The sequence below is a fragment of the Marinobacter pelagius genome (assembly GCF_003315345.1).
Taxonomy (GTDB): Bacteria; Pseudomonadota; Gammaproteobacteria; order Pseudomonadales; family Oleiphilaceae; genus Marinobacter; species Marinobacter pelagius_A.
In genome coordinates, this window is record NZ_QNRO01000024.1 from 1 (window position 1) to 56,171 (window position 56,171).

53 protein-coding genes and 1 pseudogene are annotated in these 56,171 nt (G+C 54.0%); 1 reads left to right on the forward strand and 53 read right to left on the reverse strand.

Translation table 11 applies throughout. The features are described from left to right. Positions 1-145 precede the first annotated feature (145 nt). The 36 genes and pseudogenes from wecA (DET50_RS16520) to wecA (DET50_RS16700) all read right to left on the reverse strand — a co-directional run bounded on the left by wecA (DET50_RS16520) (position 146) and on the right by wecA (DET50_RS16700) (position 39,219). Complete coding sequence (gene wecA / locus DET50_RS16520; RefSeq protein ID WP_113863848.1) at positions 146-1,213, reverse strand: UDP-N-acetylglucosamine--undecaprenyl-phosphate N-acetylglucosaminephosphotransferase; 1,068 nt, start codon at positions 1,211-1,213, stop codon at positions 146-148. 108 nt (positions 1,214-1,321) lie between these two features. Beyond that, positions 1,322-2,503, reverse strand: a complete 1,182-nt coding sequence (locus tag DET50_RS16525) for a glycosyltransferase family 4 protein (RefSeq protein ID WP_258546157.1) — start codon at positions 2,501-2,503, stop codon at positions 1,322-1,324. 20 nt (positions 2,504-2,523) lie between these two features. After that, complete coding sequence (locus DET50_RS16530; RefSeq protein ID WP_113863850.1) at positions 2,524-3,555, reverse strand: NAD-dependent epimerase/dehydratase family protein; 1,032 nt, start codon at positions 3,553-3,555, stop codon at positions 2,524-2,526. A gap of 68 nt (positions 3,556-3,623) precedes the next feature. Next, positions 3,624-4,373 carry a YdcF family protein gene (locus DET50_RS16535; protein ID WP_258546158.1) on the reverse strand — a complete coding sequence of 250 codons (750 nt, stop codon included), beginning with the start codon at positions 4,371-4,373 and terminating at the stop codon, positions 3,624-3,626. 10 nt (positions 4,374-4,383) lie between these two features. After that, on the reverse strand, positions 4,384-5,424 hold the full coding sequence (locus tag DET50_RS16540; RefSeq protein WP_113863851.1) for an EpsG family protein: 1,041 nt from the start codon (positions 5,422-5,424) through the stop codon (positions 4,384-4,386). Between the two features lie 239 nt (positions 5,425-5,663). Continuing rightward, positions 5,664-6,292: pseudogene (locus DET50_RS16550) on the reverse strand (asparagine synthase-related protein). 71 nt (positions 6,293-6,363) lie between these two features. Continuing rightward, a complete protein-coding gene (locus DET50_RS16555; protein WP_113863854.1) occupies positions 6,364-7,485 on the reverse strand; it encodes a glycosyltransferase in 1,122 nt (373 codons plus the stop codon). Then, on the reverse strand, positions 7,482-8,567 hold the full coding sequence (locus DET50_RS16560; protein WP_113863855.1) for a glycosyltransferase family 4 protein: 1,086 nt from the start codon (positions 8,565-8,567) through the stop codon (positions 7,482-7,484). Before DET50_RS16560 ends, DET50_RS16555 begins: the two co-directional genes overlap by 4 nt. Before the next feature lie 169 nt (positions 8,568-8,736). Then, entirely contained in the window at positions 8,737-9,690 is a 954-nt protein-coding gene (locus tag DET50_RS16565) for a glycosyltransferase family 52 (RefSeq protein ID WP_181800006.1), read from the reverse strand. Continuing rightward, positions 9,677-10,774, reverse strand: a complete 1,098-nt coding sequence (locus tag DET50_RS16570) for a glycosyltransferase family 61 protein (RefSeq protein WP_113863857.1) — start codon at positions 10,772-10,774, stop codon at positions 9,677-9,679. Before DET50_RS16570 ends, DET50_RS16565 begins: the two co-directional genes overlap by 14 nt. Positions 10,775-10,845: 71 nt before the next feature. Further along, positions 10,846-11,946 carry a DegT/DnrJ/EryC1/StrS family aminotransferase gene (locus tag DET50_RS16575; protein WP_113863858.1) on the reverse strand — a complete coding sequence of 367 codons (1,101 nt, stop codon included), beginning with the start codon at positions 11,944-11,946 and terminating at the stop codon, positions 10,846-10,848. Beyond that, positions 11,943-12,407, reverse strand: coding sequence for an acyltransferase (locus DET50_RS16580; protein ID WP_113863859.1), 465 nt, complete (start codon positions 12,405-12,407; stop codon positions 11,943-11,945). Before DET50_RS16580 ends, DET50_RS16575 begins: the two co-directional genes overlap by 4 nt. After that, entirely contained in the window at positions 12,404-12,811 is a 408-nt protein-coding gene (locus tag DET50_RS16585; protein WP_113863860.1) for a sugar 3,4-ketoisomerase, read from the reverse strand. Before DET50_RS16585 ends, DET50_RS16580 begins: the two co-directional genes overlap by 4 nt. Further along, positions 12,808-13,692, reverse strand: a complete 885-nt coding sequence (rfbA, locus tag DET50_RS16590) for a glucose-1-phosphate thymidylyltransferase RfbA (RefSeq protein WP_113863861.1) — start codon at positions 13,690-13,692, stop codon at positions 12,808-12,810. Before rfbA (DET50_RS16590) ends, DET50_RS16585 begins: the two co-directional genes overlap by 4 nt. 35 nt (positions 13,693-13,727) lie before the next feature. After that, positions 13,728-14,927, reverse strand: coding sequence for a dTDP-glucose 4,6-dehydratase (gene rfbB, locus DET50_RS16595; RefSeq protein WP_113863862.1), 1,200 nt, complete (start codon positions 14,925-14,927; stop codon positions 13,728-13,730). Between the two features lie 72 nt (positions 14,928-14,999). After that, the gene (locus tag DET50_RS16600) at positions 15,000-15,731 is read right to left on the reverse strand and encodes an acylneuraminate cytidylyltransferase family protein (RefSeq protein WP_113863863.1); all 732 of its coding nucleotides are present in this window, start codon (positions 15,729-15,731) and stop codon (positions 15,000-15,002) included. Beyond that, on the reverse strand, positions 15,724-16,779 hold the full coding sequence (locus DET50_RS16605) for a nucleotidyltransferase family protein (RefSeq protein ID WP_113863864.1): 1,056 nt from the start codon (positions 16,777-16,779) through the stop codon (positions 15,724-15,726). Before DET50_RS16605 ends, DET50_RS16600 begins: the two co-directional genes overlap by 8 nt. Positions 16,780-16,794: 15 nt before the next feature. Next, positions 16,795-17,970: a UDP-N-acetylglucosamine 2-epimerase gene (gene neuC / locus DET50_RS16610; protein ID WP_113863865.1), complete on the reverse strand. Its 1,176-nt coding sequence runs from the start codon at positions 17,968-17,970 to the stop codon at positions 16,795-16,797. Then, positions 17,967-18,971 (reverse strand): N-acetylneuraminate synthase, encoded by a 1,005-nt coding sequence (gene neuB / locus DET50_RS16615; protein ID WP_113863866.1) that lies wholly within the window; start codon positions 18,969-18,971, stop codon positions 17,967-17,969. The genes neuC and neuB overlap by 4 nt, the downstream gene beginning before the upstream one ends. Beyond that, on the reverse strand, positions 18,968-19,612 hold the full coding sequence (locus DET50_RS16620) for a PglD-related sugar-binding protein (protein ID WP_258546159.1): 645 nt from the start codon (positions 19,610-19,612) through the stop codon (positions 18,968-18,970). Before DET50_RS16620 ends, neuB begins: the two co-directional genes overlap by 4 nt. After that, positions 19,609-20,751: a LegC family aminotransferase gene (locus DET50_RS16625; protein ID WP_113863868.1), complete on the reverse strand. Its 1,143-nt coding sequence runs from the start codon at positions 20,749-20,751 to the stop codon at positions 19,609-19,611. Before DET50_RS16625 ends, DET50_RS16620 begins: the two co-directional genes overlap by 4 nt. A 7-nt stretch (positions 20,752-20,758) precedes the next feature. After that, a complete protein-coding gene (locus DET50_RS16630; protein ID WP_113863869.1) occupies positions 20,759-21,949 on the reverse strand; it encodes a UDP-N-acetylglucosamine 4,6-dehydratase in 1,191 nt (396 codons plus the stop codon). A gap of 48 nt (positions 21,950-21,997) precedes the next feature. Beyond that, positions 21,998-23,122, reverse strand: a complete 1,125-nt coding sequence (locus tag DET50_RS16635) for a hypothetical protein (RefSeq protein ID WP_113863870.1) — start codon at positions 23,120-23,122, stop codon at positions 21,998-22,000. Continuing rightward, positions 23,115-24,245 (reverse strand): dTDP-4-amino-4,6-dideoxygalactose transaminase, encoded by a 1,131-nt coding sequence (rffA, locus tag DET50_RS16640; RefSeq protein ID WP_113863871.1) that lies wholly within the window; start codon positions 24,243-24,245, stop codon positions 23,115-23,117. Before rffA ends, DET50_RS16635 begins: the two co-directional genes overlap by 8 nt. Further along, complete coding sequence (locus DET50_RS16645; RefSeq protein ID WP_113863872.1) at positions 24,242-24,805, reverse strand: acyltransferase; 564 nt, start codon at positions 24,803-24,805, stop codon at positions 24,242-24,244. Before DET50_RS16645 ends, rffA begins: the two co-directional genes overlap by 4 nt. A gap of 1 nt (position 24,806) precedes the next feature. Beyond that, the gene (gene rfbA, locus DET50_RS16650; RefSeq protein ID WP_113863873.1) at positions 24,807-25,688 is read right to left on the reverse strand and encodes a glucose-1-phosphate thymidylyltransferase RfbA; all 882 of its coding nucleotides are present in this window, start codon (positions 25,686-25,688) and stop codon (positions 24,807-24,809) included. Positions 25,689-25,850: 162 nt separating this feature from the next. Further along, positions 25,851-26,924 (reverse strand): dTDP-glucose 4,6-dehydratase, encoded by a 1,074-nt coding sequence (gene rfbB / locus DET50_RS16655; RefSeq protein WP_113863902.1) that lies wholly within the window; start codon positions 26,922-26,924, stop codon positions 25,851-25,853. Between the two features lie 10 nt (positions 26,925-26,934). Further along, positions 26,935-28,737, reverse strand: a complete 1,803-nt coding sequence (locus DET50_RS16660) for an ABC transporter ATP-binding protein (RefSeq protein ID WP_113863874.1) — start codon at positions 28,735-28,737, stop codon at positions 26,935-26,937. Between the two features lie 93 nt (positions 28,738-28,830). Continuing rightward, positions 28,831-31,050, reverse strand: coding sequence for a polysaccharide biosynthesis tyrosine autokinase (locus DET50_RS16665; RefSeq protein WP_113863875.1), 2,220 nt, complete (start codon positions 31,048-31,050; stop codon positions 28,831-28,833). A gap of 15 nt (positions 31,051-31,065) precedes the next feature. Continuing rightward, entirely contained in the window at positions 31,066-31,500 is a 435-nt protein-coding gene (locus tag DET50_RS16670; RefSeq protein ID WP_113863876.1) for a low molecular weight protein-tyrosine-phosphatase, read from the reverse strand. Positions 31,501-31,511: 11 nt separating this feature from the next. After that, positions 31,512-32,627: a polysaccharide export protein gene (locus DET50_RS16675; protein ID WP_113863877.1), complete on the reverse strand. Its 1,116-nt coding sequence runs from the start codon at positions 32,625-32,627 to the stop codon at positions 31,512-31,514. 28 nt (positions 32,628-32,655) lie between these two features. Further along, on the reverse strand, positions 32,656-34,152 hold the full coding sequence (locus tag DET50_RS16680) for a capsule assembly Wzi family protein (RefSeq protein WP_113863878.1): 1,497 nt from the start codon (positions 34,150-34,152) through the stop codon (positions 32,656-32,658). A gap of 297 nt (positions 34,153-34,449) precedes the next feature. Continuing rightward, positions 34,450-36,609 carry an Ig-like domain-containing domain gene (locus tag DET50_RS16685; protein ID WP_181800008.1) on the reverse strand — a complete coding sequence of 720 codons (2,160 nt, stop codon included), beginning with the start codon at positions 36,607-36,609 and terminating at the stop codon, positions 34,450-34,452. Positions 36,610-36,628: 19 nt separating this feature from the next. Continuing rightward, positions 36,629-37,726, reverse strand: a complete 1,098-nt coding sequence (locus tag DET50_RS16690; RefSeq protein ID WP_113863880.1) for an OmpA family protein — start codon at positions 37,724-37,726, stop codon at positions 36,629-36,631. Positions 37,727-37,822: 96 nt separating this feature from the next. After that, positions 37,823-38,122, reverse strand: a complete 300-nt coding sequence (locus DET50_RS16695; protein WP_113863881.1) for a hypothetical protein — start codon at positions 38,120-38,122, stop codon at positions 37,823-37,825. 38 nt (positions 38,123-38,160) lie between these two features. Continuing rightward, positions 38,161-39,219 (reverse strand): UDP-N-acetylglucosamine--undecaprenyl-phosphate N-acetylglucosaminephosphotransferase, encoded by a 1,059-nt coding sequence (gene wecA, locus DET50_RS16700; RefSeq protein ID WP_113863882.1) that lies wholly within the window; start codon positions 39,217-39,219, stop codon positions 38,161-38,163. Positions 39,220-39,493: 274 nt separating this feature from the next. On the opposite strand from wecA (DET50_RS16700), the gene DET50_RS16705 reads away from it, so the two are divergent. Next, complete coding sequence (locus DET50_RS16705) at positions 39,494-40,318, forward strand: EAL domain-containing protein (protein WP_113863883.1); 825 nt, start codon at positions 39,494-39,496, stop codon at positions 40,316-40,318. 3 nt (positions 40,319-40,321) lie between these two features. On the opposite strand, the gene DET50_RS16710 is transcribed toward DET50_RS16705, so the two are convergent. The 17 genes from DET50_RS16710 to DET50_RS16790 form a co-directional block, all read right to left on the reverse strand. Continuing rightward, the gene (locus DET50_RS16710) at positions 40,322-40,639 is read right to left on the reverse strand and encodes a hypothetical protein (RefSeq protein ID WP_113863884.1); all 318 of its coding nucleotides are present in this window, start codon (positions 40,637-40,639) and stop codon (positions 40,322-40,324) included. 40 nt (positions 40,640-40,679) lie between these two features. Beyond that, entirely contained in the window at positions 40,680-41,069 is a 390-nt protein-coding gene (locus tag DET50_RS16715) for a hypothetical protein (protein WP_113863885.1), read from the reverse strand. A gap of 23 nt (positions 41,070-41,092) precedes the next feature. Then, a complete protein-coding gene (locus DET50_RS16720; protein ID WP_113863886.1) occupies positions 41,093-41,461 on the reverse strand; it encodes an STAS domain-containing protein in 369 nt (122 codons plus the stop codon). Further along, positions 41,452-41,883 (reverse strand): ATP-binding protein, encoded by a 432-nt coding sequence (locus DET50_RS16725; protein WP_113863887.1) that lies wholly within the window; start codon positions 41,881-41,883, stop codon positions 41,452-41,454. Before DET50_RS16725 ends, DET50_RS16720 begins: the two co-directional genes overlap by 10 nt. Beyond that, entirely contained in the window at positions 41,883-44,201 is a 2,319-nt protein-coding gene (locus DET50_RS16730) for a GAF domain-containing SpoIIE family protein phosphatase (protein WP_113863888.1), read from the reverse strand. The genes DET50_RS16725 and DET50_RS16730 overlap by 1 nt, the downstream gene beginning before the upstream one ends. Positions 44,202-44,238: 37 nt before the next feature. Then, on the reverse strand, positions 44,239-46,059 hold the full coding sequence (locus tag DET50_RS16735; RefSeq protein ID WP_113863889.1) for a Tad domain-containing protein: 1,821 nt from the start codon (positions 46,057-46,059) through the stop codon (positions 44,239-44,241). 37 nt (positions 46,060-46,096) lie between these two features. Further along, positions 46,097-46,390: a hypothetical protein gene (locus tag DET50_RS16740; protein WP_113863890.1), complete on the reverse strand. Its 294-nt coding sequence runs from the start codon at positions 46,388-46,390 to the stop codon at positions 46,097-46,099. After that, on the reverse strand, positions 46,387-47,115 hold the full coding sequence (locus DET50_RS16745; protein ID WP_113863891.1) for a tetratricopeptide repeat protein: 729 nt from the start codon (positions 47,113-47,115) through the stop codon (positions 46,387-46,389). Before DET50_RS16745 ends, DET50_RS16740 begins: the two co-directional genes overlap by 4 nt. Positions 47,116-47,154: 39 nt before the next feature. Further along, positions 47,155-48,027, reverse strand: a complete 873-nt coding sequence (locus DET50_RS16750; protein WP_113863892.1) for a type II secretion system F family protein — start codon at positions 48,025-48,027, stop codon at positions 47,155-47,157. Beyond that, positions 48,020-48,946 carry a type II secretion system F family protein gene (locus tag DET50_RS16755; RefSeq protein WP_113863893.1) on the reverse strand — a complete coding sequence of 309 codons (927 nt, stop codon included), beginning with the start codon at positions 48,944-48,946 and terminating at the stop codon, positions 48,020-48,022. Before DET50_RS16755 ends, DET50_RS16750 begins: the two co-directional genes overlap by 8 nt. Continuing rightward, on the reverse strand, positions 48,946-50,127 hold the full coding sequence (locus tag DET50_RS16760; RefSeq protein ID WP_113863894.1) for a TadA family conjugal transfer-associated ATPase: 1,182 nt from the start codon (positions 50,125-50,127) through the stop codon (positions 48,946-48,948). The genes DET50_RS16755 and DET50_RS16760 overlap by 1 nt, the downstream gene beginning before the upstream one ends. Continuing rightward, a complete protein-coding gene (locus DET50_RS16765) occupies positions 50,124-51,329 on the reverse strand; it encodes a CpaE/TadZ family protein (protein ID WP_113863895.1) in 1,206 nt (401 codons plus the stop codon). The genes DET50_RS16760 and DET50_RS16765 overlap by 4 nt, the downstream gene beginning before the upstream one ends. Before the next feature lie 10 nt (positions 51,330-51,339). Next, a complete protein-coding gene (locus DET50_RS16770; protein WP_113863896.1) occupies positions 51,340-52,527 on the reverse strand; it encodes a type II and III secretion system protein family protein in 1,188 nt (395 codons plus the stop codon). Continuing rightward, positions 52,517-53,407: a Flp pilus assembly protein CpaB gene (gene cpaB / locus DET50_RS16775; protein WP_113863897.1), complete on the reverse strand. Its 891-nt coding sequence runs from the start codon at positions 53,405-53,407 to the stop codon at positions 52,517-52,519. Before cpaB ends, DET50_RS16770 begins: the two co-directional genes overlap by 11 nt. 39 nt (positions 53,408-53,446) lie before the next feature. Next, positions 53,447-53,926: a TadE/TadG family type IV pilus assembly protein gene (locus tag DET50_RS16780; protein WP_258546161.1), complete on the reverse strand. Its 480-nt coding sequence runs from the start codon at positions 53,924-53,926 to the stop codon at positions 53,447-53,449. Positions 53,927-54,026: 100 nt separating this feature from the next. Beyond that, a complete protein-coding gene (locus tag DET50_RS16785) occupies positions 54,027-54,236 on the reverse strand; it encodes a Flp family type IVb pilin (RefSeq protein WP_113863899.1) in 210 nt (69 codons plus the stop codon). A 169-nt stretch (positions 54,237-54,405) separates the two neighbouring features. Then, positions 54,406-55,788, reverse strand: a complete 1,383-nt coding sequence (locus DET50_RS16790) for a hypothetical protein (RefSeq protein WP_113863900.1) — start codon at positions 55,786-55,788, stop codon at positions 54,406-54,408. Positions 55,789-56,171 lie beyond the last annotated feature (383 nt).

Consider the following 56,171-nt stretch of genomic DNA (forward strand, 5'->3'; position numbering starts at 1 on the left):
GGGACGGCTCTTTGAGCATGGGGCAGCCTCTGAAAAGTCGATACCCCAATTACAACAAACCCCCGCCGCGATGGCGAGGGTTTGTCAGCAATCTGAGGCCAGAGCAAAGCTCTGGCCTTCAGAAAAGCCTCAGGAATAATCAGAATCAAGCGCGATTGTGGGAATGACTCCGACGAAAAACCACCAGCAGTCTCCAGGAGTGGCTAAGCGCCCAATCATACAGCGCGAATACACCTACGAAAGCTGTAAACATCAACCACTCCGGCAGCCCAAGATACTCACCTGCCAAACCAAAACCAGCGAACACCACGCCAATAACGGTTATCAGGATCAACGCCTCACGATCCGAGAAGCCTGCACGCATGAAAATATGATGCAAGTGCTCCCGATCCGGTTTCATCACCGACTGCCCCTTCCGGGCCCGGCGCACCATGATCGCCACCATGTCCATCAACGGCAGCGCAATGATCCACAACGCCGTCACCGGCCGGAACGCCATCTCACCCGGCTGGGTGCCGTTAACCAGCAACCACACCACTGCAAAACCAATGAACATGGAACCCGCATCCCCCATGAAGATCTTCCGGCGGAACGGCGGAATACGCAGGTTTGCCATCAAGTACGGCACCAGCGCAAACGCAATACCCAGCGACAAAGCCAGCTCAAGCGTAAACCCGGCAGAAGCGCCAAACAGAATCGCCAGGGACAACAACGTAATCAGCGATAAACTACCCGCCAGCCCATCAATTCCATCGATCATATTGAAGGCATTGGTAGCTCCGATGACCGCAGCAATGGTAACCAACGGCCCGAACAGACCCAGCGTAACCTCACCAAAACCGAAAAGATTACCGAATGACTCAAGAGAAATACCGGAACCAAAGGTCAGCAACGCACCCAGCGCCACCTGAGCCCCGAGCCGGAACTTCGCAGACAAATCCCGGGCATCATCCACAGCGCCCATCAGCACTAACAACGCTGCACAGAACAAGAACAGCCCGTACCCCTGGGTGACCGGCATCCAGAAAAGCCAAGCGACACCCAAGCCAAGAAACGCGCTCAAACCACCTGTCAGCGGAATCGCGCCCTTGTGCAACTTGCGATGATCCGGTTTATCCAGGAGATTGGCATACACGGCCACAGGCTTGAGGACAAACAGCGAAACAAAAGCAATGAGGCCGGCCAACAAACCGGTAGAACTTGCCGCTTCCATGTGATTAACTCTGCCGAGAAACAGACTGACCGAACTTCCAGCCAAATATATAGATAGTTCGCAAAGTATACAGAACCCATGACGTATTTGTGACAACCATGAACGATTTCACAATTGTTTATTTTTTACACCGTGGGGCCGGCTGGCACAGGGGTCTGAAGAATTCATTCTTCTGACCCCAACTTCACGATCCAAACACCCAAGGTAAGCCTCAACAACCACCTCTTCACTAAACTCATCTTCCATCCGCCGACGAGCCGCATCCCCAGCCCCCTGCAACTCCCCCCGGTCCATCTCAACAACCTGCCTCATAACCGCAGCCAAAGCCCCAGCACTCCGAACCTCACAGAGCCACCCAGTCACCCCAGCCTCAACCGCATGCCGACACCCCGGCACATCCGTAACAATCGCGGGCCGCCCCATAGCAGCCGCTTCCAACACAGTACGAGGCATCCCCTCCCGATACGAAGGCAACACCAACACATGAGACCGCTCAATCAAAGGCCGCACATCGTCCGTAGCCCCCAGGTACTCAAGAACACCCTCAGCCTGCCACTTCGCAACCTCTTCCTCCGAAATCGCCGTGCGGTTACTCACACCCAAAGGCCCCACCAACAAACAGCGCACACCCAGCCCTTCGGCCTTCAAAACCCGGCAAGCCTCCGCATATTCCCGAACACCTTTATCCCCCAACAAACGGGCAATCATAATAAAGGTAAACGGACCGGATTCCGGCAAAGGCGACGTCGCAAACCGCTGCAAATTCACACCAGAGCCAGGCAGCAAGGTATAAGGCGTATCTCCCAGCATCCCCTTATCCCGAAAAACGGACAAATCCTCCTCGTTCTGGAAAAACAAATGCCGCGCCCGCCGGTTTACAAGCCCATAAACCTGCCGCACCCGCCGGAACAGCCAGGAATCGTGAATAAAGGCCGTGCCCAGGCCGGAAATGTTGTTGGCGAACGGAATCTTCTGCAGCGCACACACCAGGCCGCAATAGATGTTCATCTTCACGGTAAAGTTAAACACAAAATCCGGCCGGTACTGGCGCATCACGGTCCAGATAAAGCGCAGGCTGCGAAGCTCCTGCACCGCGCCCGTGCTCTTGCCATCCAGCGGTAGTGCAATATGCTCCGCCCCCAGCTCATCCACCAGCCGCTGGCTGAAATCGTCCGGTGGCGACAGGCAAATCACCCGGCTGCCCTGCTCTTGCAAAGCCTGGATGCTGCTGCGGCGGAAGTTGTACAAATACCAGGAAGTATTGGAAGTAAGAAAAACGACCGACTTCAAACGTACTCCTGCAATCCTGCTCAATGCTCCAGGTACCAGGGCATGGCCCTGGCAATTCCTTCCCGAATCCGAAACTCCGGCACATACCCCAGCTTAACTGCCGCCTTACCAATATCCGCCTGGGAATGCCGCACATCCCCCGGCCGGAAATTCCGGTGCACCGGGGCTTTGTCATACACCACGCCATTCTCCGCCAGCGCACTCTTCAGGGCCGCGAACAGGTCATTCAGCGAGGTGCGATCCCCCACCGCCACGTTGTAAACCTCGTTCTTCGCAGAATCCTCCGCCGTGGCCGCCAGCAGGTTGGCCTGCACCGCATTCTCGATAAAACAGAAATCCCGGCTGGTGTCGCCATCGCCGTTGATGAACACATCCTCGCCGCGCACCATAGCCGCCGTCCATTTCGGAATCACCGCCGCATAGGCACCGTTCGGGTCTTGCCGCTTCCCGAACACGTTGAAGTAACGCAGGCCAATGGCCTTGAAGCCGTAGCTACGGGCAAACACCTCGGCATACAGCTCATTCACATACTTGGTCACCGCATAGGGCGACAGCGGCTTGCCGATGTTCTCCTCCACCTTGGGCAACGCCGGGTGGTCGCCATAGGTCGAGCTGGACGCGGCATAGGTGAAGCTCTTCACCCCCGCATCCCGCGCCGCCACCAGCATGTTGAGAAAGCCGGTGATGTTGGCGGCGTTGGTGGTGATGGGGTCGTTCAGGGAACGGGGCACGGAGCCCAGGGCGGCCTGGTGCAATACATAATCCACACCCTCGCAGGCCCGCGCACAATCGTCCAGGTTACGGATATCGCCATCGATGAACTGAAACCGCGCCCATTGTTCCGGAGTGACCAGAGACTGCGCTTCGTCCAGGTTGTGCTGGTGGCCAGTGGCGAAGTTGTCCAGGCCGACCACCCGTTGATCCAGCTTCAGCAGGTGCTCGAGGAGGTTGGAGCCTATGAAGCCGGCTACACCCGTTATTAGCCAGGTTTTGGGGTGGTTGGGGAGTTGATCAAGAAGTTCCGGGTAGCGAGGAAGATCAGCAGAGCTCATTCAAAAACCTTATAGAGTGTATGGGCCACTATAATCACGAAAGAACACGAAAAATAAAGAATAGATTTTTAGCGCCCCACCAGTCGCCCAACAATTTCCTTGATCGCGCGACTGCTGCCATCCAACGCACTGGTCTCAGGAAGCAGGCTTCGCCACCAGGGCCGGGACAGCACCTCGTGGTCGGCTGCTACCGGAATAACCTCCAGCCCCAGGGCTTCGAATAACGCTTTCGCCCTGGGCATGTGCAAGGCAGATGTGACCAGCAAAACACGGGTAACACCATGCTCAGGGAGGATCACACTTGTGTGTTCCGCATTCTGAGAGGTGTTGCGGCTACGTTCTTCCAGAACAATGGCATGATCGGGAACGCCGAGATCCAGCATAAACTGACGCATGGCCTCTGCCTCTGAAGTAGCACTATGGTCAGGATCGCTGCCACCGGTCAGCAGCACCAAGGGTGCCTTGGATGCATGGAACAGCCGAGCCGCATGCCAAACCCGATCTGCGCCAGATTCCAGGTTTGGATACGGCTCACCATAGCCGGCAGGTGATACTCCACCGCCTAACACCACGATAGCTTGTGCCTGGGGTACCCCCTGAACGGCTATCGGTGGATGTTGGTCCTCCAGATAGCCGCGCACCCAGTTACTCGCCAAAGGCAAAGACCAGAACCACAGCCAAAGCAACGCCACGACGCCTAACCAGAATGCCAAGCGCCTGCGGCCTGCAATCGCAAGAAGTAACGCCAGCAAAGCGCCGAATAGCGATGCACCCAAGGGAGATATCAGAGCTATGGCGAGCTTGGAGACTACGAACATGATTTATGGTTCACAGCCAAAGAACATTCTGATAAGGCAACCACGCATAAGCATGCGTCGCAAAAAACAACCAAACCGCCTGCACCAGCCCGTAATATCCAATCACCCCAATCGTTACCAAGCCGCGGTGCCGCGGATCACTCACCACGAAGGGCAAGCGAGCAAAAATAAACATTTGAATTGGAATAAGATATAGCGCGACCCGGTCGGTCGCAGTAGAAGACAAACTTACCAATGGAATGCAGGCTAAACAAAGCAGCGACATCCATAGCCAAAGCCTGTCCTCTGCTTCCGTCAGTCTCAAATACCGACGAAACGTAAAAAACAACACGGCAGGAACTGCGCTCATCAGAACCCGAATCATGCCACCCTGAGATTGAATGTCGGCTTCCACGTAGTTAGCCCACATTGCATCTGCAGAATCGAATACGAAAAGATAACCACCGACCACAGACATCAAGCCAACCCAAAGCAGGCTCCAAAAACGATTCGAGGTAGAAGCCAAGGCGGCCACAGGCAACATAAGTACCACGGACTTATGAAAAGCTGCTCCCAACATCACCCAGAACACAAACCACCGCATCTGAGCATTACCCAGAGACACCAACCCAATAAGCAACAAGCCTAAGGCCGCTGACTGTCGTGTATAGCCCATGCCCACTACAATTATCAGGTAAGGAACTGCAACCAATAATGCAAGCCATGATAACGGCTGCGCACGCGCAAAGCGGACGACTCCAGCCATCAAGACCATGCCACAAATTGAGTTAACCCAAAAAATGGAACCGCCGGCTTGCACCACGAGCCAATTAATCAGGTAATAGCCCGGATCACGACCAAAAATGACCTGCAATAAGCCCTTATCGAGCTGACTATCAAAATGCCTAAAATAGGCGTGCCAATCACCCCCGACTTGAAAACGTAAACCAATTGCGAGAGAAAACAGAAACCAAGCAAGCCCCCAGGAATATGACTTGGATTTCTCAGTCAATCGACGATTAGCCAGAACGACTACCGCCGGTACAAGAAAAAATAACCAATACGGAAGCATGCATTTCCTAAGGAAAATAAACCAAAAGCTCAACCAACCGAAAACGTACTAACCAACTGCTGGTCGCCAACGCTTTTCCCGGGCACTCAACTGCAGCACTGCCCATAACTGCTTTGCAAAATGGCCCTTACCTTGCAAATGGTTTTCCACATATTCTGGACCCCATGCGGGTTGAGCGCGGGTAAATTGACAAGCGAGGATGAGCGTAAAAGATTCTCAGCCCACTCCCGAAATAGCCCTCACAACCAACCATCCAAAGGCACGGCAAAACCCATCTTGGGCCGCTCAATCAGTTCACGGGGCACTTGGCGGTATAAAATCTGGCGTAACGCCCGTTTTCCTCCACCATTTCGAACTCGCATATCGACTGGCAATTACAGGCCGCTCCATAAACATCCGGATCAAGAAACGGAGCCCGCACCTTCACACTACTCGCCATGCTGGCACAATCTATCTTCACCAGAACATCGCCCACCATCAAATTGAGGGTATCCATCAACATCACCCACTCTACCTCGCCAAACCCGGCCAACGCGGGGTATAACTGATCTACAGGTTTATCAGAACAGTATTCAGGTTTCAGGAAGTATTCGGGGTGACGATTCATAGAAGCCAAACCACCATAAAGCGCCCTATCAGAACTGCAAGCCAGTACATCCGCAGATTTGTAGAGCTTCTCACCAAAAGTAAGGATATGAACGCCGGAAGGTAGAACCCCTATCACATAGCGGCCACATTTTGATGCCATCGGCTGGTGACCTGCATGAGAAAGATCGAGAATGGACCTAGCGCCGGCGTGCCAATGCCAAGCCCACTTCAGGCTCGCTCCACACACCGCTGTCATCAGGGCTACGGTAGGCGATGGCATCAGCCAAGCGCCGCACCATTAACTCATCTGGGCTACTCTACTCAAGCCCCAAAACCCCGCAATGCCGCACATCACTGAGAACCTTCCAAAATGTTGTATGTCATCTCACCACGGTAAACGGCGAGATACCGATCTGCAGTTGTTGCAAGCGAAAACTTCTCAACAACTCTTTTGCGGGCCACTTTTCCCATCGTCTTACACTCGGCATCGGACAACCTCAGCGCTTGATCTATCCCCCTGAACAACGCTTCACTATCCCGAGGCCTAACCAGATATCCGGCCTCTCCAACCACCTCTTTTACACCACCGCTATCGGTTGCCACCACAACCCGCTCACAGGCCATAGCCTCCGCCACAACCAAACCGAAACCCTCCCAGGCAGAAGACAACACAAACACATCGCATGCAGACATTAATGCGGGAATATCGTGCCGAACGCCCAAAAAGTCCACATGGCCAGCGATGCCCAAGGATTGGGCAAGTGCTTTCAAATCACTTCGCAGTGGCCCATCACCAACGATTGCCAACCTGAATTCGACCGATTTTTGAGCCAAACCAGACACAGCGTTTAAAAGGTTCGGATAATCTTTCGCCTGCCACAGGCGACCGACCGAAACGATCAGCGGGGTACGGTCACTCACTGAAAGTTCCGCCCGAATGCGACCGCGAGCGGCCTGATCATAGACAAAATCCTCGGTATTAATGCCGTTGTGAATGGCGAGCATTCGTCCTGGCAAAAGCGCTCTCTGCTTTTCAAATACCTGGACCGCATCTTCAGATACATTGGTTGAAATATCTGCCAGACGGTCGGTAAGCCGATAGGCTAACATACGGAAACGGCCTCCTTCGTTGTTATTGTGAGCACTGGATACCAAGAAGGGTATGGGCGTGACCAGCCGCAACATCCGAGTAAGGACATTGGCATGCACTAGATGACTATTCACAACATCCGGCCGAAACTCGAGGATCAGTCTACGAAAACGCCGCATTGCAACCAGCAGACCCAAAGGACTGCGACGCATGTCCAGATTTTCCAGCCGCACCCGCGGATCGCCCGGGCGCAACTCGGCCTCACCATGGAACCGAACCAGCATTACCTCATGACCAACAGCAGCGTAGCAATCCGCCAGTGCAGTCACCAGACGCTCGGCGCCGCCGACGCCCAAACCGGTGATCACAAGTAGCACTTTCATTCTGCAGCCTTAATAGCCCGCTTTCCAATCAATGATTCAATTCCGGCCTGGATATGCCCGAGTACTCTCTCTTCTGTAAACTGCTCTGCCTTGTAACGGCAAGCTTCACGATACGAGGCACTGTCCTCGATCAACTCGATCAGGTCCCAAATAAACGTCTCTAACTCCACATCCTGGGGGCCAAAGGCTATACCGGTAATGGGATTGACTCCCTCAACAAACTCCGCGCAGTAGCCAGCGCTGTGCGTGGTAATTGCAGGTACGCCACGGGCGTGAGCCTCAAGCAACGTAGTGGCAAAACCTTCGTGATGACTGGTTATTGCGAAACACCTGAGTTGATCATAAACACCCGGTAAATCTTCCCGATCTACCCACGGACGAAGCTCAATCAACTCCTGCATCCCCAATCGATCGATCTCACGGCGCACCAGAGCTTCCTCCTCTCCCTTGCCCACAATCAGCCCCATAATGGGCCGCTCGGACATGTCGTTCAACTTCGCCAGAAGCTTCACGAAAAGGGGAATATTTTTTTGAGCTGACAAGCGTGCAACCAGGCCGAGGTCATACTGTTTCCCATCCGAACCAGGCGCGTCGAAAAACCAAGGTGAGATAAAGTTCCCCACGAACTCAACCGACACCGGGAATGACTGCTGGTTGTCCTTGTTTACACTGTACACTCGGTGGGCGAAGCGACTCGCCATCCGCAACATATGGAACTCCAGCCACCCGTGCCCAAGCCCGGCTTTATTCTTCCGCTGCAAGTAAAGATGAAGTAGAGATACAACCTTTAGACCGTAAAAACGGAAGATGGGGGCAAGCCATAAGGAGGAAAGGTCATTAAGAACCACCACAGAAAACCCATTTTGCTTTAAACGCTTGGCAAGTATCGGTGCATAACGCAATCTCGCCAACTTACTGGCAACTGATGGAATTCTCATGGTTGGGCACGAAAATGTATCAGGCTCCGATGTAGCTATAATCGCATCGACCCCATTTTGACTCATATATCTACATAAATTTTCGATATATATCTGACCACCACCCCAAATTTTTTGACTAGGAGAAAATATGCAGACATTCATAAATTTACACTCAAAATAAAACCATAATTACTAACAAAAATCTTCCTATCAAGATAGTTGAACCGAAATCTCTCCATCTCATAACTCAAAAAAACACAAGCCTAGATTTCTTGAACTATCGATCTTTTCAGCGCTTAATTTTCCCACCTAACCAGAAACCATCTCACTATTAAACATAAACAATTTCACACCCTGAATCGAGCGCCAACTCTGACAGTCTAGAACTAGCATTTCCTTCTGGAACAAACACTACCTTTTTATCGGCATAGTCTTTCAAATTAATCATGACAGTGCTCAGATAACCATAAAGCTCCACTCGGCACCCACTTGAGCAATCAATAATAACGTCCTCTGCAATTCTGCCTCCCTTATCAATAATAGGAGCATCAATCGGCAAGGGCTGAATCTCTCTCGGATGCCTGATATAGCCATCTATTCTCAGGGCACCTAAAAGTCGGAGCATTGAGTCAATCTCCGCTTTGCTCATAACCTCATGGAATGGCGCACCGATAAAGTATCGCTTGCTCTTTGCAGAATGTGAGTAGTCGCCTTTCCCTCTTCTATTGAGTACCCAACCATCAAAATATGATAGTCGCGCTTCTTCTACAATATTATTGAAGCCTCGATAAATTGTGTAGTGTCGAGAAATTTTCTTCCGCACTTGCTCAACAGGCCGTGCACCAAAAATAGTGCTGTAAAACCGAGATCTAAAAGAGGAATCACTGGTGTAGTATGGACCATCCTCAACCAGGTTGGCAGTCCCATCATCAAAACTAAAAAGTTCCGCATCATGAAAGCTGCAGGCCAATGAGTTAATAATATAAGAATTAATGCTAGCCATATAAACGCGGTCATAACGATCTTTACTAAACCAACCCTTAACCCGATAAAATAGTTTTAAATTGGTAAAAACATCAAATGATGCTGGCTTAACAAAAACGTAGCTGGAATTCCTGGCACCCGGTGACAAATTATTATAATAGAAAATATCTTCTTGTGAGTTATTATGCGTTATGTACAAAAAATCATAGCAACTTATCCCCAACCTCTCAATCAGCCGCTCACAAAACCAAGCCTGAAAAGGCGTACGCACAATAAATAGAGCTTTGTCACAGTTTCTCACTGGAATCTCCGCCCCAAAACCCCAAAGAATTTAGCTGTAGCTCAATCGATTCTCTTATTGAATCGTTCCAAGCGCAACTCGGAACATCGATATTATGGAGTATAACATCACAATAAAATGCAAGATCACTAAAAAAATGCAAACGCTCTCCATCCAATGCGAGCTTAACCACTTTTGATCCGGGTGCCATCCATAAAATGTTAGTAAGTGCAGCTCCAGAGGCTCCGACTAATACCTCAACGTCTTGAAAATACTCTATTTGCTCGAACAGCCCCATAGATCCATCAAATATCTCGAAACCCTCTGCTTTTAGCCTATTTACCAGCTTCTCCTCGCCCTCTGGACTTCTTCGACGCCCAACTCTTGAAACGTAAACTTTTTTTCGCCCGCGTTTACCTGGGTTCATATAGTCAGCAAACCAGTCCCTCACAATTTCTACGTCTTTTGGATGTACTACGCCATGATCATGCGGAGCTCCCATGCCACCAGTTTTTGCCGCCATTACGAGGCTCTCGCACTTAATGTCATCATCAAGTAACGCATACCGTCCGGGAAAGAACTTTTCCAGAAAATCCAATGCAGGTCTAAATTGCGTCTTTTTGGCGATTATTTTCGCCTCAGGCTTTAGCTTTTGGGCAGTAATAAAAACAGGGAGGTCTTCTAGCAACCAATGATAGTAGTTTTCGTTTATAGCCAAGTAAATGTATTGGCCAGAAAGATATTTTTTTGCTTTGAACTCTGGGAGCGGCACCTCCCACAACAACCGATAAACACTAAGCGCAGTACTTTCCGCAATTAACTTTCCACTCGAACAAAATATAAGGTTGTCGGGAGTCCAGATTGAAGCATCTTTGATCTCATAAATATATCTTTTTGGAAAAGAATATACTTTCTGTTCATCATTAGAATCCGAGCAATCCAAAACTACGTTATTCGTATCGGCATGCTCTCCGATTTTTAGAACCCCATTTCTCGAATTTTTTTTATAAAAAGCGTCAACAAAATAGTTGTCACGATAACGTAACCCTAACTTATTAAATAATTTTCGCTTAACAGCATTTAGCACTCTGATTTTTTTAGCCATTATCTTCCGTAATCTCTATTAAACCGTCTAATAAAGGGTTGCCCAACCTGACAATTGGATGAAGAAAATCCTTATTTAAAGGAGTTTATGGCTATTGCAACTACGCAGCACTGCTTACGCGACATTAGTGGTCCCATAGGCAAACTCAAAACAGTTTCATGAATGCGCTCTGTCAAATAATAAGACTCAACGCGCAACGAATCGTATGCTTTCTGTTGATGAGGCGGCACTGGATAATGAATCAACGTATGCACGCCCTGCTCCGCCAGATACTTCTGCAACGCGTCCCGCTGTTTTGAACGCACCACAAACAAGTGCCAAACGTGGCTTTCCGGGCTGCCCACTGCGGGTAAGTGAATGTTTGGGTTATTGATGTGGGCGAGGTAATAGTCAGCCACTTCCCGCCGGCTCTTGATTTCTTCATCCAGGTGCCGAAGCTTTACCCGGAGCATGGCAGCCTGAATCTCATCCAGCCTGCTGTTTACGCCTTGGTACAGATTCTCGTACTTCTTGTGGCTGCCGTAGTTGCCCAGTGCTCGGATGGTTTTGGCCAGCTCTTCGTCATCGGTGGTTACGGCACCGGCATCCCCCAGCGCACCGAGGTTCTTTCCGGGGTAGAAGCTGAATCCCGCCGCATGGCCCCAGTTTCCGGCTTTGCGGCCATCTATGCTGGCGCCGTGTGCCTGGGCGGCGTCTTCCAAAACCAGCAGGCCGTATTGATCGGCCAATTCCATCAGCTCCGGCATTGGAGCAATCTGGCCATAGAGGTGAACAGCAACAATGGCCCTGGTGTTCGGGGTGATCGCCGCTGCGGTCTTTTCCGGGCACAGGTTGAAGGTGGCCTCATCCGGCTCGACCAGTACGGGCTTTAACCGGTTTTCGGTGATGGCCAGTATGCTGGCGATGTAGGTGTTGGCCGGCACGATCACTTCATCGCCCTCTTTCAGCCTGCCCATTTCTTTCCAGGCTCTGAGGGTGAGGGTGAGTGCGTCCAGGCCGTTGGCTACGCCTACGCAGTGTTTGCTGCCGCAGTACTCGGCGAACTCTTGTTCGAAGGCTTTGACTTCGGTGCCTTGGATGTACCAGCCGGAGTCAATTACCCGGGTCGCGGCGGCTACGAGTTCGTCGCGGTATTGGGTGTTGATTGCTTTTAGATCCAGAAAAGGAATCATTCTTCAAAATACCTGATAATTCGGGCTGGATTACCGGCAACAACCGCTTTGGGGGGCACATCTTGGGTGACAACCGCACCCGCTCCGACCATTGCTGCTCTGCCAATCGTTATTCCAGGAAGGATCGTTGCGTTTGCGCCAATGCTGGCGCTCTGACAAATCCTTATTCCAGAGAATGTTTCGGGATAGTGCTTTGAGCGAGGATAGGTATCATTTGTAAACGTCGCATTGGGGCCAATGAACACATCGTCTTCCACACGTGTCCCATCCCAAAGCTGGACGCCTGATTTCACGGTGACCCTGTTTCCAACTATCACATCACCCTCAATGAGAGTTTGAGCGCAAATGTTACAGTCCTGGCCGATGGTTGCACCTTTGAGGATAACCACAAACTGCCAGATCTTGGTGCCCTCACCGATGGAGCATTCGGCAACATCCGCAAGTGGGTGGATAAAACTCATTGGCTCACCTGCTTCAGGAAGTCATCGTAATCCCGAATGTAGTCGGCTTCGTCGTAGTGCTCGCTCGCTAGTACGAGTAGCACGCAGTCGTTGCTGAAGTCATGCATTTCCCGCCAGACCAGATCTTCAATGACGAGGCCCTTGGTTGGGCAATCCAGCCATACCTCTTCCCGGCTGGTTCCATCATCCAGCACCATGCGGCATTTGCCGGCCACACAGATGGCAACCTGCTTGAGGTTTTTGTGTGCGTGGTAACCGCGGCTAACGCCCTGCTCGGTGTGATAGATGTAATACACACGCTTGATGTCGAACGGGACGGCTTTGTCCATTCCTATCTCCACGGCAACCAGGCTGCCGCGCTCGTCGCCAAGGCTCTGGAAATCAATCCATTTTACAAGGCTCACTTGTCCAAATCCTTCAGTAGGTCCATCAAGTATTTACCATAACCATTCTTCTTAAGTTGGCTTGCCTGAGCTTCGACTTCGTTTCGGCTGAGCCAACCTTGATTGAATGCGATTTCTTCAAGACAAGCAATTTTATAGCCTTGGCGCTTTTCAATGGTTTCCACAAACTGAGCAGACTCCAGGAGGCTTTCATGGGTGCCGGTGTCAAGCCAGGCAAACCCCCGGCCCAGGAGGTTCACGTTCAGCTCATTTTTTTCCAGGTACGCTCGATTAACATCGGTGATTTCCAACTCGCCGCGATCAGAGGGTCGAACCGCCTTTGCAATCTCGACCACTTGATTGTCGTAGAAGTACAAACCGGTAACGGCAAAGTGTGACTTTGGCTTGTGCGGCTTTTCTTCAATGGAAATCGCTTTTTGAGTGCTGTCGAACTCCACCACGCCAAACCGCTCCGGATCTTTTACCTGGTAGCCGAAAACGGTGGCGCCGCCTTGCTCAACAACTTGATTCCGTGCCTCTTTCAGTTTTGGGACAAATCCCTGACCGTAAAAAATGTTATCACCCAGCACCAGGCACACGCTGTCGTTACCGATGAACTCTTCGCCAATGATGAAGGCTTGGGCCAGTCCGTCCGGCGCTGGCTGGATTTCATAGCTGAGGTTAATGCCAAACTGCTCGCCAGTACCCAAAGCGCGCTTGAAGCCGGCCTGGTCTTCCGCGGTGGTGATAATAAGGATATCCCGAATACCCGCCAGCATGAGTACAGAGAGCGGGTAGTAGATCATGGGCTTGTCGTACACCGGCAGGAGTTGTTTGGAGGTGCCGAGTGTTATGGGGTACAGGCCGGTGCCGGAACCGCCTGCGAGGATTATTCCTTTCACTTTTTCTCCTTGACTTCAATTCGGAGCATGAGGGGTCAGTCCGCGTAGGGACAGCCCCCCTCAAAACATTTTTTAGCCACGGAATCCACGGAAAAACACGGAAGTAAAAACATCTCTTCTATCTTTTTCCGTGTCCTTTCGTGGATTCCGTGGCTAAAATTACAGTTTTTGATGCCAAGCCGCTCGCGTTGGTAGCTGCCGTCCTGGACTCGTTGGCACCAGCCCAGGTTGTCGAGGTACCACTGGACGGCTTTGCGGATGCCGGTTTCGAAGGTTTCCTGGGGCACCCAGCCCAGTTCTTTCTGGATTTTGCTGGCATCTATGGCGTAGCGCCGGTCGTGGCCGGGGCGGTCTTTTACGGTGGTGATGAAATTGCGGTAGCTTTGTTCCTGTGGACGCAGTTCCTGGAGGATGTCGCACAGGGTGTGGACCACTTCGATGTTCTGTTTTTCGTTGTGGCCACCGATGTTGTAGGTTTCGCCAGGTTGGCCTTCGGTGGCGACTTTGTAGAGGGCTCTTGCGTGGTCTTCTACGTAAAGCCAGTCGCGAACTTGGTCGCCTTTTCCATAGACCGGCAGCGGCTTGCCTTCCAGGGCGTTCAGGATCATCAGCGGGATGAGCTTTTCCGGGAAGTGATAGGGGCCGTAGTTGTTGCTGCAGTTGGTGACCAGCGTTGGCAGGCCGTAGGTGCGGCGCCAGCCACGTACCAGGTGGTCCGAGCTGGCTTTGCTGGCTGAGTACGGGCTACTGGGCGCGTAGGAAGTCTGCTCTGTGAACAAGTACTCTTCTGCATCCGCCACTTCATCCGGGTGCGGGAGGTCGCCGTAAACTTCGTCTGTGCTGATGTGGTGGAAGCGGAAGTGGGCTTTTTTGTCGCCGTCCAGGGCCTGCCAGTATTGGCGGGTGGCTTCCAGCTGGGTGTAGGTGCCTACGATGTTGGTTTCAATAAACTCCGCCGGGCCGTCGATGGAACGGTCTACGTGGCTTTCGGCGGCCAGGTGCATGATGGCATCTGGTTTATGCTGGGCCAGTACTCGGTCTACTTCAGCGCGATTGCAGATGTCGACTTGTTCGAAGCTGTAGCGCTCGCTGTCGCTTACCTGGGCCAGGCTTTCTAGGTTACCGGCGTAGGTGAGCTTGTCGAGGTTGACCACTTCATCTTGAGTGTTCTGGATGATGTGGCGGATGACGGCGGAGCCTATGAAGCCGGCGCCGCCGGTGATTAAGAGTTTCATTTTATTACGACTATTTCAATGTTAGGTGATTTCATAAGCAGCTAACGTCCGGAGCTAAACTTGCTCAATCACTCATTGATTTTCTGGCTCAGGGACTGGATGTCCATCAAAGCTGCCAATCAGCCCCTCACAAACCCGAAAATCCACGCTTTCATCAATATCCAATGACCGCACTCGAGGCATCACTGAAGCCCTAACCCCCTCCGTAAAAAGCGATCCCGAATTCAGCAGGTGATCAGTACGAGCCACATAAACCGCCCCATTCAACCGATACTCCTTCCGGTAATCCTGGGAACGCTTCCCGCTAAGATCGATACCTTCGAGTTTCGACCCCTCACCAATCGTACCCACCCAGGCAGTCGGATGATCAACCTCGCAAACCGTCACCACCGTATCTTCACACCCACCTTCCCGAAAAACCTCCAACGCTGCCGGAATATCATCCGCAGTACGAAGCGGTGACGTAGGCTGCAGAAGTACTAGCGTCTTCGGGTCATAGCCTGACGCCTGTTCCGCTTTTACCGCATCAATCAGCACATCTGCAGTGGATGCTGCATCGGTTGCTAACTCTGCAGGCCGTTTGTAGGCAATTACGCCTTCGTTTTTGTACTGCCAGGCTATCGCCAGGATCTCTTCGTCGTCGCTGGTCACCATAATGCGCGCATTCAGCTTCGCTTCCAGCGCCGCTTCAATGGTCCAGCAAATCAGGGGCTTTCCGCCAAGGGGGAGCATGTTCTTGCGGGGTAATCGCTTGCTCCCGCCCCGTGCGGGGATAACAACCAGAATATCGCCTGCATCAGCCATCTAACCGGTCCTGCACTTCCGTTTGCGCTTTATGAAAATCGTCCATCCGCCCAATATCCAGCCAATACTCATGAATCGGGAACATGTTTACGGCCTCACCACCATCAATCTGGCGCTCAAGCAGTGTTGGCATATCAACCCGGGTGCCGGGCTCCACACTTTTCACCAGCGCCGGATCCAGCAGGTAGATACCTGCGTTTACAAAGAAGCGGTGAACCGGCTTCTCAACCATGGACTTGATCTGGGTGCCTTCACTGGTGATCACCCCATAAGGCACCTGGTGCTCGTATTCCCGCACACACATGGTGGCCACGCCATGGTGGGTCTCGTGGAATTCCAGGAAGCTGTGCAGGTTCAGCGATGTCAGCAAATCGCCGTTCATCATGAACATCGGCTGATCAATCTCGTCGTGGGGCAGCAAACCCAGTGCACCGCCGGTTCCCAGCGGGTCCTCTTCGTGAACGTATTGAATGGTCACGCCCCACTTTTCACCATCACCGAAGTAATCCCGAATCACTTCCGGCATGTAATGGGTCGAGATGTAGAAACGGTGAAAGCCGGCATCCACAAAGTTCAGCAGGATTTGCTCAAGGATGGGTTTGTCTCCCACTTTGAGCATCGGCTTCGGGCAGTTGTTGGTCAGCGGGCGAAGGCGCGTGCCGAACCCGCCTGCCATCAGGAACACGGGATTATCGTGGCGGTGTTTGTTCAGGATGTCGTGCAGGTTGGCCAGCCCCACAACCCGTCCTTCCATGTCAACCAGCGGCAGCTGCAGTAATTCATGCTTTTCCATTAACGCCAGAATGCGGCTCTCTGTCCAGGATTGCTCGGCTGTTTTGGGCTGCGCGTTCATAACCTGATTAACCGGCGTTTCCAGCGGCAAGTGTTTCAGTAACGCTCTGCGTACATCGCCGTCTGTCAGGGTGCCCAGCAACTTATCATTTGCATCGACAACCAGAGCGATGCGCAGGGCTGCCTTGTCCAGAACTTCAATTGCTTGTTCCAGGGTCGAGTCACTGTTTACAAGGGCTTTACGCCAAGGCTTCATGGGATGCTCCGTGGCCTAAGAGAAGTCATTAGCTGACAGGTTGTAAAACTGTTTCTTGCGAATAGTGTCCAGAGGGTATTCCGCAAGCACTTTAACGATGGCTTCGCTGGCGCCACCATTACCATAGGGGTTGGAAACAGCGGCAAGTGTGGACTGAAACCCAGTTGAATAAAGGGTTTCCAGCGCGGCCTTGATTGACTCACGGTCTGGCGCGCAGTCAATCACGCTGTTTGCTTTCAGGCGCCCTTTCTGGCGGTCACCGATATTCACAGTTCCAATATTAAAGGACGGGGCTTCGGCAAGGCCGCTTGACGAGTTGCCAACGACTCCGTCGATCTGTGCCAGGCAGGAGAAATATCTGAGCTGGCCAAGCGATGTATACACGTGGGCACTCGGATGCGTTTTGGCAAACTCCCGCACCATGGCGCTGAGCTCCCGGCCACCGGTGTCGGCATTCGGCATGGTAAAGATCAGCGTAGTATCTTGCAGTGTATCCAATGCTGCCAGCAACTCACGCATCTGGGCAGCGGAACTGGCTCCCCCCTCGAGGGTGACCGGATGGAAGGTCACCAGCAGGTTTTTCTTACCAAAGCGAAGCTCAAGGGAGTGTTCCAGCTCTTCACGATTGAGCAGCTTGATGCGCTTAATGGCATCAATACCCATCCCACCAAAGTTGAACACCCTATCCGGATGTTCACCAAGTTGGACCACACGCCGGCGGTATTCCTCTGCGGCCACAAAGTGAAGGTGAGACATCTTGGTAATCGAATGGCGAATGGCCTCATCAAACGCGCCTTCCGTGGTCTCGCCTCCGTGAAGGTGGGCCACGGGAACGCCGGCAATCATGGCGGACGAGGTGGCGGCAAAAATCTCGAAGCGGTCTCCCAGCACCACCACGATATCGGGTGCCAGGCGTTCATAGGCATCGGCAAAACCGATCACACCCAGCCCCATCGACTTGGTTACGGCAGTATTGGTGTCTGAGCTCAGGAGCATTTCTACTCGGGCATCAATATGAAAACCTGCTTCTTCAATTTCCCGGTAGGTGGAGCCGAACTCGGGAGACAGGTGCATGCCCGTTGCGACCACCTGAAGCTCAAGTAGCGGATGGTTTTGAATCTCGCCCATCAGCCAGCGAAGCAAGCCGAACTCCGCCCTTGTGCCCGTGACCACACACACTTTGCGCGTCATAGCTCTATCAACTCATCTTCACTGAAATCGCGAGGTGCCGTACGACCAATCACTTCGTCCCACTGCATAGGTGAAATGCCCGTGCCCGGGCGCTTCGCCATCAGGTTATCTTCGCTAAAAACTTCACCCGCTTTGATCGGCCGCGCGGCCACCAGGGATTTGCGGGCAACGGGCTTATTCTTGAGTTCGCTGGGGCTCGGGCGCTTGATGCCATCTCCCAGCGCCCTTTCGATATTGCGGATGCCTTGAACCATTGCCTTCAATTCATCGGGCTCCAGGCTGGCCCGATGGTCTGGCCCTGGCAGTGATCGATCCAGCGTAAAGTGCTTTTCAATCACGGTCGCTCCCAGCGCAACCGCCGCAATCGGCACTTCAATACCCGGCGTGTGATCCGAATAACCCACGGATACACCAAAGGCTTTTCCCATATTGACCATTGCGCGCAGATTCACATCTTCCATGGGTGTAGGGTATTCGGTGGTGCAATGCAGAACGGTGATTTTGTCCCTGGGTGTGCCAGCCTGCTCGACCACATTGATTGCGGCCTCGATCTCACCCAGATTTGCCATACCGGTGGAGAGCAACACCTGCTTGCTATGGCGGGTAAGGTATCGGAGGTAAGGGAGATTTGTCAGTTCACCAGATGGCACCTTAACAATACCGGAATCGGCCAGTTCCTCTAGCAGGTCAATACTGTCTTTATCAAAGGCGGTGGAGAAAAACCCGATACCGTGTCTCTCGCATTCAGCAATCAACTCAAAATGGTTCTCGCGGGTCAATTCCAACTTTCGAATCATGTCCTGCTGCGACTCATGAGGGTCCGTTGTCCCTTTCTGGTACTCCGCCTTGGGTGCGCTTCCAGATACGATATTTGCTGCGATAAAGGTCTGGAATTTCACAAGGTCCGCTCCGGCGTCGGCCGCAGCTGCAATTAATTGTTTGGCTAGCGCCATATCACCATTATGGTTAACGCCCGCTTCGGCAATAATCAGCGTCTTCATTTGATCCTCTTTGCAGGAACCCCTGCGTACACCGCATTGGCTTCGCAATCTTTGATAACAATCGCCCCCGAGCCGACAACGGTATTTTCGCCAACCACACGCTTTTGGGAATTGCTGCCTTGATTGACCACAGCGCCCGCGCCCACCCAGCAACCTGTTTTCAAATGTACATTGCCAGAGAGATTGGCCCCGGGGGCCACGTGAACATAGCTCTCCACAATACAGTCATGGGCAATGGTGGCGTTCTGATTGAATATGCAGAAGTTACCAACGGTGGTGCCGCTGGTAAAACGGGCGCCGGCCGCAACGATATTACCCTCACCCTGCTCAAGCAATTCCCGCTGTGCAAAGCCAAACGTGGCACTGGGGTGAATCAGGTTGATGAATGTGAGTGAACCTTTAAAACGCTCTGCAACGGCTTTTCGGATCGTGTTTTCTCCAATGCCGATGACAAATGGCATATCGGTATAGTGCTCTACATCCCGCTCGAGGATGACTTGGTGCGAGAAGCTCCACGCACGCAACTCTATCTCATCCCGGGCAATATAGACTGGCTCCAGGCCGAGGAGCCATGCAATATCGCCGGCCTCTCGAGCCATACCCGATGTTCCAAAAATTCCTATTCGGCGAGTCAATGTCACTTGGTCACGACACTACTAGGCAAATTAACCACCCGAGCTTCCAGCCACTCGGAGTTACTGAGATCACCACGGCGACAGCTCTGGTACATGGCCAGATGGTTCATCAGCGCCCAGATGGGGCGGGTCATCACACCTTGCTGGTTTGTCGTTTCAAGCAGTTCGTCTCTGTGCGCTTTGTCCTCACAGATAACCGCGTTAAGCCAGTAGTTGGCACGGCAGCCTGTGGGCTCTTTGACGAACGCCAGGTTTGTGCCTGTGAAAAGCTCTTCATAGGCGGAGGCCAAGGCGCGTTTGGCCTCAATGAAGCTATCCAGCTGCTCAAGCTGGGCACAGCCCAGTGCCGCATTCAGGTTCGGTAAACGATAGTTGTAACCCAGCTCATCATGAATGTACTCATAGGCGTGGGGCTTCTTGGCTGTAGTAGTCAGATGCTTGGCTCGGGTGGCCAGCTCTTCACCCGCCAGAATCATGCCGCCACCGCCAGTGGTCATGATTTTGTTACCGTTGAAGCTGAGCGTGCCCAACGCACCGAAGGTTCCGGTGTGCTTGCCCTTGTAAAAGCTACCCAAAGACTCGGCCGCATCTTCCACCAACGAGATATTCCAACGGCGGGTAACCGACACCAGCCCATCCAGGTCCGCCGGGTGCCCGAAGGTGTGCATGGGCACACAGGCCCGAACCACCTTGTTATCCGCGCGAGTGCGGCACACGCCCTCTGCGTCCAGCTGTGCGTTCTCATCCAGCCAGGCTTCCAGTGCCTTGGCAGACAGTCCCAGCGTGTCGCGGTCTACGTCGATGAACACCGGTTCGGCGTTGCAGTAGGCGATGGCATTACAGGTGGCGACGAAGGTGAGCGGTTGTGTGATAACCAGATCACCCGCCGCGACTCCCGCAAGCTTAAGCGCAATATGCAGAGCTGCTGTGCCGTTCACCGTCGCGACGGCCCTGGGGGAGCCGGTATAGCTGGCCATATCCAGCTCGAAGCGATCCACGTAGGCTCCCACGCTGGAAACAAAGGTGGACTCGATGGTGTCGGCCACGTATTCCTTCTCGCGCCCGGGAAAGACCGGCGCATGGAGCGGGATAAACTCGCTGGTGTTGAAATAGTCCCGGACAAACCGTATCAGTTGGTCGCTCAAAGCTGCCTCACATTTTGCTGTCGAGATATTTGCCGGTTTCTTTGTGGCCGAAATCCGGAATCATGCGGAAGAACAGATCAACCAGGTCTTGCTTACTCCAGCTCAGGTCCCGTTTCATCGCATCGATCCGCTCTTCAAACTCACCCAGCAGCGCCTGGTCAAAATCGGCGTCGTTCTTGATGATGCCGAGGTTCTCGAAACGGGCCATGTCCAGCGTTTCGTCATCGGTGAAGAATTCTTCGAAATCTTTTTCACCGGTCGTGTCACTGCCGTTAAACAGGCAGGGCCACTTTCCTTGCTCCGGAAGTGTTTTAGCCAGCTCCCTGGCCTCATCTTCGTCACTGCACAGCACTGGCTCGAAGCCCTTCTCGGCCAGGTACTTCACGGCAATATCGGCAAAAGAGATCAGATGTAGTTCTTCGCTGAGCTTCGGGAAGAAGATTTCACGATTGTCGCCAAAGATGCAGGACATCAGGCACAGCTCACCGGATTCCTTTGGAGTCACGAAGTAGCGGCGAACGTCATTCGGCGCCACGATCGGTTGGCGTTTCTCCAGCCGCTGGTTAAAGCCGTGGAGCAGCGAACCATCAGAAAAAGCTACGTTGGCAAACCGAGCGGTGGAAATGTCTATTTGCAGGCTTCTACGCATCAGGAACATTTCCATGATGCGCTTGGAAGCGCCCATCATGTTGACTGGATTGGCTGCTTTATCGGTAGAGACACAAAAATATTTCTTTACACCGGCATCTACGGCCTGGCGCAGGGTTTTGTCTGTGTTGAAGACGTTGACATCCACCATGCGCATGAGGGTATAAGGATCTTTTTCACTGCGCACGTGCTTGAGGGCGGAGAGGTTCAGGATATAGTCGTAACCACCGTCAGCCTTGAAGAAGGCGTCGTACTCAACCGAGCCGATATCCAGTGCAAAGGTACGGAAATCGCCCGGGATGTAACCAAAGCTGCTGCGGATGTCGCGGACCAGTTCGACCAGGTTGTTTTCGCTGATGTCCACCACGTGGAGCTTGGCCGGGTTGCGCTTGAAAATTTCTTTGGTGACGGCCTGGCCTATGGAGCCGGCGCCGCCGAGAACCAGGAAGCGGGAGGTGCTGACGATTTCCGATAGATGGTCTTCGTGGGCTTTGATGTCGGCGGAGAAGAGTTCTTTTTCTCGGCCGATGAGGTTTAGAATTGACGTCATGCTTTACCTTTATCAATGGCAACGAAGGCTAATTTAATAAGATCTCAATCACGAATACAGCGATGAAAGGACAGAGAGAGACCTCCGCTCCTCTGCGCAAACGTTCTTGGCACTCTCACTCGGATCAAATCCGGATCCATCAAAAAAGTCAGGATTTATGTCTTTTTCGTGGTCATAGGTATAAAGGTCAATACCATAACACTCTTCGATAAAAACGTGATTTGGAGAACCTCTTCTCACCGCAATTCGCCCCCTTCCCCATTTCGCAAAAAGTCTGGCGGTACTCGCCCCACCACGATCCTGAAGAATAAGATGAGTGCATGAAGCCAACATTGCGTTATACATCTGCGGGGACATGGGAGATAAATAGGTAATATTAAAAAAATCACGCCCGATAATTTTTCTATATAATCCAAAAGCTTCTATCAGAAACCTTCGAGTCGGGCTAACAAAACAAAGAAATTGTGTGTTGGAGGAATACTTTTTAAAAGCCGGGCTATTCAGAAACTTCATCAAGTCCTTCCATGAATAGCCTTTCGTTCCCACTAGTACTCGACGTCCGCTTTTGCCATATTCAAAACTTTCGCTGAAAACTCGGCGCATCATTTCAGAATAATAGTGAGGGAGCACATCAAAAATTATACTAGCATCGATAAACTCAATATCATTCCGGCGAGTAACTTCACAAATTTTCTTATGGAAATAAGGTCTTGGTGCTATAAAATAACGAACTTTCTCAAGAACAGAGATACAACTCTCGGAAATGTGCAAACTTAAGTCTTCAGACAAACAACCGTTCATTTCAAATTTTTTTGTCCACCGGTCGACTTCGTCGTCGGTAATAAAAATATATATCTTCTCAAGAAATTCATCACGAGCATCAATTAATCGCTTTGCAATTGGAGAATTCCATTCATTCAAAGACATGAACGTCACACTTTTTGCCTCAAGCAATATTTCAATTCCTACATCCTCATAATTCAGGTAGGAAACGTCATTTAATTTAGGCGAATTGACAGGAGGCAAGCCACTTTTGAACACAACTGGAACAATAAGCTCAGCAGGCAGGCCGAGCTTTTCTATCAGTGCATCACCGAAAAGGAAAAAGAATCGGTCTCGGTCGCTTATGAAAAATACGTGCTTCCCATCTAAGCCCATGAAATCCTTACTCATAGAAGGAAATAATCTCATTGATAACGTGTTGTTGCTGATGCTCAGTGATACTAAAAAACAATGGTAACCTCACCAACCGTTCACTTTCACTGGTAGTAAACCGATCCTCACCGTGGAACCGTCCAAATTCAGCACCTGCTTTTGCCGTATGCAGTGGCACATAGTGGAATACCGCCAGGATGTCGTGGCTCTTGAGGTGCTCCAACAACGCAGTGCGTTCTTCCAGCCCGGATGTTTTCAGGTAGAACATGTGGGCGTTGTGAGTGCAGCCAGTAGGAATAGTGGGAAGCTCGATGCGACCTGACTTTGAAAGCCCCTGGAGTTGGTGCGCATAAAAATTCCAGGCAGCCAGGCGCGAGTCGTTGATTTCGGTAGCCTGCTCCAGCTGCGCCCACAGGTAAGCTGACTGTAACTCACTGGGCAAGTAGCTGCTGCCGATATCCACCCATTGATACTTGTCTACCATGCCTCGGAAGAACTGGCTGCGGTTGGTGCCTTTCTCGCGAATGACCTCAGCACGCTCTGCAAAGCGCTCGTCGTTGATGATCAGCAGGCCACCTTCTCCGCCGCTGGTGTAGTTCTTGGTTTCGTGAAAGCTGAATGCCCCAAGATGGCCAATTGTTCCCAGAGCGCGTCTTTTGTAGCTGCTCATCATGCCCTGTGCGGCATCTTCAATCACGTAGAGGTTGTGGCGCTCGGCAATGGCCATGATGGTGTCCATTTCGCAGGCCACCCCTGCATAGTGGACGGGCACAATAGCTCGGGTCTGTGGGGTGATTGCCGCTTCGATGAGGTTTTCATCGATATTCATTGTATCCGGGCGAATATCCACGAAAACAACCTTTGCACCGCGAAGTACGAAAGCGTTTGCGGTACTCACAAAGGTATAGCTCGGCATGATCACTTCATCGCCGGGCTGTATATCAGTCAATACAGCCGCCAGCTCCAGCGCGGCGGTGCAGGAGGGGGTCAGGAGCGTTTTTCTAGCAGGCAAATTGGATTCAAACCAACTCTGACATTGTTTACCGAAAGGACCATCGCCCGACAGCTTGTTGCTTTTCAAAGCCTGCTTAATGTACTGCTCTTCAGCTCCGGTACAAGGCGGCCGGTTAAACGGGATCATTCTTGCTTCCCTTTGAGAAATTGCGCTTCCAGTTCGAGTAAATCCTGTTTGCGATCTTTAATTCTTCGAGCGGGGTTACCTGCGTAGATGCCCCAGGGTTGGGTGCTTTTGTTTACGAGCGTCATCGCGCCAATAGAGCATCCCTCTCCGATTATTACGCCAGGGAAAATGATTGATCCTGCACCAACAATCACCTGCCTTTCTAACAGCACTTCGGCAAGATATTCATTTTTGAACTGCTTGGGTACTAAGGAGTTCACCATTGTGCTTCCACTGTAATCATCCGATTGCGCAAAAACCTTTACACCGTATGCCAAAGTGCAGAAATCGGAGAGAGTGATACCGGGCGAACCTCCAGCGACCAAACACATTGGGGTGATATGACAGTATTTGCCAATAGACACCTTTCCGGAGACAACGCAGAAATCATCAATACGCGAGTGGTCTCCAAGTTCAATGGTTTCGGGATTGTAGATACTCGCTTTATCACTGACCTTCACATTTTCACCGACGGCCTTGAAGCCTAAAGCCTTTAAAGTGTCTTTGGATAAATAAGCCATCTTATCCCTCACCCCTCGCCAGAGCGTTCAGGTATTCACCATAATTATTTTTCTGAAGTTCCTCCGCCTGCTCTTCAAGCTGCTGCTGACTCAACCAACCTTGGTTGTAACCAATTTCTTCCAAACAAGCGATTTTATAGCCTTGGCGTTTCTCGATAGTTTCGACAAACTGAGCGGCTTCCAGCAGGCTTTCATGGGTGCCAGTGTCAAGCCAGGCAAACCCCCGGCCCAGGAGGTTCACGTTCAGCTCATTTTTTTCCAGGTACGCTCGATTAACATCGGTGATTTCCAACTCGCCGCGATCGGAGGGTCGAACCGCCTTTGCAATCTCGACCACTTGATTGTCGTAGAAGTACAAACCGGTAACGGCAAAGTGTGACTTTGGCTTGTGCGGCTTTTCTTCAATGGAAATCGCTTTTTGAGTGCTGTCGAACTCCACCACGCCAAACCGCTCCGGATCTTTTACCTGGTAGCCGAAAACGGTGGCGCCGCCTTGCTCAACAACTTGATTCCGTGCCTCTTTCAGTTTTGGGACAAATCCCTGACCGTAAAAAATGTTATCACCCAGCACCAGGCACACGCTGTCGTTACCGATGAACTCTTCGCCAATGATGAAGGCTTGGGCCAGTCCGTCCGGCGCTGGCTGGATTTCATAGCTGAGGTTAATGCCAAACTGCTCGCCAGTACCCAAAGCGCGCTTGAAGCCGGCCTGGTCTTCCGCGGTGGTGATAATAAGGATATCCCGGATACCCGCCAGCATGAGTACAGAGAGCGGGTAGTAGATCATGGGCTTGTCGTACACCGGCAGGAGTTGTTTGGAGGTGCCGAGTGTTATGGGGTACAGGCGGGTGCCGGAGCCGCCTGCGAGGATTATTCCTTTCACTTTTGCTTCCTTGACTTCAATTCGGAGTGTGAGGGGGCAGCCCCCTGATCAAATTTGGTGCTATGGGGGTCTGTCCACGTAGGGACAGACCCCTTCGCTTACTCACGGAGTTAAAAACAGGTTTTTGTCCGTGAGCGTCTGTGAGTGTCCGTGGCTAATCATTCAATTCCCGGCGCCAAGTCTCTCGCGCTGGTAACTGCCGTCCTGGACTCGTTGGCACCAGCCCAGGTTGTCGAGGTACCACTGCACGGTTTTGCGAATGCCGGTTTCGAAGGTTTCCCGGGGCACCCAGCCCAGTTCTTTCTGGATTTTGCTGGCGTCTATGGCGTAGCGCCGGTCGTGGCCGGGGCGGTCTTTTACGGTGGTGATGAGATTGCGGTAGCTTTGTTCCTGTGGGCGCAGTTCCTGGAGGATGTCGCACAGGGTGTGAACTACTTCGATGTTCTGTTTTTCGTTGTGGCCGCCGATGTTGTAGGTTTCGCCAGGCTTTCCTTCGGTGGCGACTTTGTAGAGCGCTCGGGCGTGGTCTTCAACAAACAGCCAGTCACGGATCTGGTCGCCTTTGCCGTAGACCGGCAGCGGCTTGCCTTCCAGGGCGTTCAGGATCATCAACGGGATGAGCTTTTCCGGGAAGTGGTAGGGGCCGTAGTTGTTGCTGCAGTTGGTGACCAGCGTTGGCAGGCCGTAGGTGCGGCGCCAGGCACGTACCAGGTGGTCCGAGCTGGCTTTGCTGGCTGAGTACGGGCTGCTCGGGGCGTAGGCCGTATCTTCGGTGAACAGGTGCTCTTCCGCGTTAGCCGTTTCATCCGGGTGCGGGAGATCGCCGTACACTTCGTCTGTGCTGATGTGGTGGAAGCGGAAGTTGGCCTTTTTGTCACCTTCCAGGGCCTGCCAGTATTGGCGGGTGGCTTCCAGCAGGGTGTAGGTGCCTACAATGTTGGTTTCGATAAACTCCGCCGGGCCGTCTATGGAGCGGTCTACGTGGCTTTCCGCGGCAAGGTGCATGATGGCATCCGGTTTATGCTGGGCCAGTACTCGGTCTACTTCGGCTCGGTTGCAGATGTCGACTTGCTCGAAGCTGTAGCGCTCGCTGTCGCTTACCTGGGCCAGGCTTTCTAGGTTACCGGCGTAGGTGAGCTTGTCGAGGTTGACCACTTCATCTTGAGTGTTCTGGATGATGTGGCGGATGACGGCGGAGCCTATGAAGCCGGCGCCGCCGGTGATTAAGAGTTTCATCGAGTGTTTCTCACGCATGATCGGCCATCCGCTTGAACAAATCGTTACGCTGGCAGAGATCGCGGTAGGTTCCTTGGTCTGTCAATTGGCCATTCGCCAGAAGGTAGATGGTGTCGCATTTTTTAACGGTGGCCAGACGGTGCGCAATCATAATGATTGTTTTCTTGCCGGAGAAATCATGAATGGCGTCCATGATGAGTTTTTCCGTAATGCCATCCAGTGCGCTGGTGGCTTCATCCAGAATAAGCACATCTGCATCATGGTATAGAGCGCGAGCTATCCCAATACGCTGCCTTTGACCGCCTGAAAGCTGCACTCCCCGCTCCCCGACTCTGGTATTCAGTCCATCAGGAAGCTCCTTCAGCAACTCATCCAGATGGGCCATCGTTGCCGCGCGCTGAACCTTCTCGTCATCTACCAGTTCCGGCGGCAGGCCAAAGGCAATGTTCTCCCGGATGCTGCTGTCTGCAAGAAAGATGGATTGGGGAACAAAGCCCAATGCGTTTTGCCAGGCACGAAGTTGCTGCTTGGTGATCGGCTTTCCATCTATCAGTAACTCGCCTTTTTCCGGCTGAATCAGCCCCAGCAGGAGATCAATCGCAGTGGACTTTCCGGAGCCGGAGGCACCAACCAGGCCAATCACCTGGTTGGCACCGATGGTGATCGTCAAATCCCGGAGTGCCGGTTCTGTCTTGCCGGGGTAAGTAAACTGTACATTCCTGAGCTCGATTGACTTGCTGGGAGCTAAGTGCTCTGTTGTATCGGCATTCGGAGCTGGTAAGCACGTTGCGGTTGCACTGGCCCGGAGGTCGTCCCGAAGCCCTTCGAATGCAGTTAGGTTACCTCTGATACCGGAGATGCTGGTGTAGATCTGCTGGAATGCGGGCAGTAGCTTGAACCCTGCCAAGGCATAAACGGAGAGCAGTGGCAGTATCGTACCCAGATTGCCGTCATGGGCCGCCAACAGGTAGAGAATCAGGAAGATTACACTGCCAAAGGCCACCAGCTCCATTATGTAGCGGGGAACCTGGCTCATTGCCTGGTTTTTCCCCTGGGCATCGGCAAATTGGTTACTGGCCTGGTCAAACCTGTCGGTGAATACCTGCTGGCGCCCCAGCAAAAGGGCATCTTTGATGCCGCCGAAGCCTTCACCCATAAGTTTGAAACGCAGACGCTGGGCCGTGGTAATGGTGCCGCCGTTTCTGATCAGCCGTCGGCGCACGATTCGGTATATGGCCATGTAAGCCACAGCGAAAATGACCAGCCCCGTGATGGCTACGGCTGGGTTAAAGATAAAAATTGCTGTAGCCATGAATGCCGCCATCACGATGCGGGCGTTCATCTGCATTAACGGGTTGATGATTCCGGCGGTAATTCGGGCACATTCCTGTGCGATCTGGTTGGTGAGCTGGCTGCTGCTTCCGCTAGCGTGGAACAACCAAGACTGATGCATGTAATGCTTGTAAAGCCGGCTGCTCAGTTCCGCACCCACGCGAGCGCCGTACATGGACAGGCGCCAGATGGTGAACATGGAGATAATTGCCGCCAAGGTTAGAGCGACCAATACGCCTACACCGGTCCAGAACAGGAAGGCACGGGGGTCCTCAAGGCCGCTGAGGCGGTATGCCTCTGCGACAATGCCGTCTCCTTGAAGCTGACTCATGTCTCCCACTAGTGCCATGAAGGGGCCGATGGAGAGCACGCTGCCCAGTTCGGCGAAGGCCATGAGGACTACTAGGCCCTGGAGGCGGAGGAGCTTTTTGCGCTGCTCGGCGGTCAGGAGGGAATAGAGTTCTTTGAGTTGGGTTAGCATTTATCCGTGCGCTGGTTGAGTTGGGGGTGGATTTGAACATGGGGTCAGAAGAAGGGTTTCTTCAGACCCCTGTGCAGCCACATCCCCCTGGGTTTAGTCGGATTTGTAGGCGTAGTTGTAGTAGCCGTAGTAGCCGTAACTGGTGGCGGCTTTCTTTTCCATGGCGTTGAGGATGGTGCCTTTTAGGGTGACACCTCCGGTGGCCAGGCGGTTTTCGGCGATCTGGATTTCCTTCGGGGTGTTCACGCCGAAACGGACCACCATAAGAGAGGTGCCGCATTGCTTGCCTATGATGGCAGCATCCGTTACGGCCAGGATGGGAGGCGTGTCGATGATCACCAGGTCGAAGGTTTTGCTCAGGTAGTCCAGGAAGTCGGTGAATCTGGGCTGCATGAGCAGTTCCGAGGGGTTGGGCGGGGCACTTCCCCGGCTGATCCAGCTCAGGCCTTCCAGTTCGGAGGTGCGGATAGCCTGCTCAAATTCCAGCTTGCCGGAGAGTACCTCTGAGAGGCCGTCGTGGGAGCCTTGTTTGAAGGCTTCGTGGACGTGGCCTTTGCGCATGTCGCCGTCGACCACGACCACTTTCTGGCCGGCCTGGGCGCAGACGGCAGCGAGGTTGGTGGCCAAGAAGCTTTTACCGATGCTCGGGCTGGGGCCGGTGATGACCAGTCGGTTGTCACTGCCTTCCATCATGGCGAAATGCAGGGAGGTGCGCAGGCCGCGGATGGCTTCCACGGAGAGGTCGGCCGGGTTGCGTACGGCCAGCAAACCTTTGATGGAGCCGTCTTTACGGCGACGGTCCTGTTTTATCTGGCGACGCTTGTCGCTCCGGCGTTTTTCCTCTTCGGAGAGGGGCACGGTGGCGTATACCGGCAGGTCCAGTTCTTCCAGTTGCTCCGGGGAGACAATTCCCCGACTGAAGGCCGCACGCAGGAGTACGATCACCATTGCTAGCAACAGGCCGCTCATGCCGGCCACGGCCACGATCAGGTTGCGGCGAGGCGCCACCTGGCCCTGGACAACGGCGTCGTCCAGGATGCGTACGTTACCCACGGTGCCGGCCTTGGCCAGGCGCAGTTCCTGCATGCGGTTGAGCAGTTGCACATAGATTTCCTGGGTGACTTTCACATCCCGGCTCAGGCGCAGAACTTGCTGCTGGGTTTCCGGGAGGTTGTCGGTGCGTTTTTCCAGCCGGGCCTTTTCCCGGAGCAGTTGTTCTTTTTTCTCCAGGAGCGAGCGGTATACCGGGTGATTCGGGGTGAAGCGCCGGGCCAGTTCCGATTCCTGGAGTTCCAGCTCATTAAGGCTGGCTTCGATGCTGACCAGGCTGTTGAGCGCGTTCTGGGTTTCAAAGCTCAGGTCGATGCTGTCGTTCTTAAGGCGAAATTCATTCAGGCGGTTTTCCGCCTGAGTGAGCTGTTCGCGCACCTTGGGTACCTGCTCTTCCAGGAAGGCAAGGCTCTTCTCAGCCTCGGCGGCCTGGCGGGCAATGTTCTGGGTGAGAAAGACGTCGGTGGTGGCGTTCAGGCTTTCGACGATTTCCTGCTGATCCGGACCGGTGAGGTTGAGCCGGAGCATGCCGGTTTCCTTGCCCAGGCTCTGAATCTGTAGACGGCCCTCCAGGCCTTTGATGGCGGCCAAACGGCTCTTTTTGACCACCGTGAAAGTGGCACCGTCGGGCGCACTCAGGTCGGTGACCAACAGCTCTATCCAGGGTTGCTCGATGGTCAGCTTTTCGCCCCGGGCACCCTTACCCAGCAAATTGCCTTTGGCATCGTACACACTGAAGCGGCCCTGCCCTTCAGAGCGCAGGGTCAGTTGAAGTGTCTGGCTGTCGTGGCTGGTCACCAAGTCGCCGATGCGAAGAGATTCGCCAGCCCAGACGGACTCTTCGCCTGTCATGAAACCGGGGCGTTCAATGCCCTTGCGTCGTAGCCACTCGCCGATTACCGGCACAGTGTTTGGAACGACCTGTACATCCAGATCGGTCTGGTCGACCACCTGGCCCAGAATCATGCGGGAGCGGAGGATTTCCACTTCGGTACTGGCACTTGGCTCCTGCTGGCCCAACACCTGCTGCATGTCAGCACCGGCGATGGTGCCGGATTTCTGCTCGACCTGAACCAGGGCGTCAGCCTTGAAGATGGGCGTGGACAGCATGGCATGGACCAGCCCAATAGCGGCAAAGACAACCGCCAGCACGACGATGAAGATTTTGTGGTCCCACAGGCTGCCCAGCAAAAAGCCGATGTCGATTTCGTCGTTGTCCTGCGGCTGGCGGGTGCGTGGTGTCTTGGTCGGGGTTTCGGTCATTCGTGGCTCTTGGTGTTATTTCAAGCGGGGAAGCCAGGCGTTGACGGCTTCTTCCAGGCGTTGGTGTACGTGAACGAAGGCTTCACGGCTTTTCTTGTAGGGGTCCGGGATATCCGGCCGGCCTTCCAGCCAGTGGCCCATGAGCAGGGTTTTACCGGTAGACGATGGATCCAGTTCGGTAACCCGCGCTTTCTGGCCTTCGCTCATGACCAGGATGAGGTCTGCCTGGCGGAACATCTCGGTGGTGGCCTGGCGGGCTTTATGTTGGCTCAGGTCCAGGCCGGCCTTCTTTGCCAGCTCGGCGGCGGTCGCATCTGCCGGTTGGTCGACCAAAGCACCCAGGCCAGCTGATTCCACGCTTTTGCCGGACAGGCCGGCCCGGAGCATAGCCTCGGCGACGGGGCTGCGGCAAATGTTACCGGTGCACAATACTAGTATGTGGTTAAACATCGTATTGGTGGTTACTCGCCCAGGTTGGCTGCCTGGTCACCAAGGAACAGCGCGGTAAACGAGGGCACCAGCAGGGAGACGACGCGGTTCCAGCGGGCCAGCGGCGCGGCGGTGACATAGACCATGTCCCGGTTCTGGAGATTGAAACTGTCTGCCAATACCAGGGCGGTGGCGTCCTTGAGATTCAGCTGGTACATGTCGATGAGGTGATCGCTGTCCGGTGCTGCGTTCTCCGCCCTTCTGACGACAAACACGCCGGTGGCATCGGACTGGCGCTGATCAAGGCCACCTGCGTTGGAGATGGCCTCTGCCAGGGTGAGCCCGTTACGGCCCATAGGCAGGGTTTCGGTTCTAGTCACTTCACCGAGCATAAAGACTTTCTGGTCGTCACCCAGCGGAACGTTGATGACATCACCCTGCTGGAGCAGGACGTTGTGGAGTTTATTGCCTTTTTCGTAGACGGCCTTGAGGGAGAGGCGGTAGTCTTGGCCATTGCGGGTCAACGTGACGTTGCGCCAGTCCGCGCCGCCTTCCAGGCCACCTGCCTGGCTGATGGCATCGACCAGGCGGGTTGGAACGTTGGTGAGCGGGTACACACCGGGTTCGTCGACGGCCCCACTCACATAAATTCGTTGGCTGCGGAAGTCGGCTACGGACACATCTACCTGGGGGGATTCAATATAACGGGCCAGGCGGCTGGCAATTTTCTCTCGCACCTGAATCGGCGTAAGGCCCACCACCTGCACATAGCCGATATAGGGGTAATAGATGGTGCCGTTTTCATTGACGACGTTGCCGGATTCCTGAGAGCTCCGCTCGGAGCCCGCAGGAATCGTGAGTTCCGGATGGTCCCAAACGGTGACCTGGAGCACATCGCCAATGCCGATACGGTATTCGTACTCGCTGTCTTCGCGAATCAGCTCGCTCGCCGGTGGCGGTACATCGGCCACAATGGCGTTCCGGAGCGTATCAGGCCCGATGCGCCGGACTTTGACCAGGTGGCTGAACTCCTCTTCCGGAGGACTTTCATAGCTGGGGTTCCAGCCGCTGGTATCGATGTGAGAGCCGGGGGCGAACGCACAGCCGGCCAGGCTCAATACGGTGACCAGTGTCAGTATGACTTTCATCCGGGGATGGGTTCCTTGTTTCATGGGACTAGAATCTGTAACGCCAGCTGGCACTCGCGGACCACTGATCGAGTTCACCTCCAACCAGCTCGATCTTCTTGTCGGTACCACGCACATGGAGTTCCAGCCGGCCGAACGGCAACGGGGTGCCGTAACCGAGTTGCACAACGCCGACTTTGTCATTGGTCGCCGGAATAAAATAGGTCACGTCGGCGTCCGGCATGACTGTGCGCACCTGACCGTCCGAATTCAACTCGGCGTAGCTTACCGAAGCGGAGAGATTGGTGCCATTGTCGAAGAACTGGAAGGCCCCGATCGTCATGGCCTCGGCATCGCCTTCAAAGCTGCTGGCCAGGTTACGGCCGTGGTTCCGATACCCGGTGTTGTAATTGAAGTGCTCGTAGGTGATGTTGGGCATGGGATCGCCCAGCAAATCATCGGCGGTGGTGTTGATGTACTCGAGGAACCATTGCTGGTCGGTGTTGAACAGGCCCGTGGTCCAGTCCGTTCCGAGAAGCCATGATTTACGTGCGGGGAAAGCGCCGGCTTCGTCTTCTCCCATCATCTGGGCATAGAGACCCATGGACTGATTGCCAATAGCGAAACCGTAGCGGGCATCGATGCTACCCAGTTGGTTGCCCGGGTCGTTCTCGCCACCTTCCTGGCTGTTGTCCCGACCGATCAAGGCGTCCCATAAAGCTGAACCATTCTCCGGCCGCCCTTCCCCACCGAACATGATGGCCCGGGAAAGGCCGATATCCAGGCCCTGGAACGGACGAAAAGTGAAGCGCATGCCGATGAGGTTGGGGTCGTTGATGGCACGCTCATCCTGGAACTGGCCGGCGAACAGGGTGAAGTTCCAGGGGCCGATCCAGCTGAGCCATTGGGAGCCTGGTGCGATATCACGCTTACGGTTCAGCCACACGGCGGGAATCGGGCGGGCGTTATCGGACAGGATGAGACTGGACTGCCAACCCGGGCCCCACCACCGATCAATGGCACCGGCACCAAAGACCCAGTTGCCGAATGTGGCTGCGAGGTAGCTGCCATCGTAACGGTATTCTTCATCATCGGTGGGGTTGGCGACGACGGTGGGAGAGAGACCAAGTGCCCAAGACTGGCCTTGCCACTGAAGGTCAAGCCTGGCCAGGCCCTCGTCTTTCGGGGTGCCATTGAAGCCCTGGACCAGGGGCTGTTCACTGCTGCCGGACAAGGTGAGTTCCGCACGGGCGCCGTCGCTGAACTGGGCGCTTTGTTCCGCCCTAAGATATGCCGCAGCTCTGGCAGTGGCTGTTGCGTCGGAGGCGACGCTGGGGTTGATATCCTTCGCGACAGAGCTCCACATCACCGGCCAGGTGGAGACCGTGCGGTCAAAATGGCCTCGGTCCGCCAGCTTTTGCAGCGCAAACCGCGCTCGGGCGTCGCCGGGTTCAATCCAGGGAGAGGCCTGCGTGGTGGCAGTGAAGGCCGAAGTAATCAGGCACGCTACCGCCCCACCGACCAGGGTCCAGTGTTTTGAGGGCATGATATTGATCAATTTTGCAAGGGCAAAGCGAGGGCGGGAGCTGGAAATGCCCAGACTTTTCCCCGTCAGGTGTTCAGGATAAGTATTCGAATTTGTGACGCAATTCTACGTATTCACAGATGACAAACAAGTTACTTTACGACTGGATAGCAGCCTCAGCAGGAAATAACGGTAAAATCCTGTCAAAAGTTGGCAGGGGCACTCTAATAAATTCATTACAAAACAGGAAATCAATGATCAGGAAACCAAAAAACAGGCACGGCCCACCCAACAGACCGTGCCTGCCCCCCCCACAACTCACCCGGTGGGCAATGCTCCCAACAAACCATCGAGAATGCCGCCAATCAACGGCAGATCTTGCAGCTGGCTTGGGTCCAGCAGATCCGTGAGTGAATCCAGTGAGCCGCTCTCGCCACCACCAGTGAGTCCACCGGTGATGAGGTTAAGGATATCGCCGACCAGCGGAATCTGGGACAAGTCAGCGTCTTCACCCGGATTCAAAGACAGCAGTTGGCTGATCAGGTCGCCCAGCACCGGAATGTCATTCAGTGCACCTGAATCAAGGTCGGTCGGCAGAAGTGACAGCAGTTCGCCCACCAGCGGCAGGTTGTCCGGTGTCAGCGAGTCGGACGGCAGCTGCAGAAGGTCAGTAAGCGGGCTGAGCAGCTCCGGAGACAGGCCGACCCCATCAAGGTTTCCCAGGTCCAGGAATCCAATCAGGGTGCCAATCAGGGGCAGGTCCGCCGGATCCAGGGGCACACCGCCGCCAGTGCCGTCGCCCAGACCAGGAAGCTGGTCGGTCACGATGGACAGCGCATCGAACAACGCGCCACCCAGGTTCAGGATGCCGTTCTCACCGATCAGTGTTTCGGTTCCGCTCAGTACATTGACGGAAGCCAGACCACCCAGATCCAGGCCCAGGAGCTCACCTTCCAGCAGCCCTACGTCCACCAGTGGCTTGCCGTCGGTCTGGTTGAACAGCTCGCCCAAGACCGGAATCTGGCCCAGCGCATCCAGGACCGTGAGCAGCCCGTCTTCAGCTGGTGTCGGGAGTGGCAGGCTGGAATCATCCACCAGGCGCAGCTCTACACCCAGGCCATCCTCCCGGGGGAACAGCTGGCCACCCAGCATTTCGGAAAGCTCCGGAGGCAGGTTGTTGAAGTCACCTGTGGCGAGCGTGGTCGCCAGCGACTGGATCAGTGTGGGAACCTGGCCGACATCACCGCCGGTGAAGGTGTCTGCCAGACTTTGGAGTTGGGTAACATCCAGACCGAGATCCAGTCCCAGCGCGCAGTCCGCAGCCGGATCGGTTGTCGTTACCGATTTCGGGTCACAGGCGGCAACCAGTGCGGAACTGAAATCTTCAAACGGTGTGCCGTCGACAGTCGTTGTCTGGACACCGCTGAAGTTACTCGCGCCACTGAGCAAGTCGGTAAGTCCGGATACCAGGGGGACCTGCAGCAGCAGGACGTTATCCAGGTTGCTGAGCCCATCATCAGCCTCACCAAATTCCAGTGGCGCCAGCAGCTGTCCACCGAGCGCGTTCAGGCCATCACCCAGTACCGGAATCTGGGAAACCAGAGAGTCATTCAGCAGGACAACCAGGCCACCGGTCCGGAACACCGGCTCGTCGGACGGAAGCTCCAGCGGGTTCCCGGCCAGGTCCGTAATGCCTGAGTCGAACTTGATCTTATAGAAGGATTGGCCGTTGAAGTCGCCTGCCGGGTCGTAAATGACACTGTCACCGTTTACCTGCAGGTTCTCAGGCTCCACCTGACCCAGCTCGTTGCCGTTCTCGTCGATGCGAACAACCCGGAGGGTGTCACTGGTGACCGTCTGGGGATCAATGGGCTCATCGAACTGGACCATTACGTCAGAGTCGGTGGCCGCAAGGGTTTCGCCGCTCTGGGGTGATGAGGCCACGACACGCGGGGCCTGGGCGTCCATTTCCTCGCCGGTGGTAAAGCTGGAGGAGGCCGCCTCTGCCAATGCTTTCTCAACATCGCCATCACAGGCCGCACTCAGGCTCGTAGTCGCGGTAACCCGATATTCTGTATTCCCGGAGAGAAACTCGGAGACCGGATCAATGACGACGGTACTGCCTGTTACCGAATAGGTCACCGGAATACGGCTGGCACCATTGCCCAGCTCGAGCGGAAGCGTGGATTCACTGACGGACGCTTCGTCGATATTCGCATTGAAGGTAACGCGAATACTGCGATTCGTTTCGACGTCGCTCGCGCCGTCAGCCGGTACAAACTCCACCACCCCGAAACGGGTGTCAGGGTCAGAGCAGAACATCGCCTGTTGCGACGAATCGTTGGCATTGGTATCCGTGTTGGTATCATCGGGTGCCTCGATGCGGGGGTCACTTGGCCCCCCGCTACCGCCACACCCGGACAGCGCAATCGCTGACGCCAGCGCTAACGGAACCCAATGGGTTTTGGAGATATTCATAGGTCGCATCCTCTGCTACTTATTTCTTGATGATTTCTGAGTACTTTCCGGAAACAATGGCCTCGACGCGACGGTTCTGCGCCCGCCCTTCAGCCGTTTTGTTGGAAGCGATGGGTTGGGATTCACCCATGCCCGAGGTGGTGATGCGGTCCACATCAATTTCAAAACGCTCCACCAACACTTTCATCACCGCATCGGCGCGGCTCTTGGACAACTGCTGGTTGTAGCTGCTGCTGCCGGTGCTGTCGGTGTGCCCTTCCAGCAGGATCGTGCTATTGGGGTATTGCCGCAGAATCTTGGCGAGCTCGCCGATTTCCTGGAAGTACTGGGGGCGCACCTCGGTTCGATCCAGCTCAAACTCGACATACAAGGTTTCCCGGATGGTCTTGGTCAGCTCCTTAGGGCATCCATCGGAGTCAACCAACGCGCCTTGTGGCGTATCCGGGCACTTGTCCAGCTCATCAATAACGCCGTCGCCATCGCTATCTTTCGGGGGCGCAACAGCCACGGGCCGGGTTTTGTCGATCCGCACCTGCGGATCCGGCGCCCTCGGATACTCCCGCCCGAACAGATAGTGCACACCGGCAAAGTACTGACCATCCACATAGCCATCTTCGAGTTCGGTACGTGCCCGCACACCGGCCTCTACCAGGAAACGGGGCGATACCATCCTCTGCATACCACCTTCGATATAGAGGGCATTTTCATCTTTTGGTCCGAAGGGAGCCTCAATGTCGATATCGGTATAGCTGTAACCAAGTCCTCCAAAAGGGCGCCAACCGCTCAAGCGGAATTTCAAGGGATGAACTCGGCCACCTGCGCTTAATCGCCAGAGCTCCCCATCCAGATTAGTGAGTCGGGTCTCAGGCTCGGCATAAGTCGCCTGGAGAAACATACTGAAGCGGGGTTCAAACTGGCGGGTGAAATTGACACCGTACTCACCATAGTTGGAAAAATTGTCCTCTTTAACCCCTTTGTTACGGGAGTTCCCTGAGTCAACATAACTACCCTCTACCCCGAGGGAGTTGTAACTGATCGGGAAATTCTCGAACGCACCAACCCCTGGAACCACGACAACCAGTGCTGATAAACACAGCGCCCGCCTGAGCAGCCTCATACGCAATCTCCTTGAAATCCAATTCCAATTTTACGGTTTAAATATAACTATACGATAACGTTTTATTTGTTTAAAGCAAAGAAAACCTACACCCTGTTATCCATGAAGCAATTGCTTCGCGAGATCCGCCCAATCACGGGACTCCACATCAAGATCGAGGCCTTCCATCTCAATCTCTTCCGTTTCAATCCACTTCGGCCCGGTTCCCGACCGCAACCACAGTTCATTGATACCGAGAACCTCAGCAATCTCATCGGTGCAACGACAGTGCTCCAGGTCGCGATCTTCAAGCAATTCCACGCTCTGAATCGTGAAACCGACCACCCGGTCAGCCAACCAGTCACGACTGACTCCAAGCTCCAACCTGACCATTTCAATTCGCTTGCCAAGCGCCATGACTATTCCTCCCCACCACGCTCAAGAAAACACAAATACTACTTATCCTCGGAGGCGCTCCGATAGACGACGGATGAGCGCCAGAACTGACTGGCTGCAAAGTCGTAGATAACAAATACAGCCAGAAAACTTCCGAACATCAACCATTCGGGCACGGCGAACGACTCCCCCGCCAGCCCGAAGATCGACAACAGGACCGCGGCCGCACTGATACAGGCCAGCGCCTGCCCTTGAGTGCAACCCGCTCTGAGAAGCATGTGATGAAGATGCTGCCTGTCTGCAGCCATAACGGACTGGCCACGGCGCAGGCGCCGCGCCATGATCGACACCATATCCATCAGAGGTACCGCAACGAGCCACAAAGCCGTTACGGGGCGCATGACCGGCTCGTCGCCCTGGCTGGCACGCACCAGAAGCCAGATGATGGCAAAACCCAGAAATATGGAACCGGCATCCCCCAGAAAGACTTTCTGATGACCGGGAATCAATCCCAGATTGATAAGCAAGTAGGGAATCAGGGCGACGCACAGGCCTGTCGCAAACACCAGGTCCGGACCATGGGCCGGATGCGCATAAAACAACAAGGATAAAGCAGCAAGCGCCACCAAACCGAGCGTACCCGCCAGACCATCGATGCCATCGACCATGTTGAACGCATTGGTCGCACCAATAACCGCCGCCGTGGTGACAGCCCAGCCAATGAATAACGTGAGATCGATTGCTCCGAATCCTGCAAGATCCCCCAGAGACTGGAGGTACTGGCCGGTACCCAGTACCAGAGTAATAGCGGTCAGGATCTGTGCGATGAGCCTTGACCGGGCTGACAAATCCATCGCATCGTCCAGGGCACCGACCATGACCAACATGAAAGCGCAAACGAAGAACACGCCGTAGCCGTGCGCCATTGGCATCATCAGCCCCCAGGCTAATGTTAGCCCACTGAAAATGGCCAACCCCCCGATAAGCGGCACAGCACCAACGTGCATCTTACGACCATTCGGAAGATCCACAAGATTCAGCGTGACAGCGAGGGGCCTCAGCACGGCGAGACCCAGCCAAGAAGCAATACCTGCGAGAGCCACCGTAAGTAGAACCATGCCTGAGTGCCTCCTTACACCCGTGATGCCCGAACACCTTGTTCCATTTGAGACGGGAGCGACGATCCGACAACCACCTGAGAACACGATTCACCCCGTCACTCATTACTGTAGCAAAAAATTTACCGTATAGGACTACTTATTTTGTACAGTTTGTTCTATTTTTTTACAAATAATCATTTGTCAAATCTTGAAAAAGATGCTGGCGTCAGAACATGAGCATCAATACGATAAGGAATCACATCGCTCAGGGGGACCCGAAAGGGGTTAGGGGATGGATACACAAACATTGGCCACGCGGACGGATTTTATCCGTGAGCGATTACCAGAGGCGCTGGACAACAATCAGCTTGAGCTGCATTTCCAGCCCAAGGTGAACCTGCTAACCGGCCAAACCTGCGGGTATGAAGCACTGTCTCGATGGCGCGACAACCACCTGGGGCAGATCCCCCCATCTGAGTTCGTGCCGATCGCGGAGGGTGCGGGATTGGCCACGAGGCTGGATCGCCTGGTTATGCACAAGGCGATATCGTTTCTGAAAACTACCCGGAAACGAAAAGCACCGTCAATCAGCCCACTGTCGATCAATGTGTCCGCACAACATTTCGAGGACCCTTCACTGGTCAGCTTTCTGATGTCCACGCTGGATCATCACGGGATTGCCGGAAAAGACATCGAGCTGGAATTGACGGAAACGTCGGTCATCCGGAACATGAGGGCCGTGTCAGACTGTATTGGGCAGCTGGCAGAGATTGGCATCCCTACCGTTCTGGATGATTTCGGAACCGGCTTCTGTACCCTCAGTTACCTGACCAAGCTCCCGGTAAAACAGCTGAAAATCGACAAATCCTTTGTCGACGCCATCGATACCACGGAAGGCAAGTCAATCGTGGAATCAGTGCTCAATATGGCGAGAGGATACGAGCTTTCGGTAACCGCCGAGGGCATAGAAACCGAGAGCCAGCGCAGGATATTGTGCGATATGGGATGCCAAATGGGACAGGGCTACCTGTTTTCCCAACCCATCACAAAGATTGAGCTTATTAACGGCCTGGGGCGCCACCACTACACAAAGCCGTGTAATCTGGGATTACGTTGATGATTACGAATCCATGGGGGCGCGTGGGACGAAGCGCGGCACCGGCTTGTCAGTCCGGGTTTTCTTTGTATAGGGCGAGGCTACCAGCTGAGAGTCCCGGGTGACCAGTGCTCGTGCCTGATGCGCAGATACCGCGAGCGATTCCACACACCACTTCATCAGCTCGGCTTCGATTGTCCTGCTCATCCCTACCGTGGATTTTGTGGCATCAGGATTGCCCAATTCACGAACGGACCGTCCGCTAAGGAGGCGAATTTCCATTCCCCTCTCCGCCATCGCTTTCACGTTCTGGATATAGAGCTCATCACTCTGGGTATTCATTCTGTACCCCGCCCTTTTGATAGTGGATAAACCGGCAACCTCACGCCATTTTCTTCGCCAGTTCCATATAATTATCGAAACACTCAACCGGCATAAGCCACTCCCGGTAGGTGACACCCTGATCACTTTCCGGATCCTCAATCACTGCGGAAATCAGCAAATGCCCGTACTCACGATAAAACTCGCTGACTTCACCACTTAACACGGGCTCACTGGCAGCTTCCCAGTCAGCATAGACGATATATTCTTCTCCATCTAATTCAAAGCCGACCATCTGCGGCGATCCCTCACCAAAGGCTTCCTCGAGAAATACAGCGCCAAAAGGCTCACCAATGGCTTGTGGCAGGCCATACAAGAACCAGATGATGTTACAGATTTCTCCGTCTTCATCCCGGTCAATGGCGAGTGTGCCGTCCAGTACAATTGCCATCCTCTCATCCTTCCAACCAGGGTTTACCCTCTCTCACGCCTTTGAATCTCAGCAAGGTATTCATCCATCTCCTCCTGATCTGCGAATACGGTCAGATCAGGTAAGACCTGCACAATTTCAAATACCTTGCGCACGCCTGGTGACATCCTGGACACGCTAACCTGACCACCACGCGCTTTGGTCTGCTTGAGCAACCGGAAGATAACCCTCAAGCCCGCCGAACTTATGAAGCCCACCTCACCCAGATCAATAGCCACCATCCTGATGCTTTGATCAAGATGGTCGTTCAGTGCCTCCTGCAACTGTTGAGCGGTGTCACTGTTAAGTTGACCGGCTAACGTGACAGTCAGAACACCCCCACCGGGTTTGTCACATGAAATACTCAACGACATAAACCATCTTCCTCTGATGATTGAACAATAGAAACCCCGAGTGACAAACGATTCACTCCGTTACGGTACTCGTACTCTTGCTGGTCACTGAAGGCCTGGACCAGTTGCAGCCCCATGCCTCCGTCACTTCGGTCCGTTACAGCGTCCATTGTCATGGACGCGAGGTGCCCGGACGGATCGAACTTCGGGCCTTTATACTCAAAAACCATAAGAATATAACCATTGGACACCGAAACAGATACGCACATACCCGGGTGATCAACCGTCGAAGCCACATGGCTTTTGAAGTTGGCCACGAGCTCATCAATGATTAACTGGCACTGGCTTACCTTGTCCAAACCAATGTCCCAGCTATTCAGCTCATTCGCCACCTGGTCCAGAATGGGTGTTACTGGCTCCCTGGGAAGAACTTGCAACATCATTACCCCACACCAATGTGTTCAATGGTCATTATGGTCATATCGTCCGATTGCGGCGCATAGCCGGCAAAACGGGAAACTTCCTCGACTATCTCGCCCAAGAGATCAGACTGTATGGACTGAGTCCGATACCCGACGGCCACCAGTCGATCCTCCCCAAACTCATGACCTGATTCGTTAAAGGCTTCTGTAACCCCATCACTATAGACGATCAGACTGCTTCCGGGCTCAATCCGGCTTTTATTGACACGATAGCCTGGTGACTCATACAGACCCAGCGGCGGTCCACTTTCGCCTCTCATGAATTGCGGAGCAGTCACGTAGTTTACAAGCAACGGCGGGTTGTGCCCGGCATTGATGTACTCGATTTTCCCGGTGGTGAGATCCAGCAGAACGAGCACCATGGTTACAAACATGCAGGCGTCATTGCCTGAGCACAACTCACGATTCAAACGCTGCAGCAGATCGGTCAGGTTGTCAATTTCATCCTTGGCAAGAAGGTTCAGCATGGCGATTGTGCGGGCCATGAACAACGCGGCCGGCACCCCTTTATCTGACACGTCCCCCACTGTTATCAATAATTTGCCATCGGGCCGGGTAATCACATCGTAAAAATCGCCACCCACCGCCTTGGCTGGGCTCAGGCATGCGGCAAGATTCCATCGGTCATAGCGACGGCTAAACTTTCCACCCGATGGAACCATCGACATCTGGATTTCCCGGGCGGCGGACAATTCTCCTTCTACCGTTTTGCGCGCCAGGCGCTCTTCTTCGATCGACTCCGACAAAAACTCCAGCAAACGCCGACGCATCAGCGCCGTCGAGAACATGGAAGCAATGATGGTGAGGTGTTCAATGGTCGAGCTGGCCACATAGACATGCCGCGCCTGAATCGCAAGAAAGCCGATCAGCGTGTAGCGTTCTTCCGTGATCGGAACCAACAGGATCGGTTTCTGGCTCGGAGTGTTCCCCAACGAGCCATACAATGAATCCCTTGGCATCAGGTAACGGGAATCTCCCGATCCAATCAGCTCAGACACCTGATCAAGGCTGACTCCCTGGCTTTTGACTCCCTCGGAAACCGGCAAGAAGTACTCGCTGGTCAGCGATCTTGACCACAAGGTGGCAGAACCGAGGCCAAACTCGCTCTGGATCTTCTCAAGAACACCCTGAACGTCCGGGACGAAACTTGTCTCATCAATATTAACCAGTTCAACGCCGATCTGCCTGATGATCCGCTCGCTTGCCAGTGTGCTTTGCAACTGGTTGAACCAGCCATGTCGTTCGATCGCCAACGTAATCAGGGAGACGGCGGGTAGAAGGTTTGAAACCTCTTCAGCTGCAAGCCTTCTGGGTTCCGAGCCGAAGATCGCCACAACGCCTTGAACGGCACCAGCATGATCAAAGAGCACTTCCACCCAGCTGGATGCTACTCCCAACTGATCTGTCGAGGTTTGATAGCCATGCCAATGAGGGTCCTCCCGGAGTTGCTCACTGACAACACGCCGCGCCGTGTACGCCGCAGAGCCTAGGGATGTTGCGCCAAACTTGCGTGGTATGGTTTTGAAAACAGAACGAAAACGACAGGCAAAGGGCGTGGTCCCTATCGGCTTCAGGATTGCCTTCTGTTCATCGTGAAGGGCAATCACGCAGCCGGATCCAGGAATAATGGCTTCAACCACGGCCGTTAATGAGTCGATCGCATCCTCGAGCGAGCAATCGGACATGATTTTCATCAAGGCCGAATTACGGAGTTCTGCGATCCTTTGAGCCCGTTTGTGGTCGTGAATATTGGTTGCCGAAAAGATCCTCGCCGGCTGACCATCAAAAACACCGTTGGCGACCACACCGTCCACCCAGAGACGCCCCTCAGGTCCGGCCTTGAAACACCACTCGCGCCGCTCAACGCCATGGCTACGCGCTCGATCCAACCAATCGTCGAAATCAATCAATGTGTGAGGGCGGTCTAACCACGCATCCGGTTTGCTGATCACATCGTCCATCAGCGCTTCGACAGACGTCTTGTCAAAGACGTGCAAGGCCTGAGGATTTGCATGCACCAAAACCGGCGCGTGCCGCTTGAACACCAGGATGATTTGGGGACTTTGATCCAGTAAGCTCCGGCTATCCAACGCCGCAGAGCGATATTTCCTCGAGGCTTCGTGCTCCAGTCTCGCGAGGTACCGCAACCGACGGTGCATACGCTTTCGATAAACAAGCAGTAGTATCAGAAGCACGACACTCACGGCCGCCAAAAGCGCCACGGCCCCCAACGTAATGGCCTGTTCCATAGTCGCGATCTGACTTATCTCCAGCGGCATTATCCCAGCACCCCTGCCAGCTCGATAGAACGGAACATCATGGCCCCTCCCTGACCAGTTGGGCCCCAGCCTGGCTTGCGCTCAAAACCTTGACAGACATGCCGCCGAGATCGGCGCCAAGACCGGACAACAGCGGTGAAACCACTGAGCCCAGCACCTGACGGGTGACGACTTCTACCAATCCGGTAATGGGAGGCAACAAGCCATTGACCAAGGCCTCCGATGGCTTTTTCAAGGTCCCCAACACTCCGCTATCTGAGTCGCACTCCAGAGAGACAGGGCCGAGACTGACATCCAGCCCTTGCAACGGCGCATCCGAAGAGCCTGACAAGAGCACACTCTCACACTGGCCATCCGGGCAATACAGGTCGTAGGACTCCAGGCGGGTAAAGGTCTCGGCTTTGGGCAGTTCAACCTGCAAACCCGCGTTGAGACAGACGCCGACATTGAGGATGTCGATAATATTAAGCAGGCTCAGTCGCAGTTTCAGTAGATCGGCTTCGATGTCCGCAGGCTCGACCACACCCGAGGAGGTGTCGAGATAGCCTGTCTGGATATCGGCAACACTGCTTTGAGTCTCGAAATCGAAAGATGCCGTGTTGTCATTTCCCCGTGCGCAGTCAGCCCCGATTAACCGGGCTTCACCACCGCCAACCGCCACAGCCAGTGGCACTCGAATGTCTTCCAGCAAATCGATATCGACGATTCCAAGGGTCAGCGCACTCAACAACCCGGTTATCTCACTGGTAGCCAACTGAATTCCGATATCGGTCGCAAGGCGAATATCCGCAGAAGCGACAGTGGTCAACGGCTCGCCATTTGCGTCCATCCGGGCCGGGCCGATGACAATTTTCGGCGGCTCGTCCACCCACAACCCCAGCGTCAGATCAATATCCCCCAGCAGCGGCTGGACCAGGGAATCCATGAGGGTACCGATGACTGGAGAGTTGTCAGAATCAAGGGTTACTGATGCCAGGCCTGCTGTGGATTCGTTGAGCGCCTTGACACTGTTCAGCACAACACTTGTCACGAAATCGTAGACGGGGAAGTTTGTGTCGGCCGGCACCTGGGCGCCACCAACTACCTGGAAAACGGCGCCAGCATTTAATTCATCAACGCCCACGGCCCCGACCAGATCATCAACCACGGCACCGAGCGGTGAGGCAACGCCGCCAACCAAGCCGGTTACCGCCTCAAGCACCTCTGACAAGGGCAGATTGGTCATCTCAACAACCGTATCCACTCCGAGTGCCGCTAGCAGATCGCCAACCCCCAAAAGGGTGTTGGAAAGACTGTTCAGACTGGTAGCATCGAGCGAGTAACCGGGATTGCCCAAGACCACACCGAGCAGATTGCCCAGCAGTCCGTTCTGGACGGTAGCCGTGGAGCCGGCGGCACTCACCGTGGCAACCACTTCTTTGCGAGCGACGGCCGAGACACTCAGCTGCACCGGTTCAAACAATGCTTCCGGTAACAAGAACGACAACCGCTCAGACCGAGTGTAGGTAACGCGCGCGGCGTTAGTTTGATCGAGCTCACTGGCCGGATCTTTCTCAATGAAGACGAGTCGGTCGGTCTCGCCCACACCCGGTCTTACGAGACCCGGTTGTACGTTCAATTCCGACGAATCTCCAGAAAACCCCAGCGCCTGTGCCGCCCCAAGCGCTTTATTCTGCATCAGGAGGAAGCTGGCGTCAGGCCCGGAACAGGCCCGCGCCTGATCGGCTGCCGCGGTCGCAGCCGCGTTTGCCTGTGACTGCATTTCCGAACGCAAAGACAGCAAGCGAGCTGAATCGATCATCAACGTCGTTATGCCAAGCAGCAGCACGATCAGCAGCGGCAAAATCGCCACCAGCAAACCTGTTTGCTGTTTGATTGGGGGTGCCCTGTGGTTATTACTGCTGACCAAAAGTCGACTCGCTCGCCGTTTCGGGAATCGGATGCTCGAAGGTATCCGCCAGCCTTTCGAGGCTTTTGATGTAAAGCTCATTGGAGAGCTCGCCTTCTCGCTGCTCACTGGGGCGATCACTCTGTCGCTGGAGAATCGCTCGAGCACGATATTGCTCAGCCGGCGTATAATCCATACCGATCAGTCCACCCTCATACGCAGCATCATCCTGCGCCAGGGCGACAGGAAGGTCGGCACAGCCGATCAAGAGAGCGATACCCAAAGCCCATCGTTTCATCATTTCCTCCCCAGGGATTTCGCCAGTTGCTCACCCGCTGCCAGCTGCCCGGACGACAGTCCCAATTCCCGCCGGAGCTGACTCATTGCCGCCTTTCCGCCGTTCAGGTAATACGCCGCGACCATATTGGCAACGACACGATTTTTTTGTCGGGACAACTCATAGGCCGTTCTGAGTTCAAACGCGGACACTCCATACTCGCCATTTAAAAGCAAGGCATAGCCGTAGTCGTTTCTGACTTCGGCCACTGCGGGCGCCAGAGCTTTTGCCCGGGCCAGCGCCTGAAGGGCTTCCGCGAGCTCGTTCTCTTTCACTTTGACAATACCCAGGCCATGGTATGCCTCGAAGCTACCGCAGCGTTCGGCGATAGCGGTGAACGCCTCCGCCGCATATTCCAGCTGACCAACTTCAGCAAGTAGCTGCGCCCATCTGAGCCAATGCTGCTGGGTGTCAAACGAAACCGATTCCAGCTGCGCCAATGCGGCATAGTGCTCGGAGGCTTCCATCAAACTATCCACCAAATCCAGCTCAACCCGGTGTTCAGGCTGTAACGTGGTCGAACAACCGATGTTGTACACCGGCGCTCCATGCGCGGTCTCAGCCGCCCCCGGACCCTGCTTATCGGCCTCTGGCGAGGCGGCACATCCGGCAAGTAAAGCACTGATCAAGAGGGCTCCGACTCCCTCAACCTTTGCCCTTGCCACTTCTCTGTGCTTTATCAGTTTCATCCGCCCTTCCCTTCTTCGTTCGACGTGCACTCAGCGAGGCTAACTTCCCAATGCGTTAATCACCGACATCGCCGCCGGCCCGCCCACAAGGATAAACAGCGAGGGAAGCATGCAGACCATCATGACCACGGTCATTTTTGCCCCCACACGATTGGTCTCCTCTTTCAGGGTGTTTCTTTGCTCGTGTAGCCCCTCGTGAATAATCTGATCAAGGCTGTCCGACAGGCGGGACCCGAGGCTCCCGCTTTGCTTCATCAGAACAGCGTAGTTACGCAGAACACTTATGTTCCTATTGCGACAGAGCTCATCGAAGGCCTGGCTCCGGTCAGCACCGCTTTCCATGACGCGGTTAAATCGATCAATCCGTTTAATCAATAGTGGGAGGACGTCCCTGGCCTGTACGGAAATCACCCTGAGACATCGCTCAGGTGTGAGGCCTGCTTCCATGAGCATCCGGGTCAAGTGGCACAATTCAATGGCCTCTTTGTTCTGAATTTTCTCGGAGGCCGTGCCCGCTGCCCGAATTCCCCGACGCGGCACGTAGAACGCGGCCAGGAAGATCAGAAAAGCCACCTCCGGAGACAGGAAAAACGCGGAAGCTACGGTGGCCAGAAGTGGGGCGAGCCAGCACGACAATAAATAGTGGTAACGGGCCTCAGAGGGTGAGCGACCTGACGCCTCCAGATGCGGCTCGAGCTCCTTGAAGTCACCCGAAATTATCGGGCGCTCAACCAGCCACATAGCGATGCCTGCAAAAACCGACTCTGCGCCATTATCCGCCTCGTCCAGGTGCCTAGATTCCAACCGCCGGCGGGTCCTTGATCGGATCATCACTGCGGGAATGATCATCCTGTCAGTCACAAGCGCGGAGAGGGCAATCACAATGGCGGAGATCAATAACAGATCACTCACGACCTACCCCCTTGATCAGCCGCCAGATGACAAAGCTTCCAACAACTTGCAGAACACCCGCCACGGCAATCATGGAATGGCCTGCATCCGAGGACAGCAGGATGCGGGAGAATTCGTCGTTGATCACCATCATGTAAACCGCCAGACCAGGCGGAAGGATGGCAAACACAACGGCCGTGAAACGAAGTTCTGCCGTCGCGGCTATAAACTCACGCCTCATCTCCTGACGGACTCGGGAACTCTTTGCCAATTCCTGAAGCAGAGGCTTGATCGATGAGCCGTAACGAGCAGATGTCCTTATGGCCAGAGCGATCTGGACAACGGCCGGTACATGGTACATTTTCCCGAAATGTTCAAAGTGCGACGTATAGTCGCGACCTTGCTGGATGGCACTCCGCAAACGCAACGCCAGCGAGACAAAGACGTCGGAGGTATCAGAAAACGCCCCCTGAACCGCCTGCTCCAGTGACCGCCCCGCGGTAATAGAACGCAGAACAGCATCAATGATTTCCGGCAGCTCCTCCATGATCTGGCGCCTGCGTCGTTCAAAGTGCATTCGCCACAGGGCAAATGTTGCCGAGACAAAAAAGAACAGCGTAATGAGAGCTTCGATAACGCCGCGGTAAAGACCAACGCCCGCGACAATCACGAGTGCAACAAGCGCCCCTGTGGCAAGTATGCCGACGGACCATTGGGGCCCTGCCCGGACAAATACGTCACCCAACAGACTCACCCCCGGCTTTGTCCGGGCCCCGCCAGGCTTGGGTAGATCCAGCTGCATTCTGCGCTGCACCGACCGCACGATCGCCCGCTTTCGCTGCCAATACCCCACCAGAACGAGAAGAATAAGCACGATCATCGCCAGCAAACCGAACATGATGCTGGCCAGGTGCGCAGTTTGCGTCGAAATAGACATCATCAACGCTCCAGAGACTCCAATTCCAGCTCGCTGGCTCTATATAGAGACGTCATACTGTACGGATTGTCGGAGCTCGGGTTGAGCTCGATAACTTCGCTGACAACGCGCCGACCGTTCGCCAACCGTGACAACTGAACAATCACATCGATTGAAGAACCGATCAGTCGTCCGATAGCCCTTTCACTGGCGTCATAGCCGTTCACCGCAAGGAGGGTTTCTATCCGCACCAGGGCATCGGCGGCGGAGTTCGAGTGAATCGTGCTCATTGACCCCTCATGCCCAGTGTTCATCGCTTGCAGAAGTTCGATGATTTCAGCAGCACGCACCTCACCTACAATCACTCGGTCCGGCCTCATCCGCAGGGCGTTGATGATCAGATCCCGAGCGGTTATCTGGCCACGGCCTTCGAGGTTGGCCGGCCTGGTCTCCAGCCGAACAATATGGGGGTGTTCCAGTTGCAGCTCTGCCGAGTCTTCAATCGTAATCACCCGCTCGGTTTTGGGAATGTACTGACTCAGGAGATTCAGGATTGTGGTTTTACCCGTGCCGGTGCCACCGCTGATGAGCAGGTTCCTGCGTTGTTGCACGATGTCGATCAACAGATCGAGGCACTTCGTGGTCATGGTGCCGCTGCTGATAAGCGCTCCGGCACTGAGGTGATTCTTGCTGAATTTTCGAATACTGACGGAAGGGCCAACCAGGGAAACCGGGGGGATAATGCCGTTCACCCTGGAGCCATCCGGTAGCCGCGCATCAACCATCGGGCTGCTTTCATCCAGGCGACGGCCGAGCGGGGCGAGGATTCGACGGATAATCCGTACGACGTGTTCGTCATCAATGAACCGTGTCTGGACTTTCTGAAGAACGCCGGCGATTTCAATGAAGATATCATTTGGCCCGTTCACCAGAATGTCGTTTATCTGATCGTCCTCCAACAGGGGTTGCAACGGCCCAAAACCTACGATTTCATCGATGACTTCGCGAACAAGGAGGTTGATGTCGGAGGCGGCCATCGGGATGCGCCGCTCAGCGATATAATGGCCCAGGTTCGATTGCACGAAAGCCTGAAGAGAGGCGCGATCCATTTTTTCAACTTCAAGACCTTCCTCATCAAGCCTTTCGATCAGGAACTGGTGAACCTGCTTCTTGAGGCTCTGGAATTCATCATCCACACGGGTCATGCCTCAGCCTCTCCATTCCCGAACAACTTCTTCCGGAGGTGACCTTTCGAACCCTCCCGGGCCTCTGGTCGAGCTGAAAACTGCTCCTTGACGAACCGTGACAACTTGCGATGGTAACGGGAACTGGAGGGCAACAGGTTCAGGGACAAACCGGAGTTGATCGACACCAGCCTCTGTTTCCATTCAATTGGCAGCGTTAATCTGCAAGGTAGGCCAACAACTTTCTCAATTTCCTCAATGTGGGGGTCCACACGGCGTTCATAACCTTCAACGATCAATGCCACATCGCACTGTTCGCTGATCCAATCCCCCAATCGGGGCACAAGACTGCTTCCACGTTTCGCCTGGTCAACCGTTTGATGCATCGCCAACCACAGGTTCGAGATGCTACCACCCATGGTCCGTAACCAGTTCTCCGTTTGGCTTTCATCAACCCGAATGAACACGTGGTCAAAGAGCGACGCAAGACGGGAAACGGTGATGAACAAATCCGCGCCGGCATCCCCTTCAAACTGGCTCGATGCAATGTTGCCGGAGAGCAGTCTGAGGCCTGAGGTATACTCATCAAGCGCGGTGTCGAGATACGATTGATCGACCGAGTCCTGTCGTTTGATCAGTTCTTCAAGGGAAAGGCGATTGAGATTATCCAGATAGAAGGTTTGGCCATCGCTTGCCATGGCATCAATGGCGAGAATGCGCTTCCCTGCCAGCCTATTAGCCATTTCCGCAACCAGGTTCTGTGACAGGAACCGGGTATCAACCAAGGGGCTGAACGAAGTGACAAGTATGATATTACGCCCACGTCCACCAGCAGCTTGATCCTGCGGAGCATTGGTAAAACGAGTTAATTGTCGAACTCGCTCCTTGACTCGCTCAACCTCTCCCCCGGTGAGCAAGCAATCCCTTGCGCCCGCCCGCATTACGCTCAGCAAACTCTCCTGGGTGACTCGCTTTGCCACAGCGACAAGATTGACCTCCGCGCAGGCCTGACCAATAGCGGAGAGAATCTTGACAGCTCGATCGGGCTGATCCTCATCCACCGCGACCAGAACCAGCGGAGCGTTCGTGGCTCGCACCAGGCGACTGACCCGGGACAAATCGGACCCGGTAACAAACTCCAGGGTCCAGTCCGCGCCCAGCACACGCTCTATCCAGACGCGAACGCCCACGTCATCTGACACACACACCAAGGTTCCAGACATTTGACTCTCCCTACCAGCTCAAACCGTGCTCAACAGGCTCACCCGCCTTCTGCGCGCCAACGGCCATGTCGGGCCAGCTTTCACTGCTGTTCTCATACTCCATGCCAAGCCGTCTTACCTCGGGATCCATGTTTGTGCTGGGGGTAACAAGGTGGGGCGTGACCACCATTATCAGCTCTCGATTCTCACTGGAGACTCTGTCTGATCGGAAGAGCGCTCCAATGACCGGGATATTGCCCAACCCTGGAAGGCGATCGCTGTTGTTCATCGTAGCCTTGCTGACCAACCCACTGATGATGAAACTTTCACCGGGCGCCATGGAGACGGTGGTTTCGGTCCGGCGAATACGGAGCCCCGGAACGGCGACCCCTCCTGTTGATACACCGGATGTAAAGTCCAACTCGCTGACCTCCGGGGACACCTTCAGGATGATTTGGCTTTGGTCAATAACGGTGGGCGACACTTCAAGCCGCACACCAAATTCCTTGAATTCAATTTGTATGCCGTCGCTGTCAGACTGAACCGGTATGGGGAACTCGCCACCAGAAAGGAAGGTTGCACTTTGACCACTCAATGAAACCAGCGACGGTTCTGCCAAGGTGTACGCAAAGCCCCCGGACTCAAGTGCATTAATGATACTGAGTGAACTGCTTCCGAACCGGAAAAAGTTGAAGCCGTCCGAGGCGATCCCACCCATGGGGCTTGTTGGATTACCGATCCCCCGGAATCCGCCAGACCCAGGTGGACCGAGACCGACGCTTGTCTTCCCACCGTTGAAAAGCTTTGCATAATACAGACCCAGGGTATTGAGCTTGCTTCTGTTCACCTCAACAACACGGATATCCGTTTGAACCTGCATGGAAAAGGAGGGACGCTCCCCCGCGGTTGAACTCACCAGGACGTTTGAGACTCGCGCTTTGCTATCGCCCTCAAGCCATATATTCAAGACGGCATTGCCGGGGGACTCGGCATTCAGCAGCAATTCGTTCTCCCCTGATACAACCACCGTTGCCACAGCAGGATCAGAAATGGCGACTTTCTCCACTGCGCCGGACAAGGCGATAACTTCCTGCTCACCTGGAGCAAGATTGATCTCTGGTGCCACCGGTTTGGCACTTGCAGCTTGAGCCAACAGCAGGGCAAGCACTCGCAGTACCCCATTACGCAACACTCTCACGGCGAGGGAGTCACTGAACATAAACACTCCTTGCGTTGGAACCCTCGAATACTTTGACTTCCCGTCCGGGGTTTTGCCGTCCCTGCCCTCTTGTTGTGGCTGATTTGTTCTGAAAGGGCGACAATTCCGACAAGAAGAGCGGATTTCCCGGAGATGTGCCCAGAGCGACGGTGTTACTGTGGTCCTCGCGGTCATCGGCAACCGGGGGCTTTGTCGCCGAGTACATGAGCGTCGCTTCACTGGCCGCCAACGCGAGCCTCGGGGCATCCGCATCCGCAACTTCCAGCACAAGGGTCGTATTCCTGCGCCGATCATTTTCATCAGTATCCGTATTCGGATTTACCACTCCGCGAACCGCAAGCACTTTCACACTCTCCAACAGGTGCACAACTGAGGGCTCTGCGTCACGCCCCCCGGAAAAAGCAGCAAACACGTCGACAAAATCCCCCGGTTGCAGAAGCCCTCCGATGCTATCTACCTCATCCATGGGCAAAGCCATCGCGCGGAATCCGTCGGTGATGACTCGTTGTAGCGCAGTAGCACTTTCAAAAAGGTCCGAAGTGACGAGTCCGCCTGATGCCAGCGCTCTGGCAATGGGTTTGTCGTTCGGCAGCTCGGAGCTCTTGATGGCCTGGCTAATTTCGTTTTCCGATACGATTTCGACAAACGAATCCCGGCTGGGGACCTCACCTGGGGCCAAAGGCTCCTTGGCCACCAGATATCGAAAGGTGGACGACTTTTCTTCCTTCGGCGTGCGTTGGCTCATCTGATTCTGACCAACACCCTCACCTGGTTTCGACTGAACCTCTGACTCGGCAGCGTAAAGCCCAAAGATTCCCAATGCGACTGCAACGACTGCCAGAACCAGCGTGATTGAAGAAACGAAATAACGGGGTTTCATAGGCCTGACCTATCCTCCTTTGAAGGCGTGCTGGGCTATCTAGAACGCTACCGCCGCCTCGACTTGAACAACCTTGGGAAATGGCGGGAATGAACCTACGAACGGAAGAGTGATTTGAGGCAACATGGGGGAGGAGTCACCTTTGGCAGTAATCTGACAGCGCAACAACGACACACCACTGGCATTTTCAACGATGCAGCCCTTGCTGTTGATGGACTTGCCGAGCGAGCCATCGAACTCCCCCAGCAACGCCTCCAATGTCTCCGAGCTGATCTCCAAGGCCCGATCACTCACTGAACCGGACCACTGGTTCCGATCCAGTGCAAAAACCGACACAGAGGCCCGATCTACTATGTTTTGTAACTGGTACTTCTGGAAGAATAAAACCCCGTAGGCTGACGCGGCGTAAAGGATCGAGATGATCAGCGGGAAAATCAGGATAAACTCCAGCGCCACAACGCCTTGTGAGCCGATTAATCCATTCACGCCTTGATTCGCCCGTCGGGGCAGACTGTTCATCACTGATTGCCACTCCATTGGCCTGATCACTTAGGTCACTGACGACCAGGCCGGCCCATGTTGCGAACCGACCGGCTGTGGTCCGAAAATACTCTCAGAACTACTCGCCAGTGATCTCAGATTCCGCCTGACTGAAGACACTCTCAAACGCACTTTCAACTGCATCCTTTACAGTGTCGTTCGTCGAGAGCACGCCGAGGATGACGATAATCGCAGCAGCCAAGATCATATATTCCAGTGCAGAAGCACCTTTCTGTTTGAACGCATTGACGGGTTTACGGAAGGCTTGCCGAGCGTTAAAGCGTTTCATTCACCGTTCTCCATGTGACAGAAATATTTCAATGTAAAATGCAATCGTCAGATTTGTGATGTCTGTACGATAATTTTCTAGTTTAACTTATGAAGAACTATGAAGAGAAATTTATTCTTGAGCAAGGTCAAGAACGTAAAATCTCGTAAACAATGTCAATTGACGAAAGTCAATGATGCCAACGACCATCACTCCAAAATCTGACCGAATCGATCTTGCGGGCCCGAAGCTCATCTTCAACACACTCTCGTAATCTATCGTAAATTGGCTCACCACGGGCATTTTGCTGCCGGAAAATACTTGCCAGTCGTCGTGCGAAGAAAGGACAGGCCTGATCTTCCCGGGCAAAGTCGTAGCTCATCACGCGAGAGGCCCCGAACAGAGGGGCCAACTGACCAACGCGGAAGGTCGGCTCGAGAGATTGAATTACCTGCAGGATTTCGTTTCCGCTTGCAGGTTTGGGAATGAATAATCCGATATCGTCCGGATACCGATTCAGATACCGAATCAATATACTGGTCGGCGCATCGATTCTTTGCTTCGGCTGACCTCTGTAGCGGTAGAACGCCTTGATTTGCAGGCCAAGCGCCCAATAGGCCTCGGAGCTGGTTAATTCGAAACTTTCCCGGAAGACCGCAAAGAGACTGTCTTTGCTCCCAAGGATTGGCTGGGTTCGAAACCCATACTCAGAAAGCTTGGCTGACGTCACCTCGTGACGGTTTGTCCAGTTACCACGTGATATGGCTTTCTCGGGATCAATGTCCCTCGAGAGCGCTTCGTCCCTGAGGACCGCCAGGTAATTGTGCTCGAACCATTCCCGCCACTGAGTATCCAGTTCAAGCGCGAACTCTGAGTACAGATTGTCATCCATCCATGAGGTATGAGAATCCTTATCTCTCAGCACTTTCCAGCCACAGCATTGCAAATCCGAGAAATCCAACCTGGAAAGCTCATTCCGCATAGCCGCGTATCGCAGCAGCAAATTCACAAAAATTTCCGCAAACTTGCCCACTACAAGCATCTGAAGACGGATAACCGGCAAACTACCACCGCTTGCAATCGCTTCTTGTGATAACAGCTTGTACGAGGTGACGTACGAGCGCCCGAACAGAGGGGCAAAACCCGATTTCCGCTGCCGCCCGTTCTTCCTACTTTCGCTAGAACCGGGTACAGGGATATAGGGATTGATCAGCTCGAACACATCAGTCGGCTCAGCGACCATAGCCAGCGGAGCGTATTGTGGGTGACGCAACAAAAGCCGAGTCAAAATTGCTTGATGAGGACGCAGATACGTATCACCAACATCCTCACCAAGGGTCGCATCATCGGACTCAGCAGATTGACTCGCCCCGGACTGCCGTAATTGCTCAATTGACGACCTGGCTTTCTTGAGTTCGCTGAGCTTACTCAGTGGAACATTCATCAGGTAAGCCAGATCGATATCCTTTACGGCGCCCGCTCCCAGAACGCTCTCTAACACCAACGCAAGCTGTTTCAGGTGCTTGCCGTTGATTGGCTCTGTCGGGCTGGAAAGCGATTCTTGGGCTACCATCTGAATACTGCCTATTTTTTTTGAAGACCAGCCCAATTCATGTGGGCCTATTCATACTATCGAGGGATTACATTACGGCGCTGGAACCCGATCGGTTCTCAGAACGTGTTACCCTCAAGTAGTATTAGTACTGTTACACCAGTAAATTTTATCTACACAACCAGCTAGTTACTATAATATACGGAGAATTGGAACTATCATTAAGGTGAAGATGGAATGCCACTTTACGGGACTGGAAGCGCAGGATAAAGGCTATGTCGCTCATTGGGGCTAAGACGTTCTTTTTTTTGGGTATCCGGAATTTCTGGTTGATAAAATGCCAAAGATGTAAAGAAGAAAATCTTTCTCAGCGGATTATCTGATTGATCCTCTTCAGCCTACTC

Bases quoted from the DNA above. Each gene is read 5' to 3' on its own strand.
- wecA (WP_113863848.1), bottom strand. From the start codon at position 1,213: ATGGAAGCGGCAAGTTCTACCGGTTTGTTGGCCGGCCTCATTGCTTTT.
- DET50_RS16530 (WP_113863850.1), bottom strand. From the start codon at position 3,555: ATGAGCTCTGCTGATCTTCCTCGCTACCCGGAACTTCTTGATCAACTC.
- DET50_RS16535 (WP_258546158.1), bottom strand. From the start codon at position 4,373: ATGTTCGTAGTCTCCAAGCTCGCCATAGCTCTGATATCTCCCTTGGGT.
- DET50_RS16540 (WP_113863851.1), bottom strand. From the start codon at position 5,424: ATGCTTCCGTATTGGTTATTTTTTCTTGTACCGGCGGTAGTCGTTCTG.
- DET50_RS16555 (WP_113863854.1), bottom strand. From the start codon at position 7,485: ATGAAAGTGCTACTTGTGATCACCGGTTTGGGCGTCGGCGGCGCCGAG.
- DET50_RS16560 (WP_113863855.1), bottom strand. From the start codon at position 8,567: ATGAATGTCTGCATATTTTCTCCTAGTCAAAAAATTTGGGGTGGTGGT.
- DET50_RS16570 (WP_113863857.1), bottom strand. From the start codon at position 10,774: ATGGCTAAAAAAATCAGAGTGCTAAATGCTGTTAAGCGAAAATTATTT.
- DET50_RS16575 (WP_113863858.1), bottom strand. From the start codon at position 11,946: ATGATTCCTTTTCTGGATCTAAAAGCAATCAACACCCAATACCGCGAC.
- DET50_RS16580 (WP_113863859.1), bottom strand. From the start codon at position 12,407: ATGAGTTTTATCCACCCACTTGCGGATGTTGCCGAATGCTCCATCGGT.
- rfbB (WP_113863862.1), bottom strand. From the start codon at position 14,927: ATGAAACTCTTAATCACCGGCGGCGCCGGCTTCATAGGCTCCGCCGTC.
- DET50_RS16600 (WP_113863863.1), bottom strand. From the start codon at position 15,731: ATGGCTGATGCAGGCGATATTCTGGTTGTTATCCCCGCACGGGGCGGG.
- DET50_RS16605 (WP_113863864.1), bottom strand. From the start codon at position 16,779: ATGAAGCCTTGGCGTAAAGCCCTTGTAAACAGTGACTCGACCCTGGAA.
- neuC (WP_113863865.1), bottom strand. From the start codon at position 17,970: ATGACGCGCAAAGTGTGTGTGGTCACGGGCACAAGGGCGGAGTTCGGC.
- neuB (WP_113863866.1), bottom strand. From the start codon at position 18,971: ATGAAGACGCTGATTATTGCCGAAGCGGGCGTTAACCATAATGGTGAT.
- DET50_RS16630 (WP_113863869.1), bottom strand. From the start codon at position 21,949: ATGACGTCAATTCTAAACCTCATCGGCCGAGAAAAAGAACTCTTCTCC.
- DET50_RS16635 (WP_113863870.1), bottom strand. From the start codon at position 23,122: ATGAGTAAGGATTTCATGGGCTTAGATGGGAAGCACGTATTTTTCATA.
- rffA (WP_113863871.1), bottom strand. From the start codon at position 24,245: ATGATCCCGTTTAACCGGCCGCCTTGTACCGGAGCTGAAGAGCAGTAC.
- DET50_RS16645 (WP_113863872.1), bottom strand. From the start codon at position 24,805: ATGGCTTATTTATCCAAAGACACTTTAAAGGCTTTAGGCTTCAAGGCC.
- rfbB (WP_113863902.1), bottom strand. From the start codon at position 26,924: ATGAAACTCTTAATCACCGGCGGCGCCGGCTTCATAGGCTCCGCCGTC.
- DET50_RS16660 (WP_113863874.1), bottom strand. From the start codon at position 28,737: ATGCTAACCCAACTCAAAGAACTCTATTCCCTCCTGACCGCCGAGCAG.
- DET50_RS16665 (WP_113863875.1), bottom strand. From the start codon at position 31,050: ATGACCGAAACCCCGACCAAGACACCACGCACCCGCCAGCCGCAGGAC.
- DET50_RS16670 (WP_113863876.1), bottom strand. From the start codon at position 31,500: ATGTTTAACCACATACTAGTATTGTGCACCGGTAACATTTGCCGCAGC.
- DET50_RS16675 (WP_113863877.1), bottom strand. From the start codon at position 32,627: ATGAAAGTCATACTGACACTGGTCACCGTATTGAGCCTGGCCGGCTGT.
- DET50_RS16680 (WP_113863878.1), bottom strand. From the start codon at position 34,152: ATGCCCTCAAAACACTGGACCCTGGTCGGTGGGGCGGTAGCGTGCCTG.
- DET50_RS16685 (WP_181800008.1), bottom strand. From the start codon at position 36,609: ATGAATATCTCCAAAACCCATTGGGTTCCGTTAGCGCTGGCGTCAGCG.
- DET50_RS16690 (WP_113863880.1), bottom strand. From the start codon at position 37,726: ATGAGGCTGCTCAGGCGGGCGCTGTGTTTATCAGCACTGGTTGTCGTG.
- DET50_RS16695 (WP_113863881.1), bottom strand. From the start codon at position 38,122: ATGGCGCTTGGCAAGCGAATTGAAATGGTCAGGTTGGAGCTTGGAGTC.
- wecA (WP_113863882.1), bottom strand. From the start codon at position 39,219: ATGGTTCTACTTACGGTGGCTCTCGCAGGTATTGCTTCTTGGCTGGGT.
- DET50_RS16705 (WP_113863883.1), top strand. From the start codon at position 39,494: ATGGATACACAAACATTGGCCACGCGGACGGATTTTATCCGTGAGCGA.
- DET50_RS16710 (WP_113863884.1), bottom strand. From the start codon at position 40,639: ATGAATACCCAGAGTGATGAGCTCTATATCCAGAACGTGAAAGCGATG.
- DET50_RS16715 (WP_113863885.1), bottom strand. From the start codon at position 41,069: ATGGCAATTGTACTGGACGGCACACTCGCCATTGACCGGGATGAAGAC.
- DET50_RS16720 (WP_113863886.1), bottom strand. From the start codon at position 41,461: ATGTCGTTGAGTATTTCATGTGACAAACCCGGTGGGGGTGTTCTGACT.
- DET50_RS16725 (WP_113863887.1), bottom strand. From the start codon at position 41,883: ATGATGTTGCAAGTTCTTCCCAGGGAGCCAGTAACACCCATTCTGGAC.
- DET50_RS16730 (WP_113863888.1), bottom strand. From the start codon at position 44,201: ATGCCGCTGGAGATAAGTCAGATCGCGACTATGGAACAGGCCATTACG.
- DET50_RS16740 (WP_113863890.1), bottom strand. From the start codon at position 46,390: ATGATGAAACGATGGGCTTTGGGTATCGCTCTCTTGATCGGCTGTGCC.
- DET50_RS16745 (WP_113863891.1), bottom strand. From the start codon at position 47,115: ATGAAACTGATAAAGCACAGAGAAGTGGCAAGGGCAAAGGTTGAGGGA.
- DET50_RS16755 (WP_113863893.1), bottom strand. From the start codon at position 48,946: ATGATGTCTATTTCGACGCAAACTGCGCACCTGGCCAGCATCATGTTC.
- DET50_RS16760 (WP_113863894.1), bottom strand. From the start codon at position 50,127: ATGACCCGTGTGGATGATGAATTCCAGAGCCTCAAGAAGCAGGTTCAC.
- DET50_RS16765 (WP_113863895.1), bottom strand. From the start codon at position 51,329: ATGTCTGGAACCTTGGTGTGTGTGTCAGATGACGTGGGCGTTCGCGTC.
- DET50_RS16770 (WP_113863896.1), bottom strand. From the start codon at position 52,527: ATGTTCAGTGACTCCCTCGCCGTGAGAGTGTTGCGTAATGGGGTACTG.
- cpaB (WP_113863897.1), bottom strand. From the start codon at position 53,407: ATGAAACCCCGTTATTTCGTTTCTTCAATCACGCTGGTTCTGGCAGTC.
- DET50_RS16780 (WP_258546161.1), bottom strand. From the start codon at position 53,926: ATGAACAGTCTGCCCCGACGGGCGAATCAAGGCGTGAATGGATTAATC.
- DET50_RS16785 (WP_113863899.1), bottom strand. From the start codon at position 54,236: ATGAAACGCTTTAACGCTCGGCAAGCCTTCCGTAAACCCGTCAATGCG.
- DET50_RS16790 (WP_113863900.1), bottom strand. From the start codon at position 55,788: ATGGTAGCCCAAGAATCGCTTTCCAGCCCGACAGAGCCAATCAACGGC.